The sequence below is a fragment of the Lentzea sp. NBRC 102530 genome, assembly GCF_030269365.1.
Classification (GTDB): domain Bacteria; phylum Actinomycetota; class Actinomycetes; order Mycobacteriales; family Pseudonocardiaceae; genus Lentzea.
In genome coordinates this window covers 1-55,819 of the sequence record NZ_BSTF01000032.1, presented here as the reverse complement: position 1 = coordinate 55,819, position 55,819 = coordinate 1, and the positions used below count along the sequence as shown (strand labels likewise).

The window sequence follows — 55,819 nt, the reverse complement described above, 5'->3', positions numbered from 1 at the left end:
CATCGACTGGTACAACACCACCCGCATCTCCACCACGCTCAAGGGCCTGAGCCCGGTCGAATACCGAGCCCAGGCCCTCACGGCCTAACCTTCAGTTAGCCAGTCCAACTTCCGGGGACCAGTTCAGCGGGCAGCCCCCTTCTCGTTTCAGCGCGGTGCTGCTTCTCGGCTACTTCTCCGAGATCTTCTGCTTGGTCGCCTTGGCGGGAACCGTCCGCGAGGACTTCTCCAGCGAGGTCGCCGCGTCCGAGGACAGGGCGAGGCTCGGCTCCGAGGCGTACGGCGGCGCGTCGGCCAGGATGTGCAGCCCGTTGCCGACGTCGGCGAAGATCCGCTGCTCGGGGCCCGTGCTGGCGGCGAACGACACGTCGAACTGCGACTCCCAGCCGATGTTGGTCCACACCCGCCAGGTGGTGGAGCCCGGTGCGGTCTGGCCACCGCGGTGGATCCAGCCGTTGGTGTCGCGCGCCACCACCTCGACGATGTTGAACTTGTTCAGCAACGCCTCGGGGGTGCCGGTGAACTGCAGGGCACCGCTGATGTTCGTCCAGCCCGCGAAGCCCGACGCGCCTTCCTTCTGCGTGTAGAGCTTGTTGTCCTCGCCGCGGATCACCAGCTGCACCTTGCCGTCGGCGAACACGACCGCGGCGGGGGCGACGACGCTGGCGATGCCGCCTGCCACGCGGTGCTCGCCCATCACACCGTTGACGAACTTCTTGACCGCGATCGCCTTGCTGACGCTGGCGTAGGCGATCTCGAACCCGTCACCGGACGGCACGATCGTCATCTCACCGGTCATGTTGTAGTTCGTGGGGGCGGTGGCCTGACGCCACGGCTTGAACTCGCCGTTGACCCCGAACTGCTCGGAGTACCAGAGCTTGTTGTTGCCGTCGACGGCGAACGCGGTGAGCAGCTTGTTGTTGCCGCGCACCAGGATCGGCGAGGTGTTGAGCGAGCCCTTGACGTCCTTCTCCGTCCAGGTGAACGAGCCGGAGTTGGGCGCCGGTTCGACGAAGGCCCTCGTCTGGGCGTTGGTGCCGCGCGCCATCACGACGATCTTGTTGTCCTCCTGCTGGGCGAGGGTCGCCCGGCCGGTGTGACCGGTGCTGGACAAGGGATCGAACAGGAGGGACTCGCTGTTCGGCACCGACTGGTAGGCGCGCTTCACCGAGCCGTTCTCGTCCGCGTAGGCGATCTCGAACCGCGACTTCTGCGTGTTGTAGATCATCTCGGCCTTGTCGAACGCCGGGGCGGGCGTCTGCGGCGGCGTGATCTTGACGGGGTTCGTCAGCTTGCACGAGTCCACGTCGATCATCAGCTGCTGGAGGCCTTCCCACCAGATGATGTGTTCCTTCCAGATGCCGTCCGCGCTGTTCGTCCAGGTCTTCGTGGCGTTGTCGTAGCGGTACCAGAAGACGTCGGGGCCGCTGCGCCCGATGACGACGTCGCCACCGGCGGAGAGGATCTGCTGGAAGCCGTTCCAGCCCGTGCCCAGGTTGCGGCCGTACTCGATCCACCGCTTGGACTTGTAGTCGTAGTGGAAGCGGAACAGCGTGCCGTCGCCGATGTTCGGGTCACGGGCGTAGAGCACGCCGTCGCCACCGGCGAAGACCTGGTCGTACTTGCCCCAGCCGTCGTCGATGATCTCCTGGGTCCAGGTCACCGCCCCGGTCCCCGGCGCCTCGGTGTAGGTGCTGTGCTGGAGTTGGCCGTTGGCGAGCGCGCCGTAGAAGTGGTTGTTGGTGTCGACCGTGATCCGGTTGACGTACCGGGGGTCGGTCCAGCCGGTCCACCCGGTGGCGATCTGCTTGCTGATGCCGTTGCCGCCCCAGCCGACACCCTCGACCCACTGGTGCCGGTGGACGTTGCCGTCCGGGAAGATCATGTACTTGTAGCCGTTGGGGCCGGCGATGAACCGCATGTTGGCCCAGCCGTTGCCGATCCGGCCCGCGGAGTGGTCCCAGGCGGTGATGCCGCTCTCGGGCTCCAGGTACCTGCGCAGGTACAGGCCGGCGTCGGGACTCGAGCCCCACATCTGGGCGCTCGGCTTGCACTCCACGTCGGTCGCGATGGGCTTGACGCTGCACGTGTCGACCGCGGGTGCGATCTCGTCGACGTCGTTCCAGGTGCTGATCTGCTGCTTCCAGCTGCCGGCGCCGCCGTTCTCGAGAGAGCCGTTGCCCTCGTTCTTCCAGCGGTACCAGAAGGTCGCGCCGCCGGGGGCGGTGCCGTAGATGATGTCGCCACCGGGAGAGGTGATCTGCTTGAAGCCGTTCCAGCCGCCGCCGACGACCTTCTCCCGCTGGGTGAAGGTGTTCGTGGCGTCGTCGTACTGGAAGCGGTAGAGCTGACCGTCGTTGACGTTGCGGTCACGGGTGTAGAGCACGCCGGGACCCGCGGCGAAGACCTGGTCGTACTTGCCCCAGCCGGCCTCGATGACCTTGGTGGACATCTGGCCGGAGGTCTCGTTGTACTTGTGCTGCTTGAGACTTCCGCTGTCGTCCACTGTGTACAGGGTGTTCGTGGGGTCCACGGTGAACCGGTTGCGGAAGGCGGGGAGGTTCCACCCGTTCCAGCCGGTCGCGATCAGCTTGCTGATGCCGTTGTCCGCCCAGCCGACGCCGTCGATCCACTGGTGGCGGCGGAGTTCGCCGTTGTCCAAAGTGAACCAGATGTAGCCGTTGGGGCCCGCGACGAAGTGGTGGTCCCAGCCGTTGCCGACGTGCTGACTGTCCCACTGGTTGTAGCCGGCGGAAGGCTCGTTCGTCGTGCGCAGGTGGAACGCCGGGCTGTTCGCGATGCTCACGAACACGTTGCCCTTGGGCTTGCAGTGGATCGTGTCGACGGCGTTGGCGACGTTGGCCGCGCTCATGAGGACCGGCAGACCGGCGATCCCCACGGCGGCGGCGACTGCCACCCGCATCCAGCGTCTCCACGACCCGCGCTCGGGTCTGGTCATGACTTTGGTCCCCCAATTCCGGACATGCCAAAGCACGCGCTCGTCGCGCGGCGGGTAAACGGACATCCCCCAGAGGATGCTGACGGAACGCTTTGTAGCAGACGAAATCCCCTGATGGGAATCCTGCGGACGAACCTCTCATCGGACGTTCTTCGTTACACAAGGTGACCAGACGCACATCCCTTGTAAAGACGGTGTTTAGCCGCTTATGCTCCGGACCGCCTGCATCTGGGGGCCTCACTTCCTGGGGGAAGATCACTATGACCGGCCGGAGAGCCGGGCGCTTCCGCGCGCCCAAATACCTGGTTCCTGTCCTTGGTTTGTTGCTCACCGTGACACTCGTCATCGGTGTCGGCGGGCCTGGCATCACGTCGCTGCTGCCGTGGTTCACCGACGCTGGGCGTGAGCTGGCCGAGCAGTTGAACAGGGCCCGTGACCTGGCCGCCAAACAGGACAGCGGCTCCGCGGACGGTCTTCCGTCCGAGAGCGACAGTCGTGAGGGCAACCTCGGGATGCCGGTCTCGGAGATGGCCCAGTACCCGCGGCCCAAGTTCGGCACGCCTGGTCAGGGCGTCCGCAACGCCGCGAAGGTGGTGCAGGGCCCGAGCAACGTGACCGGCTTCGACTCGAAGACGAGTCGCCCGGACTCGCGGTCGCGCAACGAGACGACGTACCGCAACACGGACGGCACGCGGACCACGGAGTTCAGCGACACGCCGCTGAACTACCGCAAGGCGGACGGTTCGTGGGCGCCGATCGATGCGTCTCTGGTGGCGGAGAACGGGTCGTGGCGCAACAAGGCCGACGGCGTCTCGGTGCAGCTCGCGGGCAAGGCGGACGCCTCGGCGCTCGTCACGATCAAGCTCGATGACGCGCACGAGTTCGCCTACGGCTTCGCGGGCGCCCGTGGCAGCGCGGGTGTCCAATCGGGCACGACGGTCACCTATCCGGGCGTGGCCGACCACGCCGATCTGCGGGTGGAGTCGGTTCCGGGTGGCGCCAAGGAGATCCTGGTCCTGAAGGACCGGGCTGCGGCGCGGTCGTGGGACTTCCCGTTGCGGCTCAAGGGTTTGACGGCGAAGGTCGTGGACGGTTCGGTCGTGCTGTCGGACGGGTCGGGCCGCGAACGCCTGACCATTCCGCCGGGCTTCATGACCGATTCCGCACCGCGCACCGAGGACGTCGTTCCGGCGCAGTCGTTCGGGGTGAAGTACGAGGTCACCGACGGTGGCCGGAACCTGCGGGTGTCGCTGGACTCGGCGTGGCTGGACGACCCGGCCCGCGTGTTCCCGGTGCTGGTGGACCCGACGGTGTTCGAGGGGACGTCTGAAGCCCGGCAGCTGACCGTGGGCGGATCACCGGTGGTGAACCCGTCCGAGCTGACCATCGGTACCAACAAGACGGCGTTGCTGCGCTTTGGCGCGGTGAGCACGGCGTTGCGCAATCACAAGATCTTCGGCGCGCAGTTGCAGCTGGTGAACTTCGACTCCGCCACCTGTCGTCCGCAGCCGATGGTGGTGCGAAGCGTTGCCGGTGAGTTCACCACCGGGGGCAACGGCCCGGCGCTGGGCGGGGTGATCGGCGGGGGTTCGTTCTCGCACGGCTTCATGTCGGTGGGCCAGACCCGGTCGGCGTGCCCGGCCGCGCCCGAGCTGATCGACCTCGGTGTCGGTGGCGAGCAGCTGGTGCAGGGCTGGGCCAATGGTGGTGCGAACAACGGTATCGCGTTGCAGGCGCAGAACCAGGGCGCGGCGGCGCAGTGGAAGAAGATCGTCGGGGCGCGTACGGCGAACCCGCCGAAGCTGTTCGTGACGCACAGCCCGTACAACGCCGAGTACCGGATCGACCAGCCGATCCCGGACCCGCCGTTGACGAGTCAGCAGGGCGGCAAGGTCAAGGTCCGGGTGAAGAACACCGGCGCCAACGCCTGGGACGCCACCAACTACGACCTGGCGTACAAGGTCTTCAACGCCGACACCAACGCTCTTGTCGCGGTGAAGCACGCGGCCGGTCTGCCGGGCACCGTGAACCGCGGTGACGAGGTCACGCTCGAGGCCACGATCGAGAAGCTGCCGTACGGCAGGTACATCTTCGATTTCACGATGCGGCACGGGAACACGACGTTCACCGACGAGCAGGTGGCGCCGGGCCGGATCACGCTGGAGGTGTTCAACCTTCCTCCGGTGGTGACGGAGCAGTACCCGCCGTCGGGGTGGAGCGTGGAGACGTTGCGCCCGCAGTTGTGGGCGAAGGCGCAGGACCACGAGAACGACGGCATCAGCTACAAGTTCCAGGTCTGTGAACAGGACCAGGCCGGCAACCCGGTGGGTTGCTTCGACTCCGGTTTCATCGAGCCGGCGTACTGGACGGTGCCGGAAGGCAAGCTGCGCTGGGACCGGGTCTACTACTGGCACGTCGCGGCGAAGGACAGCACCAGCGAGAGCCCGTACACGGACTGGTCGCGGTTGTTCGCGTCGGTGCCGCAGCCCGAGGTCACCTCGCGCATGGGCAACGCGCCCTACACCGGCAACGGCCTCGGGTTCGACCCGATGGTCGGCAACTACACGACCGCGGCGATCGACGCGGCCGCGGCGACGGCCGGCCCTGAGCTCAACGTGGCCCGCACCTACAACAGCTTGGACCCGCGGGCGAAGCTGACGTTCGGCAGTGGCTGGTCGACCCGGTACGACATGCGGATCGTCGAGGACGGTGACGGCAGCGGCAACGTCGTGGTCACCTACCCGGACGGTCAGCAGGTGCGGTTCGGCAAGAACCCGGACGGCTCCTTCACCCCGCCGCCCGGTCGTGCCGCCACGCTCGTCAAGTCCACTTCGGACTGGAAGCTGGTCGACAAGGACCGCACCGTCTACGGCTTCACCGCTTCCGGCCTGCTGGCGTCCATCAAGGACAGCGCTGACCGGCTGGTCGAGCTGGAGTACAAGACCGACAACGGCAAGCAGCTGCTGGACAAGGTCGTCAGCAAGACCAGCAACCGCTCCCTGTCCTTCGCCTGGAACGCGGACAAGACCCACGTCGAGTACGTGCGCACCGAGCAGGTGGACGGTGCGGCGCTGGAGTGGAAGTACGTCTACGACGCCGACCAGCTGCGTGAGGTGTGCGACCCCACCGGCAAGTGCACCCGGTACAACTACGAGAAGGGGTCGCACTACCGCAGCACGGTGCTGGACTCCCGCCCCGACTCCTACTGGCGGCTGGGTGAGGCCGGCGGTGACGACGCGAACAGCCAGATCAGCATCAAGCTGAACAAGGACCTGGGCAAGTTCGTCGGTGTCGGCCAGCCGAACCAGAACCAGACCGGTGCTCTCGGTGGCAGCGACGACCGCGCCGTTCGCCTCGGCGGCGGCAGCCATGTCGCGTTGCCGGAGAAGCAGGTCAACAAGCACCGCGATCTCGCGATCGAGCTGTGGTTCAAGACGACCTCGGCCGGTCCGCTGGTCGGCTACCAGGACAAGGCGATCGGCGAGACGCCCGGCCGCGGTGTCCCGTTGCTCTACGTCGGTTCCGACGGCAAGCTGCGCGGCCAGTTCTGGCAGGGCGGGATCAACCCGATCACGTCGACCGGCACGGTGAACGACGACAAGTGGCACCACGTGGTGCTCTCGGGTTCCGTCGCGAGCCAGACGTTGTTCCTGGACGGCAAGGTCGTCAACACGACGCCGCTGGCGGGGCCGATCGACCACGCGCTGCTGCAGTTCGCGCAGGTCGGCGCGGCGAACTCGACGGGTTCGTGGCCGTCGATCGCCTCCGGTCGCACGTCCTTCGCGGGTCTCGTGGACGAGGTCGCGTTCTACGCGCGCCCGCTCGGCCTCAGCCAGGTCGCGGCCCACTACGCCGCGCAGGCCGCCGGTGACCAGATCACCGAGGTCACCATGCCGAGCAGCACGGCCAGGGTCGCCGCGAAGATCAGCTACGACCACGTGCACGACCGCATGCGGGAGTACGTGGACAGCGACGGCGGTCGTTGGCAGCTCGGTGTGCCGACCGTCGGCGGCAACGAGGAGAACATCATCCGCTCGGTGCGGGTGGTGGATCCGGGCAACCGCCCGCAGTACTACGACTTCGACGGTCTCAAGGGCCGGATCCTGCGCCAGGTGACGCCGATCGGCGCCGCCGTCCGGCCGGAGGACATGGTCGGTCGCGACTGCAAGACCAACGGCGACGGCATCACCTCGTGCGACGGTCTCGTCGTCGCACTGGGCGTCCGGTTGTTCGAGTACGACAAGTCGGGTTTCCAGCAGAAGATCCGCGACGAGCTCGGCAACGAGGCTCAGCTGATCCACGACGAGCGCGGCAACCTGACCCAGAAGGTCAGCTGCCGGGAGAAGCGCGCGGACGACACCTGGGACTGCCAGACCACGCACTACAAGTACCAGCCGCCCTCAGCCGACCCGACCGACCCGCGGGCGGACAAGCTGATCGAGAGCCGTGACGCCAGGTCGTCCGGACCGACGGACAACACGTACCTGACGACGTCGGCGTACACCGATTTCGGTGACCTGGAACGGGAGACGAACCCGGACGGCGGGTCGACGCTGCACCGCTACACCGACGGCTCGACGCCCGCCTTCGACTCCCCGGCGGACAACTCCGTCAAGGAGCCGGTGCGGCTGCTGAAGTCCACCACCGACCCGCGTGGCGCGACGACGGTCAACCGGTACTACCGCAACGGTGACCTGGCGGAGACGAAGTCGCCGGCGGGTCTGCGGACCGTCTTCACCTACGACGTGCTGGGCCGCAAGAAGACCGCGACGGAGTACTCCGACGCGATCCCGGGCGGCGCGGTGACGTCCTACAAGTACGACAAGCTGGGCCGCGTCACCGAGGTGACCTACCCGGCGACGAAGAACGCCGTCACGGGCGTGACGCACACGGAGACGGCGAAGACCGAGTACGACGCGGACGGCAACACGACCGCGGCGGAGCTGGTGGATTCGCAGGATCCGGGTAATCCGCGCCGGTCGACGTTCGAGTTCGACGACTTCGGCCGCATGATCAAGACGATCGGCCCGGAGGGCAACGAAGCCTCCTTCGGTTACGACGTGTTCGGCAACCGCACGTGGGCGATCGACGCCAACGGCGTGAAGACGGTCTACACCTACACGGCCCGCAACAAGGTCGCGCAGGTGCGCCTGGTGGGCTATCACGGCAAGGCGATCACGCCCGGTGCCACCGGCTTCGAGCCGCTGGATCCGGAGAAGCCGTTGCCGGACCTGGTGCTGGAGTCGAACCAGTACGACCACAGCGGCAAGTTGATCGTGCAGACCGACGCGATGGGTCGCCGCACCGAGACGTCCTACTACGCCGACGGCCTGGTCAAGGAGATCAAGGCCAAGGCGGACAACAAGGTCGGCACGCCGGCGATCACGATCCAGCAGAACTCCTACGACGCGGCGGGCAACCTGACCCGTCAGGTCGGCATGGGCGGCAAGGTCGTCGTCCACGAGGTCGACGCCACCGGCCGTCTGAAGTCCTCCACGCAGGAACCGGACTCGCTGCGGCGCCGCACCGACTACGTCTACGACACCAGCGGCAACATCACCAAGGTCACCCGCTCGGGCGCGCACTCGAACACCGGTGCGTTCACGGCGGCGTTCGCCGAGGTGGTGGACTTCGAGTACGACGCTTTCGGCCGTCAGGTCAAGGAGTCGACGCGCGGGTCGGCGGGGCTCGCGGTCACGCGCAAGAAGTACGACCAGCGCGACCTGGTGACCTCGGTCATCGCTCCGCTGGGCAACGTCAGCGGTGCCGTCGAGGCCAGCCACACCACCGAGTACACCTACGACGAGCGTGGTCGTTCGGTCTCGATGGTCTCGCCGCCGGTGACGACCGAGCAGTTCGGTCAGTCGCCGTCGGTGAACCGGCCGACCTCGACCACGGGCTACAACGCGTTCGGTGACGTCACGCAGATCCGCAACCCCGCGGGCGGCGTGATGAGCATGGCCTACGACAAGGCCGGTCGCGCGGTTCGCACGACCTCGCCGTCGTACCAGGCTCCGGGGTCGTCCACGCCGATCACGGGTGTGGCGTCGGTCGAGTACGACCCGATGGGTCGTGCGGTGAAGACGACCGACCCGTCCGGCGCGTCGATCTGGATGTACTACGACCAGCGCGGCCGCCTGGTGGAGAAGCGCGACCCGAACCCGGACGAGCGCACGACGCCGGGTGGTTCGTGGCGTTACTCCTACACCGACAACGGCGACCTGCTGTCCACTCAGGACCCGACGGGCGGCACGACGCAGCGCACCTACGACCAGTTCAGCCGCGCCGTCACCCAGACCGTCCTCGAGACCAAGCCGCAGCCGGCGGCGTTCGAGACGAAGTTCGGCTACGACGCCAAGGGCAACCTGGAGACGGTGACCTCGCCTCGCAACGAGGTGACCCGCTTCGGTTACGACGCGCTGGGCCAGAAGACCAGCGTGACCGATGCCGCCGGTGTCGTGACGCAGCTGGGTTACGACTCGTTCGGCAACCAGGTCTACACCCGTGACGCCCAGGGCCGTGCCGCCTACCAGCGGCTGGACCAGGCGGGCAACAAGGTCATGGACCTGAGCCTCGCCCCCAACGGCCAGGTGCTGCGGCAGGGCAGGTACACCCACGACGTCGCGGGCAACGTGCTGACCGCGACCGACCCGCTCGGCAAGGTCACCAAGAACACCTACGACGCTCTGGGCCAGCTCACCTCGCTGGAAGAGCCGGTGTCGGCCACCGAGTCCATCACCACGTCCTACGGCTACGACACCTCGGGCCGCCGGACTCGCGTGACGGACGGCCGCACCAACTCGACGTTCTACACCTACAACGCCTTGGGCAAGCCGGAATCGGTCATCGAACCGTCCACCCCGGCCCACCCCAACCTGGCTGACCGCACGTGGACCACCGCGTACGACAGTTCGGGCAGGCCGACCACGCTCACCGCGCCCGGCAACGTGACGCGGACGCGCGAGTACGACGGCCTGGGCCGCATGCGCAAGGAAACCGGCGCGGGCACCTCGGTGTCCACTCCGGACCGTCTCGTGAACTACGACCTCATCGGCCGTCCGACCTCCGTGTCGGCGCCCGGCGGTTCGAACACGTATGAGTACAACAACCGGGGTTTGCTGATCTCGGCCACGGGTCCGTCCGGTGACGCGACCTTCGGCTACGACGAGGTGGGTCGTCTTTCGACCCGCACCGACGCCTCGGGCACGTCGTCGTTCAACTACGTCAACGGCCGCCTGAACTCCGCCCAGGACGGCGTCTCCGGCGCCCTGGTGGCGTTCGGCTACAACCCGGCCGGCCTGGTCGAGTCGATGAACTACGGCGCGGGCCGAGTCCGCACCTTCGGCTACGACGACCTGGGCCGCGAGACTTCGGATGTCACGAAGAACGCGACCGGTGGCGTCCTGGCCTCGGTGGGCTACGAGTACGACCTGGCCGACCGTCTCAAGAAGAAGACCACCGCCGGCACCGCAGGTGGTGGTGAACAGACCTACGGCTACGACGACCTGGGCCGCATGACGTCCTGGACCTCGGGCGGGGCCACCACGGCCTACGCCTGGGACAAGTCGGGCAACCGGATCCAGAACGGCGCCAAGACCTCGACCTTCGACGCACGCAACCGCGTGCTGTCCGACGGCGACTACACCTACAAGTACACGCCGCGCGGCACCCGCGAGTCCCGCACCTCGTCGGGCTTCGAGGAGAAGTTCGAGTTCGACGCCTTCGACCGCCTCACGAAGGTCGGTTCGGCCACCTACACCTACGACGGCCTGGACCGCCCGGTCACCCGAGGCTCCAAGCAGTTCAAGTACTCGGGCCCGTCGATCGACCCGGTCTCCGACTCGGACTCGATCTTCGGCCGAGGAGCCGGCGGCGAACTGCTGTCGCTCTCCTCGGGTGCGGACAAGCGCTTGTTGTTGTCCGACAAGCACGGTGACGTCGTCGGCGGCCTGGACTCCTCCACGGCCGAGCTGAAGGACTCGACCGCGTACGACCCGTGGGGCAAGGTCACCGCCTCCACCGGCACCAAGCGCGCGGTGGGCTTCCAGGGCGACTGGACGGACCCGGACAGCGGCCAGGTCAACATGGGCGCCCGCTGGTACGACCCGTCCACCGGCAGCTTCTCCTCCCGCGACTCCGTCGACCAGGGCGGCCCGGGCTCAGCGGGCTTCAACCGCTACGCCTACGGCGTCGGCTCCCCGGTCAACGGCTTCGACCCCAACGGCCACAACTGGTTCAGCGACGCCGTGTCCTGGGTGGGCGACAACATCTCCACCGTCGGCCACACCGCACTCGACGTAGCCGGCCTCGTGCCGGGCCTGGGCGAGATCGCCGACGGCATCAACGCCGTCTGGTACCTCGCCGAGGGCAACTACACCGACGCCGCACTCTCCGCAGCGGGCATGATCCCGTTCGGCGGCTGGGGAGCCACCGCGGCCAAGTGGGGCAACCGCGGCTACGACGCCCTGCGCGGAGCCGACAACGTGCCGACCCCGCGCACCCCGGACGCCCCGCACCCGAGGCGCCCCGACGGCCCCAACGCCGGCAAGGGCCCGGACGGCATGCCGTTGAAGAAGACGGACGTCCCGAACGCCTCCAAGTCGTTGCCTGATCCACGCAAACTGGCAGCAGAAGCAGCGGCACGAAGAGCAGCCGCCGCAGCAGCGGCCTACCAGGCAGCGGTCCGACGCACCGCAGCGGCCAAGGCCGCCGTCGCCAAGGCCGTGAAGAACAACCCGATCCCGACGCTGAAGGCTGCTCTCAAGCCGCGCATCGCCAACGCCAAGAACATCATCTCGGCGATGCCGAACGCTCCGGCCCGCATCGTCCAGACCGCGGTCACGAACGTGCAGGACCTCAACAAGGTCTACGACACGATCAAGACGGCGATCCTGGGCGTCGGCAAGGAAGTCATCCAGGAAGCGGCACAGACCCAGGTCGCCGAAACCCTCGCCACGCTCGGAGTTCCGTACGCCGAGGACATCCTCGACATCGCGGGCGGCGGCAAGAAGAAGAAGCGCACCGGCGACAAGGGCAAGGACGCGAAGAGGGACGTCCGCAACAACACGGTGTCGTGTGATCGCAACAGCTTCACACCCGACACACCTGTGCTGCTGGCCGACGGCAGCCACAAGCCCATCGCTTCGATCGAGGTCGGCGACTCGGTGGTCGCCACCGACCCGACCACTGGGCAGACGGGTGTCAAGCGTGTCACCGATGTCCGGTCGCACAACGCGGACGGCAAGCTGTACGAGGTCTCGGTGTTGACCGAGTCCGGTCCGGGCTCGGTGGTCGCGACCGACGAGCACCCGTTCTGGGTGGAAAGCCTGAAGAAGTGGGTGCACGCCGAGGACCTCAAGCCGGGCTATCAGTTCCTCACGGCGGACAACCGATCCGCGACGGTCACTGGAACACGGTCTTTCACCGAGAACCGGAAGGTCTACAACCTGACGGTGGACGGGCTGCACACCTTCTACGTGGGTGCGGGTCAAGCCGATGTGCTCGTCCACAACTGCGAACAGGTCATGATCGACACTGGCGCGGCGAGGGCGTTGACCTCTGACAACCCCGAAGTGACCGGGCGCATCAAGAGCACCATCGGCAACCGCCAGATGGTGATGTCCGAGGTCGCTATGGGCGAGTTCATGAATCAGCTGTGGAACAACAAGGAAGCCATCGGCCGTAAAGAAGGTCAGCTGGTCGCAGACTTCCTCAGCAATGTCACGATCGTTCCCAACGACCCCAGTGCGCAGCTCTCGAGCCTCAAGCCGTCAAAGAAGATCGGCGCGAACGATCTGAGCATCTTCGGCACAGCGGACAAGATGGGCATACAAACCATCACCAACGACGGAACGTTCGTGAACAGGTTGTTCAACCGCACGGGATACGCGGTTGATGCCGTCATCCACCCGTCGGTCACCTGGAAGAACAGGTAGCGTGCCACCCGTGCTCGCTCCGTACCTGGAAGAGGCTGTCCGCCAGCTGCGGGCAGCCTTCCCCAAGGGTGTCCGCGTAGGTGATGACGACTTCGATCCGCTGATGGTGGTTCTCTGGGATCAGCTGGCCGAGGAGAACTTCGGCTTGGTTGTGGAGGAGTTCACGGGCGTGAACCGCCATGTGGCGGCCGCGCGCTACTCCGAGGAAGCAGAGCAGAACCGCCGGCGTCTCGAAGGCCGTGCAATGGAGATCAAGGCACTGCTCATCGAACACGGCTGGGATCCGGAAGAGGACTGAGGTCAGGCCTTGCCGTCCTGAATGACCATGTGAGGAAGCCCTTCTGGTCAGATCTCATCTGGCCAGAAGGGCTTTCCGCTATCCCGGTGCACCTGGACCAGGTTTCGTTCGGCCTCGCGAACGCCCCAAGTCACTCATCGATCGTCGGTGCGGCTCACCTGCGCAGTCGAAGTGCCGACACCAGGAAGAACACGCCACCGATCGCCGCGTACCCGGCGAGGTTGCTCAACGTCGCCCCCTCAGCCCCGGCCTGCAACACGAACGACGTGCCGGCGAGCGTCGAAATGCCGCCGCTGAGGATCATCGGCCACTGCCCGCCCATGCCCCGCCGCACCAACGCGACCGCGAGCTGCGCCACCCCGGACACCACGGCCCACGCACCCCATACCCGCAGCACCGCCGGAATCCCGGACGAAACCGCGAACGCAAGCCCGGCCGCGGCCGCCAAGCTGACCGCGATGTTCGCGTAGAGCGCGAGCGACGCCTTGCCGCGTGAAGTCCGGCTGTCGATCACGATGGCCGCCACGTCGAACAGCGGGTAGAGCACCAGCAACGTGCCGCTGACCAGGCCGATCTCGCTGCCCGTGACGAACAGCAGCGTCGCCCACACGATCGCGAAGCCGAAGCGGACGAAGTACAGCGTGCGGAGGGCGGGAGCGAGGCTGGGTGACTCGGTAACGGTGCTCACGGCGTCAGTCCTTGCGGTAGGGAGAACGTTCTTTCTGCTTATGACCTGAGCCTGGCACCAATCCGCCGACGCTGTCAAGACCGAACGTTCTCTCTGCTACCTTGGAGGGCGTGACCAGCACCATCTCCGAGGCCCGCACCCGCCTGCTGGAAACGGCCAGCCGCCTCTTCTACTCCGAGGGCTTGCACTCCGTCGGCGTCGACCGCATCCTCGCCGAGGCCAAGGTGACCAGGGCGACCATGTACCGGCACTTCGCCGGCAAGGAGGAGCTGGTCCTCGCCTACCTCGCGGAGGCCGACCGGGCCACCCGGCAGAACGTCGAGGCGGGCGTCAAGGCGGCGACCACCGACGCCGACGCCGTGCGCAACGTCGCGAAGGGGATCGCCGGGCACATCCAGAGCGGGGGCTTCCGCGGCTGCGCGTTCCTCAACGCCGTGGCGGAGTACGCCGACCCCGCCCACCCCGTGCACCAGGCCGTGCTGGCACACCGCCAATGGTTCCTCGACACCGTGACGAACCTGCTCGCGCGCGTCGGCGACCGCCCGGCCGAACTCGACGGACGGCACTTCGTGATGCTGCGCGACGGTGCGATGGCCGCCGGCTGCCTGACCGACCCGGGCCCGATCGGCGACACCCTGTGCGAGGCCGTCGAGGGAATCCTGCGGTCCCGCACGTCCTGACGTCAGTCCGTCAGTGCCGCGACGATCTGCCGCGTGGTCTGCGCGGCAACGCGCGAATCGGTTGCGGCGTAACAGGTGTACGCGTTCAGCCCGGTGGCGAGAGCCCAGCCGCGACCACGGGTCCAGGTCGCGTCGTCCACACCGAGCGCGTCGCGGAACGTGCCGCGCGTCTCGGCCGACATGAGCGTGAACGCGATGATCAGGTCGCGCGCGGGGTCGCCCACCCCGAGCTCGCCGAAGTCGATGACCGCGCTGACCCGGTCGTCGAACGTGAGCAGGTTGCCGGTGTGGAAGTCGCCGTGGAACCACACAGGCGGACCGTCCCACCCGACGGCGAGAGCCTCGTCCCACAACTCCGTCATGGCTGCGGCGCCGAACACGTCACCGACCTTCGAGATGGCAGCCCGCGTAGCCGCATCGCGATGCGCCAGCGGCTCACCGGCCAGGTCGTCGGTCGGTACGCCGTCGAACCGGTGCAGTGCGGCCAGGAACTCGGCCAGCACAACCGCTGCCTCGTGCGAGCCGCCCAGCGACTCTGCCGTCGCCACCTCGCCGTCGAGCCAGCGCGACACCGCCCACGGCCACGGGTAGCCGAACGCCGGTTCGCCCACCTCCAGCAGCACTGGCACGGCGAGCGGGAGGTGCGGGGCGAGGCGGGCCAGCCACTCGGACTCCTTGCGCGCCTGGCTGATCGCGCCGGCGTGGCGGGGGAGGCGGACGGACAGGTCCTCGCCCAGCCGGTAGATCACGTGGTCGGAGCCTGCCGGGGTGAAGGGGCGCAGCGGCAGGCCGGCCCACCGCGGGAACTGCGCGTCGACCAGCCGCCTCGCCAGAGCGGCGTCGATGGCAGGGCTTGTCACGTGCGGCTCCCGCGGGTCGTGGTGATCTCCGCGGAGCGTGGCACGGGCACTTCTGACCGCTCAAACGATTAATGCGCGTGGACGCCGAGCGGGACGACGAGGTCTTCCTCGGCCGTCAGCACCTCGCCGGTGAACGTGCGGCGCGCCGCGGACACGGCGGCCTCCCGGTCGTTGCCGGGCCAGAAGTGGCTGAGCATCAACCTGCGGGCGCCTGCCCGCGCCGCCCAGTACCCGGCTTCCTCGGACGTGAGCAGGTTCCGCTGCGGCCGCCGCGACTCGCCGTCGCGGTCGGTGGCGTCCACGACGTACAGGTCGGCGTCCCGGCCGAGGCCGGCCAGCGCCGCGTCCGGGCCGGTGTCGCCCGTGTAGGCGAGGACCGTCTGGCCGGCCTGCAGCCGGACGCCCGCGTTGGGGACGTAGTGCGGCAGCAGGACACCGGTCAGTTCGAACGGGCCCACCTGGTGGGTGCCCGGCAGTTCGTGGACGTCGAAGACGGCGCGCAGGTCGACCTCCGGTTCCAGGCCGCCGAGCCGGGTCAGCACACCCGGCGTGCAGTACAGCGGCAGCCTGCGTCCGGTCCCGCCGTAGAGCAGCATCCGGAACAGCCCGTGCACGTCGACGCAGTGGTCGGGGTGTTCGTGGGTGATGACCACGGCGTCCACGTCGGCGTCCGGGCAGTGGGTCAGCAGCCGGGGGAGGGTGGCGTAGCCGAGGTCGAGCACGAGTCGGAAGCCGTCCCACTCCACCAGGAAACCGCTGCACGCCCGGCCCGGTTCCGGGTACGCGCCACAGCCGCCGAGCACCGTCATCTGCCGCATCGGCCCAGCTTGCCGCACGACGTGAGGCAAGAGTTCTGCACATGAGAAAACCCCCACGTGGCTGATGTCTCCATCAACCCCGTGGGGGTTCATCTCGTGTCCGAGGGGGGACTTGAACCCCCACGCCCTTACGGGCACTAGCACCTCAAGCTAGCGCGTCTGCCATTCCGCCACCCAGACTTGCGTGAACAGAATACAGGGTCCCCGGAGGGGTCTGAACGCGGGGTTACGATCGGCCCGTGAAGGTGATCGTCGAGGCCGATGGCGGGTCGCGTGGCAACCCCGGGCCTGCCGGGTACGGCGCGGTGGTGCGGGACGAGCTCAGCGGTGAGACGCTGGCCGAGCGCAAGGGGTTCATCGGGGTCGCGACCAACAACGTGGCCGAGTACCAAGGGCTGATCGCTGGGCTGCGGGCCGCGGTGGAGCTGGGTGCGGAGAGCGTCGACGTGCGGATGGACTCCAAGCTCGTGGTCGAGCAGATGTCCGGGCGGTGGAAGGTCAAGCACCCCTCGATGCAGCCGCTCAACCGCGAGGCCCAAGAGGTGGCCGGCGCGCTGGCGCGGGTCAGCTACCAGTGGATTCCGCGCGAACGGAACAAGCAGGCCGACCGGCTCGCCAACGAGGCCATGGACGGCGAGACGAAACCCGAGACCAAGCCCGAGACGAAGTCCGAGGGTGCCAAGCAGCCGCACTGGAGCGGGGCGGTGGGGGAGCCCACGCGGATCATCCTGCTGCGGCACGGGCAGACGAGGTTGTCCGTCGACCGGCGGTACTCCGGGCGGGGCGACCACCCGCTGACCGAGATCGGGCTGGAGCAGGCGGAGAAGGCCGCGCAGAGGCTGTCCACCGTGGACGGGATCGCCGGGATCATCTCGTCGCCGTTGCAACGGGCCGCGCAGACGGCCCAGAAGCTCGCGGACAAGATCGGGCTCGACGTCGTCACGCACCAGGGGCTCATCGAGACGGACTTCGGCGACTGGGAGGGCCTCACGTTCGCCGAAGCCGCCGCCAAGGATCCCGAGGTGCACCGCAGGTGGCTGGGGGACACGGCGCAGAAGCCGCCGAACGGGGAGAGCTTCGACGAGGTGCACGCGCGGGTCCGCAAGGCTCGGGCCGACATCATCTCGAAGTACGGCGGGAAGACGTTGGTGCTGGTCAGCCACGTCACGCCGATCAAGACGATGCTCCGGCAGGCGCTGGACGTCGGGCCTCAGTTCCTCTTCCGGATGCACCTCGACCTGACGGGCGTGTCGATCGCCGAGTTCTACCCGGACGGGCACGCGTCGGTGAAGCTGGTGAACGACACCTCGCACCTGGGCTGACCCCGCAGACGCGGACGGAACTCCCTCAGCTGACCTTGCGCAGGCGCGGGGTCAGCTGAGCGCAGAACCGGTCGGCCGCCGCGTCCAGCGCGGCGGCCGAGTCCGCGGAGCCGACGTTCTGGTCCAGCACGAACTCGCCCCGCACCACCTGGTCCGCGCCCTTGGCCGCGAGCAACGGGTGCAGCGCGTAGTCCATCGCCACCAGGAAGCCCTGGCTGCCGCCCGTCGCCAGGGGCAGTACGGCACGGCCGCGCAGGGCCTTCTTCGGCAGCAGGTCGAGCAGGGCCTTGACCAGCCCGCTGTAGGCGGCGCGGTAGACGGGCGAAGCGACCACCACGCCGTCCGCCGACAGCACGCTGCTCACCGCCTGCGCGATCTCCGGGTCCCGCAGGTCCTCGGTGAGCAGCGACAACGTGGGCAGGGACCGGACGTCGAGCAACGAGACGCGGTGCCCGGCCGCCCGCAGCACCTCGGCCACGTGCTCCACGACGACACCGGTCGGCGCGGCGTGGGACGGCGCGGCCGAGATGATCAGCACATCGGACATGACGGAACTCCCTGAGGTCGTCGTGGGGTACGAGCAACTCAGCGGAGGCAACACAGGCTTGCTGCCACGCGGCCGTAGTCGACGTGGCGACGTCGTGTCATGCCGTGAGTCAACCAACGTCCGCACCGGTGGACAACCGGTTCCAGACGCTGGGATATCCTCGGTCCGCGGATGAGTCGGCAGGGCGGCCGCGGCACGCGAGTGTCGAGGAAAGTCCGGACTCCACAGGGCAGGGTGGTTGTTAACGGCAACCAGGGGTGACCCTCGGGACAGTGCCACAGAAAACAGACCGCCACGGCACAAGCCGCGGTAAGGGTGAAACGGTGGTGTAAGAGACCACCAGCGCCCCAGGTGACTGGGGCGGCTAGGTAAACCCCACCCGGAGCAAGGCCAAGAGGGCACCCGAACGCAAGGGAAGGTGCCTGCGCGAGCGTTCGAGGGCTGCCCGCCCGATGCTCGCGGGTAGGCCGCTAGAGCCTGTCGGCAACGGCAGGCCCAGATGGATGGCCGCCGACTGGGACCTCGGTCCCACGAACAGGATCCGGCTTACATGCCGGCTCATCCGCCTGTATGCATGGGGACATGCTCTCCCATCTGGAATGCGCCCGTTGCGGCCGCGAACACGACGCCAACGCCGTCCAGAACCTCTGTCACGAGTGCGCGTCGCCGCTGCTCGCCCGCTACGACCTCACCCGCGTGGGTCGCCCCACGGACGAGAACTCGCTGTGGCGCTACCGGGACGTGCTGCCCGTCCGGAACCCCGACCCGGCGTTCAGCCTTGGCGAGGGCATGACCCCGCTCGTCGGGCTGCCGGCGATCAGCAGGCACCTCGACGCGACCGTGCTCATGAAGGACGAATCGCTCATCCCGACCGGCTCGTTCAAGGCCCGCGGCGCCGCCGTCGGGGTCGCGCGCGCCAAGGAACTCGGCATCGAGGGCATCAAGATGCCGACCAACGGCAACGCGGGCGCCGCCTGGGCCCTGTACGCCGCGCGGGCGGGCCTGCGCAGCGTCATCGCGATGCCCGAGGACGCCCCGCTGATCACCCGCGAGGAGGTCGAGGCGAGCGGCGCGGAGCTCAGGATCGTGCCGGGCACCATCGCCGACGCCGGCAAGGCCGTCGCGGACGTCGACCTCTTCGACGCCTCGACCCTCAGGGAGCCCTACCGCATCGAGGGCAAGAAGACGATGGGCTACGAGATCGTCGAGCAACTCGGCTGGCGAGTCCCCGACGTGATCATCTATCCGACCGGTGGTGGTGTCGGTCTGATCGGGATCCACAAGGCGCTCAACGAGATGCTGGAACTCGGGTGGATCACCGGGAAGCTGCCGCGGCTCGTCGCCGTGCAGTCCACCGGGTGCGCGCCGATCGTGAAGGCGTTCGACGAGGGCAGGGCGGAGTCGGTCTTCTGGGACGCCGCGTACACCGACGCGTTCGGGATCAACGTGCCGAAACCGTTGGGGGACTTCATCATCCTGCAGGCCATCAGGGAAACCAATGGCACCGCGATCGCGGTCACGGACGAGCAGATCGCTCACGACCGCGCCGAGACCGCACGGCTCGAAGGCGTGTTCCTGTGCCCCGAAGGCGCCGCGACGATCAGCGCCGTACGGGCGTTGCGCGCTAACGGATGGCTAAATGCACAAGACGAAGTGGTCGTGCTGAACACCGGCGCGGGCATCAAGTACCCAGCTGTCCGCCTCTAGATTCGCCGCTGCCCCAAGGGTGTTACAGAATTTCGGCCGTTCGAGTGGTGCGACCCTCGCAACTGGCCACTCTGGGTATCACCGCGAAATCGGCCACATCCTCCTCACAGACGGCCGGCCCCTGCAGCCGGCCGTCTCCAAGGGAGGGAAGAGACATGCAACGCAAGCTGACGGTGGTGCTGGCCCTGTCCGGCCTCGTCACCGCGGGAGCGGCCGGGGTCGCGACCGCCGACGCCACGGAGCTGCCCGTCTACGGGGTGACCAGTTCGGGTCTCGACCAGGAGCAGGCGCAGAAGCTGCAGAGAGCTTTCGGGCTCAAGGACGTCCAGAGATCGGAGGCCGGTGCGGTCTCCTTCGCGGACGAGCAGCGCTACCAGTACCTGCCGACCGTCGACAAAGGACAGGGCAGGCCGGACGAGGACGGCAACGCCACCACCCAGACCGCCCTCGACACGGAGGCGATCAAGCGCATCAGGACGATCTCGACCGAAGAGGCCGCCAAGCGTGCACAGGAAGGCCTGAGGGCGGCGGGAGTCCTGCCCGCCAACGCCACGCCGACCGCGCAGCACACGACGTTCGAACTCGCGGACCCCAACGGCCGCAACGCACTCACGGCCAACCTCGACACGAGCGTCTCCTACACGTTCCAGCTCGGCGGCATCCCGCTGGAGGGTGAGGGCGCGAACATCCGCGTCTCGTTCGACGCGCAGGGCGTCACGGCGGTCAGCCACGCCGCCCGCAGCTACGAGAAGGCCGGCTCGGTCAAGGTCAACGACCTCACCTACGGCGCGAAGCTGTGCCAGAAGTACCTGGGCGGCGAGGTCAAGGCCGACGTCGGCTACGTCTACGTGGCCGCGCCGCTGGAGGAGAAGGCGGACAAGGTCGAGCCGTCGTTCCGCTGTTCCGGCCGCAACGCCGACGGCGGCGCCCCGCAGGCCATCACCCTGCCCGCCGCGGTCGGCGCCGAACTGCCGCAGCCGGGCCCGGTCCAGGACCCGCGCCCCGAGGCCGAGCCCCAGTTCAAGATCCAGGCCGCCGGCACCCAGGTCGGCAGCGAGGGCACCGGCAACTGCTCCGGCCTGCCCAACACCGTCGCCAACATCGGCACCTTCAACACCGAGGCGAGCAACCACGGCATCTCGCGCTCGTTCAGCTGGACCGACGGCAACGCCTGGGAGAGCGACTTCAAGGACCCGGCGTCCGCGGGCGGCCAGGACACCACCTGGACCGACAACGTCGACCTCACCTACTGGCAGGGCCACGGCAGCGGCACCGGCTTCTACTTCACCGGCTGCTCGAACCACAACGACACCAAGCTCGCCAACACCGAGGCGCGCTGGGGCAACAACGACGTCGAGTGGATGAGCCTCTTCACCTGCCTGATCCTCGAGGACACCACCGGCGGCCAGGGCTGGGCGCAGCGCTGGGGCCAGGCGTTCCGCGGCCTGCACCAGATCAACAGCTTCACGACCGTCAGCTACAACTCCGCGAACCACGGCGGCAAGTTCGGCCACTACATGTGGCGCTCGCCGTTCCTGTGGTGGAACAACCCGATGAAGGTCCGCGACGCGTGGGCGCAGGCCAGCATCGACACCCAGCCGGCGTCGGTCCGGTGGGCCACCATGGGCGTCTACCTGCCCGCCAGCGGTGGGCTGGGCAACTTCGACGACTACTTCTGGGGCAAGGGCTCGGTCGGGCCCGACTACGCCTCGACCGGGTGGTTCTGGAGGATCTCCGGGGCCAGCTAGGACCCGCGTCCGAACACGCGCCGAAGCCCGGTGGCCGAGAGGTCGCCGGGCTTCACCGGTTCGCGGGACGCCCGGACGGCATGCGCAGCACGGGCCGGAACGGCTCCCCGGCGTTGTAGAGCTCCTCCAACTCCGTCACGTACGCCAGCACGGCCGGGTTCACGATGTCCGCGAGCGACCGAACCCCCGCCTGGGGCTCGTAGGAAGAGAGGTAGGTGGCCGCCGCCCGAGCCCGTTCCAGCACCTCGCGGTCGAAGTTGATCGTCCGCTGGACCCGGCGCCGGGATTGCGTGCCTTGCCCGGTAGGCTCCTCCACGCCTGGAGCACTAGGGGAGGCTGTGATTCCGTCCACACTTCCATCCGGCACGAGGTCAGGTTCGAGCATGAACGGATCTCCTCGCAGTCGTGGCTCCGGCGCACGCCCGAACAGGGGTCGCGAACCGGCCGATCAGGGCGTTCACATGGGTGTACACGTGCGCGTGTTTGAGACCCACGCACTGTGGGTGACCAGGGCGTTCGCAGTCGGGTGAACCTTGCCAGCGACGGAGAGAATCTTCATCCGGGTGTTCCCCACTGACCTCTCCTCAGTGATGATGTGTCGGCCAGATTAGACGTAATTCCTCCCAGGGGGAACGGCCAGATGATCTACACCCCGCAGCAACAGCCCCACACGACGTGACGAACTCGTGTTCTACTCGTAGCGCAAGCCCCAGCGCACTCTGGAGTAAGAAATGACCGCCATGGACCTGGTGACACTCGCTCAGCAGCAGCCGCAGGTGCCGGGCACAGGCAACGTCCGGACCTGGATCCTGGACAACATCGTCCCGCTGCTCCTGCTCACGGTCGCGCTGCTGCTCCTCTGGCTGGGCGGTGGCAAGGGCGACAACGCGGGCGTCATGCGCCGCCTCGGTGGCGTGATCGTCGCACTGGCCATCATCGGCCTGGCCGTCACGACCGACGCCGGCGCGAACATCGGTCAGTGGCTCGCCGGTTTGTTCGTCGGAGGCTGACACGTGCGGGTTCGCACCGACGACGAGGTCTACCGGGTCGACGCCGTCTGGCTCGGTCCGCCCAAAGCGACATTTCCCTGGCGCGCGCGATACGTCGCGTGGGGCGTCGGGATCGTCGTTTTCCTCGTCGTACTCACGATCGAACGGCAGATGGGCGTCGGGTTCGGGTTCTTCTCGACCGCGTGGGCCCTCGTCGCGACGATCATCCTCACCAGGTTCATCACCCAGCGGATCAGTCATGAACGGCCCCTCACGGCCGTCATGTCGATGTGGGTCCGCGAGCTCACCGCACCTCGAGAGCGCACGGCCAGTACCGGCGGAGCGGCCAGTGCCGCCCGGATCCGGGTCACTCCGCAGCGGCCTCGTCCCAAGTTGAGCAAGAAACAACGGGCGAGACAGCAGGCCCAGCCCCGCCGGACGCCAGACAGCCGTAAGAAGGAGGTTCGCGGTGTTCGGACGCCGGCGAGACCGTGACCGTCGCTCCGCCCAGCACATCGCCCAGCACGCCGCGGCCGACCCCCGTGAGCGTGACCGAGCCGCATATTCCAAGCGTGGCCGCCGCCTGCCCGGCGAGCAGGCCGTGCCGAGCTACACGCCGTCGATCAGCGCCCGCAGCATCGACGGTCACCTGCTGCGCACCGGCCAGGAGGTCTACGCCTGGTACCGGCTCGCGCCGCAGCGCTGGTCGTTCCGCAGCGACTCGCAGCGCCAGGACCTGATCGCCGCCATCGCGGGCCAGTACGCCGAGCTGCAGGGCCGCTGGATGCACCTGCGCGTCACCACGCGGCCGTACCCGATCCGCATGTGGGCCGAAGCGCACGTGCACAACGCCGTCAAGCGCCTGCCGGACACCCCCGGCACGCTTTCGTTCGACGACTACATGGTCGGCGAGCAGCAGCAGCTGATGGGCCGCTCGATGGCGGAGAAAGAGGTCTACCTGGGCGTCCAGGTGCAGACCCGCAACATGATGGACCGCGCCGTCGAACGCGCCGCCCCCGTGCTGCGCAAGGTCTTCCCGGACGCCGTGGACGCCGAACTCGTGGCGCTGGACTCCGAGGTCGAGCACCTCGACCAGGTCATCGGGTCCGCCGGGCTCGAAGGCCGTCCCGCGACGGCCGAGGAGATGTCCTGGCTGATGCACCGGTCGTGCTCGCTGGGCCTGCCCGCGCCGCGCAACATGCCCGCCGTGCCGGGGGCCGCGTGGGAACCGGAGGACCTGGCGTCGTTCACCGACGCCGCGGACTTCCACCAGGAGCCCTACTCGCCGACCGTCACGGTCCGCGGCCGCACCGGCTCGAACGCGGGCATCAAGCGGCACGTCGCCGTGCTCACCGTCGGGCTCATGCACGGCCTGCAGATCCCCGAGGTCGACGACCCGTGGGTGCAGCGCGCCGACCGCCTCCCGGCGAGCGTCGAGTGGTCCGCCCGCATCTACGTGCGCAAGCCCGAAGAGGTGTCGGGTGAGCTGTCGCGGCAGATGAGCAAGGTCCGCTCGCAGGTCCGCCACTACACCGACGAGCACGAGCTCGAACCGCCGCAGTCGCTCGCCCGCCAGGCCGGGCGTGTGCTGGAGATCGACGACGAGATGACGTCGGGCTTCACCGCGCTGGGCACCCGGGTGCGCAGCTGGTGGCGGCTCGCGGTCTCCGGCCCGACCGAGCGCGAGGCCCTGCGGCTCGCCCAGTCGTTGCTGGAGCTGTACAAGCCGAAGGTCGCCATCGAGCACCCCGAGGCCCAGTACGCGATCGCCCGCGAGTTCATCCCCGGCGAACCGCTGTCCAACGGCGCCTACCTGCGCCGCGGCAGCGTGCTGTGGGCCGCGTCCGCCGTCCCGACGGCGACGGCCGAGGTCGGTGACCGCCGCGGCATCCTGCTCGGCGAGACCGTCACGGCCACCCGTCGCCCGGTCGCGTGGGACCCGTGGATGGCGCAGGAGCTCCGTGACGCCTCGGGCCTCACGGCCATGGTCGCGGGCCTCGGTGCCGGTAAGTCGTTCCTCGGCGGCGGCATGGTCTACAAGACCCTGCGCGCGGGCGCCCACTGGACGTTGCTCGACCCGTCCGGCCCGCTCTCGGCGCTGTGCGAACTCCCCGAACTGCGCCCGTACGCCCGGCCGATCAACCTGCTCAACGCCCAGCCCGGCATCCTCAACCCGTACCGGGTGGTCGCCGAGCCGATGATCGAGCACTTCCTCGACGAGGACGACCCCGAACGGGCCTGGCGCCGGGAGAAGGCCCTCGCGGCCGCCACCCGCCGCCGTCTCGTGCTGGACGTGCTCACCGGCCTGCTGCCGTTCGAGGTCGCGCGGCTCCCGCAGACGCGCATCGTGCTGCTGCGCGCGGTCCGCACGGTCGGTGGCCGCTTCGACGCCCACCCCGGTCTCGTCTTCGAGGCGCTGCGCCGGGACGCGTCCGAGCACCACGAGCACGCCGTCGTCGTCGCGGACTTCCTCGACGAGATGCGCGAGCGCATGTCGTTGCTCATCCCCGAGGAGAACCACGACCCGTACAACGAGGTGCGCGACGACCGCCTCACCGTCCTGACGATGGCGGGCCTGAACCTGCCGAAGGACGGCGTCGGCCGCGAGCACTGGACGGACGCGGAGTCGCTCGGCGTCGAGATGCTGAACCTCGCCGCCTGGCTCACCCAGCGCTCCATCTACGAGAAGCCGAAGGACCAGCGCAAGGGCGTCTGGATCGACGAGGCGTTCTTCCTCTCCGAAGTCCCGACCGGTCGCGTGCTGATGAACCGCTTCGCGCGTGACTCGCGCAAGTGGAACGTCCGCGTGCTGCTCTCCTCGCAGATCCCGGCCGACTTCCTCAAGATCCAGGGCTTCGTCGCCCTGCTCGACTCGGTCTTCGTCGGCAGGCTCGACGACGACCAGGCCCAGGCCGACGCGTTGCGACTGCTCAAGGTGCCGGTCGGCGCCGGGTACGAGCAGGTCATCGCCTCGCTGGGCCGCCGCCCCGGTGGCGAGCGCACCGCGACCGAACGCGACCGCGCGCCCCGTCAGTTCATCTTCGGCGACGGCGCCGGTGGCGTGGAGCGGATCCGCATCGACTTCAGCGGACCGCACCTCGAGCACCTGCGCAACGCCCTCGACACGACGCCGGACGCCAAGCGCGACTCCGGTGCCGAACTCGTGCCGGCGGACGACAACGCGGCTCCCCAGCCGCCCGCCTACGTGCCCGACGAGATCGACGACGAACTGGCGGCGGACATGGAACTCGGACTGACGGAGGAAGAGGCCCATCTCGTGGGCCACGGTGACGGGTCCAGCCGCCGCCGGGACGGCGGCGCATGACCGCGCTGACGATCGTGCTCGCGATCGCCGCCTTGCTCTGGGCAAGGCGGCGCTTCGCGCTGCGCGCGTCAGCACGAGCCAAGTCGCTCACCCTCGTCTCGGCGATCCTGGCCCTTCAGGTGGTGCTGGGTGCCCCGATGGCGCACGCCCAAACCTGTGGCGAGGCACCGAACCCGGAACGTCCCGGCGCGGGCATGGTCGGCGCGCTCGACCCGCCCGTCGGCAACGGCCTCCCCGGCTCGCCGTACCTCGAGTACGGCTACGCGGGCATGGTGTGGCACAACTACAACGCCAAGTGCAACGTGCTGCCCGACGCCAACGCCACGCTCGACACGTGGGCCGGCAACGAGCTCTTCAGCATCGGCAAGAACATCGTCGGTGCCACGAACGCGTTGCACTACACCGTGATGGGCCGCGGTCTGCTGGTTCCGCTGGACGACGCCGTGAAGAACGGCGTGCAGAAGGTCTACGACAACGTCTACCTGCGCTGGTTCGGCCTGGTGGCGTTGATCCTCGCGATCCTGATGTTCCGGCAGATCTGGACCGGCGACTTCGCCACGATCTCCAAACGCGGGCTCTGGGCGTTGGCGGCCATGTGGCTGGCAACGTCCACATTGGCCCTGCCCCAGTTCTACAACCTCCTCGACAACACACTGGTCTCCAAGACGTCGGAGATCCAAGCCGGGTTCATCGAGGCGCCCGAAGAACAAGGCACACTCCACGTACTGCCGACGAAACTGCACGACGCCGTCGTCTACCAGAGTTGGCTGCGCGGTGCGTTCGGCACGCCCGAGGCACCGCAGGCCGCCGAGTACGGCCCGCGCATCCTCAAGACCCAGGCGTGGACCACGGCCGAGATCGCCGAGGGCAAGGACGGCGACCAGGCCGCGCTCGACGCCAAGAAGTCCGAGTGGAAGGCGCTCGAAGCCCAGCTCGGCACGGCCAAGGGCTACTTCGACGGCACCGACGGCAGCCGCACCGGCGCGGGCTTCCTCGCGTTGTTGCAGTCGATCGCGTTCTCGTTGTTCCAGCTGTTCGCGAAGGCCGCGGTGCTGCTGGCCCAGTTGCTGCTGCGCATCCTGACGCTCGCCGGACCGCTCATCGGCCTGGTGGCGTTGCTGCACCACGACCTGCTGCGCAAGGTCGCGCGCGCGGCCGCCGTGACGGTGTTCAACGTGCTGGTGCTCGCGGTCCTCGCGGGTGTCCACGCGTTGCTGCTGCAGGCGATCTTCAACGCGACCGGGCTCTCGTTGCTCACCAGGACGTTGCTCGGCCTGATGCTCACGCTCGTGTGCTTCGTGATCGGCAAACCGTTGCGGCGCATGTGGCAGATGGTCGAGATGTCCGTCGGCTCGGCGGGCAACGTCCTGCCGATGAGCGGCGGCGTCTGGTCGAAGATGATGGGCCGCAAGAAGCAGCAGGGCCCGACGCCCCAGGACGAGTTCTGGGAGTCCGTGCGGGACAACGACGCCGACGGCGAAGAGGTGCCGCAGCGCGGCCGCGGCCGGGTGCGCCCGGAGGCGTCCAGCCCGGTCATGGCGACGGCGCAGCGGCTCGACCGCGACTCCCAGCCCGGCCAGATCATCAGCGGTCCGGACGGGTCCGGCGTGCGCGCCGGCGCGTTGCCCGCGGGGTCCGGTCCGGCCGCGCTGCCCGCCGCACGCTCGCGCGTGGTGGACAGCCCGACGGTCACCGACCGCCAGTGGGACCGGGTCGACGACGCGGTGCTCGTGCCGTCGCGCTCGAGCGCCTACTCCGCTCCGGTGCAGGAACCTCGCAGGGCAGAAACAGAAGTGGTGGCAGGGCGTCCGGTGCACGTGATCTACCGACCGTCGCGCGGTTTCGAAGTCAGGGACAACTGAAGGGAGGCGTAGGTGCCGATCCGTACCAACCGCGGCCGTGCCGCGGTCTACCGCAGGCTGTGGGGATGGCCGCTGCGTTCCCCGCGGCACCTGGCCGCCTCGATCATCATCTTCGTGGTGGTGATCGTCGCGCTCGGCGTGATCGTCCCGAAGGTCCTCGACCGCAAGCCCGCCGACCCGAACAACGCGGCGGGCCAGAACTCGACGTCGTCGCAGGGCACGCAGGTCGGCCAGCTGCCGGGCAGCAGCGGTGCCTCGCTGCCGACCAAGCAGCCACCGCCGTCGATCTCCGCGTCGGCCGCGCCACCGCAGGCCGACGCGCAGCTGATCGCCGAGCTGTGGGCGGAGAACTGGATCAAGCCGCCGCCGGACGACGACGTGAACAAGTGGCTGGCGCAACTCCGTCCGTACACGACGGAGGAGTTCCTCGCGCAGATGGCCACGATCGACCCGAAGAACGTGCCCACCAAGATCACGCAGAAGGTCACGGCGAAGAAGTCCTTCACGTCGTCGGCCGACTTCGAGGTGGGCACCGACTCGGGCAAGGTCGTGATCACGCTGGTCAAGACGCCGTCCAAGGAATGGCGCGTGAACAGCTACACGAAGGCGGACTGAGCCATGCGCCTCATGCTGCTGGTAGGAGCCATCGGCGCGATCATCGTGGTCGTCGTCGCGACGTCGGGCGTCACGCAGGTCGTGAGCAACTCCACGAACCCCGCGGTGGGCGCGAACTTCCAGCGGATGAGCTGCAACGCCGCCATCGGCCCGTGGGACGCGGGCGGCGGCGACAAGGGCCGCCACGACGCGTCGCGCCTCAACGACGAACAGCGCAACATCGTCGCGCGCATCATCTCCATCGGCCAGGAGCGCAAGCTGCCGCCGCTCGCGTGGCAGATCGCGATCCAGGCGGGCATGACCGAGTCGGGCCTGCGCCCGTTGAACTACGGCGACCGCGACTCGCTCGGCATCTTCCAGATGCGCCCGTCGATGGGCTGGGGCACGCCAGCCGAGGTGATCGACCCGACGTACGCGATCAACAAGTTCTACGACGTGCTGCTGAAGGTGCCGGACTGGGAGAACAAGCGTCCCGGTGACTCGGCCCAGGCCGTCGAGCGTTCGGCGTTCCCGGACCGCTACCACAACTGGGAGGCGATGGCCGCCTTCCTGCTGAGCGAACTCGGCGAGATCTCCGACCCCGCCGGCTGCGGCGCGGGCGCGGGGGAGTTCCTGCTGGCCTCGAACGCGGCGGGCATCGCCATCGAGTTCACCAAGCAACAGCTGGGCGAGCCGTACCTGTGGGGCGGCAACGGCCCGGACGCGTGGGACTGCTCCGGCATCCTCGTGAAGGCGTTCGGCGCGGCGGGCGTGCAGATCCCGCGCGTGGCGAACGACCAGTACGAGAAGGGCGGGGCCCACCTGCCGGTGCGCGAGGCCCAGGCAGGTGACCTGATCTTCTGGGCGACCGACACGTCGAACCCGCGCACGGTGCACCACGTGGCCATGTACCTCGGCGGAGACGAGTACATCCACGCACCTCAAACGGGTGATGTCGTGAAGATCAGCAAGCTCAACTGGGACTATTACGAGTTGATGCCGCTGGCCGTCCGGCCGGGCGTGTAGATCGCGGGGAGGCGCTGCATGTTCAACCACGACCCCATCCCGAGGCCTTCCGGACCACCCGCGTCGAGCACACCGGTGCGTGACTACACGGCGGCCGGAGCACCGGGTGTCTCGTCCGACTACGTGGTGATCCCACGAGCACTGGCCGAGGCCATGCCGTTGCCGTGGCAGCAGCACCTCGTGCACCTGCTCGCGGACTTCCACCGCACCTACGGCCACCTCAAGTGGCCGGTCTACCGCGTGGTGCCGTCCCGCTACGAGAAGCTGGCCGACCTCGACGAGGAACAGCTCGCCGAAGTGGGCGCCATCATGGAGATCGACTCCGACGGTTCCCTCGTCTACCGTGACCGCTCCGGCCGCAAGATCGAGAACGCCGAGGACCGCACGGTGCTGGTCTCGTGTTTGGATCCGATTCCGTCGGAGTACGCCAACGCCAACCAGTCGACGCCGCCGCGGGGATTCCCGGCGCCTTTGGGAGGCGAACGCGTATGAGTGACAGCGAGAGCGACACGAGCGGGTGGTACTTCTGCCTGACCCACCAGACGGTGGAGCACGGCAAGGGGTGCAAGGGCGGGGACCGGATGGGCCCCTACCCGGACGAGGCCACGGCGGCCAGGGCCCTGGAGATCGCCAGGGAGAAGACCCGCAAGGCCGACGAGTCCGACAAGAAGTGGCGCGGCGACGACGAGGACTAGTGGCGCGTCTCGGAGCGTTGGCGAGGTGATCCACGCCCAGCAGGGCGCCTCCCGGCACCGCCCCCACGCCCCCGTACCACCAGTACGAGGACGTGGGGGCGGCACCACGATGCACCCGTCTGAACGCGAATTCCCCCGGCCCGAGCCACACCACTAGCTCCTCGGCCCGGCCTCGCCTGGCGCGGCGGTGACGAGGATCAGATCTCGCCTCCTACTCTGTGCGGGTGGCTACCCAGGTGATCCGCACAGGCCGTGCCGAGGTGTCCTTCGACGACCTGCGCACCGAGTTCAGCCTGCCGTCCGCCTTCCCGGCGGACGTCCTGGCCGAAGCGGAGGAAGCGGTCTCCCGTCCACCGGGAGACCGCGAGGACCTCACGTCGATCCCCCTCGTGACGATCGACCCACCCGGCGCCAAGGACCTCGACCAGGCCCTCTGCGTGACCCGCGAGGGCGACGGCTTCACGGTCCACTACGCCATCGCCGACCTGGGTCTCTTCGTCAGCCCGGGCGGAGCGTTGGACACCGAGGTCCGCCGCCGCGGCCAGACCCTCTACCTCCCGGACGGCAACGTCCCGCTGCACCCGACGGTCCTCTCCGAAGGCGCGGCCTCGCTCCTCCCGGACGTGACCCGCCCGGCGGTCCTCTGGACCTTCACCTGCGACGCCCAGGGCCTCCCGGTCGACGTCCAGGTCCGCAGGGCCCTGGTCCGCTCCCGGGCCCAGTTCGACTACGCCTCGGTCCAGGCCTCGTTCGACGCGGGCACCCCACACCCGTCCGTGGCGGCCCTGGCAGCTTTCGGCCCCCTGCGCCGCGCCTACGCCGTGGCGAGGGGCGCCATCGAACTCCAGCTCCCCGAACAGGAGATCGAGCACGACGGTTCGGGCTGGAAGCTGGTGGCCCGCCCCCGAGCCGACGTCGACTCCTGGAACGCCGAGATCTCCCTGATGACCGGCATGGCGGCAGCCGAGATCATGCTGTCCGCCGAGGTGGGCGTCCTGCGCACCCTCCCGAACCCGGACGCCGAGGCCGTGCAGGCCCTCCGCAGGTCCGCCGCCGCCCTCCACGTGAAGTGGCCGGCGGACCAGTCCCCGGGCGCCTTCCTGGCGGGCCTCGACCCCGCCACCCCCGAGGCCCTGGCCCTGTTCACCGACGCCACCCGCCTGCTCCGAGGCGCGGGCTACGCGACCTTCAACGGCGAGATCCCCGACCTGACCACCCACGCGGGTCTAGCGGCCCCGTACACCCACGTCACGGCCCCGCTCCGCCGCCTGGTCGACCGCTTCGCCACCGAGGTCTGCCTGGCCGTGACCGCGGGCGAGCCCCTGCCGACCTGGCTGTCCGAAGCCCTCCCTGAACTCCCGTCGCTGATGGGCTCGTCCGACTCCCTCGCCTCGAAGGTGGACCGAGCCGCCACCGACCAGGTGGAGGCCTGGGTGCTGGCGGACAAGGTGGGGCAGGAGTTCGACGCGGCCGTCCTGCGGTCCGGCGACAACGAGGCCGAGGTCTTCGTGACCGAGCCTCCGGTGCTGGCCAAGTGCACGGGCAAGCACCTCCCGGAAGGCGAACGCATCACGGTCCGCCTGGCGGAGGCGGATCCGGCCAACCGCAGGGTGCGCTTCGAACGGGCCTGACCAGACCGCGGAGCGCGGGCATCGCGGTGCCCGCCGAGCCCCTTCGCCGGGCCGACGGCTCGTCCTGATCTCCGGCGCCACCGCGACCAGCCACCGCGAGGTGACCACCCCGTCCAACCCGAGGTCACAACCCCACGCCTCACCCGACGTGTGAAGATGCAGGGGTGACAGACATCAAGGACCTCACCGTCGGCGTCCTCGGCGGCACCGGCGCCCAGGGCAAGGGCCTGGCCATCCGCTGGGCCAAGGCGGGCCTCAAGGTGATCATCGGCTCCCGCAGCGCCGACCGCGCCGAACTCGCTGCCAAGGAGATCGTCGAGGCGGCCGGCGGTGACGTCCGGGGCGCCGACAACTCCAACTGCGCCGCAGACTCCGACATCGTCCTGATCGCGGTCCCCTGGGACGGCCACGGCGACCTGCTCACCAGCCTGCGCGACCAGCTGGCCGGCAAGATCGTCATCGACTGCGTCAACCCCCTCGGCTTCGACAAGCAGGGCCCGTTCGCCCTGCCGGTCGCCGAGGGCAGTGCCGCCCAGCAGGCCGAACTCCTCCTGCCCGAGTCCAGGGTCACGGCCGCGTTCCACCACGTGTCCGCCGTGCTGCTCGCCGACCTCTCGGTGTCCGAAGTGGACATGGACGTCCTGGTGCTGGGCGACGACCGCGAGGCCACCGACACGGTGCGCGCGCTGGCCGAGCTGGTGCCCGGCTTCCGCGGCGTTTACGGCGGCCGGCTGCGCAACGCGCACCAGGTCGAGGCGTTCACCGCGAACCTCATCGCGGTCAACCGCCGGTACAAGACGCACGCCGGCCTGAAGATCACGGGAGTCTGATGCTCCCCGCCGACGACCTCGGTGAGCCGGTCCCGCTGGACCAGCCACGCACAGTGGTCAGCCTGGTCCCCTCGATCACCGAGGCCGTCGCGCGCACGGTCCCCGCGGCGCTCGTCGGCGCCACGGACTACTGCACCCACCCGGAGAACCTGGACGTCCGGAGAGTCGGCGGCTCGAAGTACCCCGACGTGGACAAGGTGATCGACCTCCAGCCGGACCTGGTCATCGCGAACTCCGAGGAGAACCGCCCGGAGGACGTGGAACGGTTGCGCGCCAACGGCATCAACGTCTGGGTGACCGAAGCCCCGAAGACGGTCCCGATGGCCCTGGACTCCCTGAAACGTCTGTTCGCCCTCGCCTGGGACATCACGCCGGACTGGCTCACCGAAGCCGAAACCCTCTGGCGGGACACGAAACCGCGCAAGCTCACCGCGCTGATCCCCGTCTGGCGACGGCCGTGGGTGGTCGTCGGCAGGGACACGTTCGCCACCGACGTGCTGCGCCGGCTGGGCATCGAGAACGTCTACGCCACGCACGAAGAGCGCTACCCGCGCCCCACTCTCGAACAACTCAACGACAAGAGACCAGACCTGGTCGTCCTCCCCGACGAGCCGTACGTGTTCACCCACGAAGACGGCCCGGAGAGCTTCCCGGGCCTGCCGTACGCGCTCGTCAACGGCAGGCACCTCACCTGGTACGGGCCTTCACTCGTGGAGGCGAGAGCGAGCCTGGAAAAGGCGCTCGACTACGGCCAGGGTTGACAACCGCAGGGGGATTCGCCGGACCCGGACCGCTGCCAGGATTCGGCCCCATGGGGAAACCAGCCGCGATCATCGCGACAGCCGCCGCCACGATCATCACCCTCACCGCCGTCCCGGCCGGCGCCGAGCCGGTCGTCGTCTACCAGCTGGCGGGCACCGACCGGTGCCTCGCCGACACCGGCGGCGACGTGGTCCTCAGGCTCTGCAACGAGATCTCGAACGAGCAGCGCTGGATCGTCCCGATCAGCGGCGGCGTCGACTGGCCGCACAACACGGCCACCGACAAGTGCCTCACCGCCACCACCGCGGGTGACGTCCGGGGCCAAGCCTGCACGGCGAGCGGGAACCAGCGCTGGCGCCGCGTCACCACCGGCGCGAGCTTCCAGCTCCGCAACGTCGGTACCGGCAAGTGCCTCACCGCCCAGGTCGCGGTGGCGGCCTGCACGACCGCCACCGCCAGGTGGAACGGACTGCGCTAGGGGCGGAACCGGTCCGTCGCCTCCAGCAACGCCGCCAGGATGCCGGGCTCGTCGTAGGCGTGCCCGGCGTCGGGCACCAGCACCAGCGACGACTCCGGCCACGCCCGGTGCAGGTCCCAGGCCGACACCGCGGGCGTGGCCATGTCGTAGCGGCCCTGCACGATCACGCCGGGGATGTCCTTCAACCGCCCGGCGTCCCTGATCAACTGCCCCTCCTCGAGCCACCCGCCGTGCACGAAGTAGTGGTTCTCGATCCGCGCGAACGCCAGCGCGTAAGAAGGTTCCGCGAACGCGGCCACCAGCGCAGGCCGCGGCAGCAAGGTCACCGTCGCGCCTTCCCAGGTGCTCCAGGCGACCGCAGCCGGACCGTGCACGTCGGGATCGGGATCGGCGAGCAGCTGCGCGTACAGCGCGACGGGATCCCCGGACAACCCGGCCAGCGGCGCCATGAACCGCTCCCACAGGTCGGGGAAGAGCTGGGCCGCCCCGCCGCGGTAGTACCAGTCCACTTCGGACGAACGCAGCGTGAAGATCCCGCGCAGCACCAACTCCGACACCCGCGAGGGATGCGTCTCGGCGTAGGCCAGCGCCAGGGTGGAACCCCAGGAACCGCCGAACACCTGCCACCGCTCGACACCCAGCGACGAGCGCAGCAGTTCCATGTCGGCAACGAGGTGCCAGGTCGTGTTCAGCGAAAGATCGCCCGTCACGGACGCGTGCGGCAACGAACGCCCGCACCCGCGCTGGTCGAACAGGATGATCCGGTAGGCGGACGGGTCGAACAGCCGTCGATGGGACGGCGAGCAACCACCACCGGGCCCGCCGTGCAGGAAGACCACGGGCTTGCCGTCCGGGTTGCCGCACTCCTCCCAGTACACGAGGTTGCCGTCGCCGGTGTCGAGGTGGCCTGACGCGTGAGGCTCGATCTCCGGGTACATGGGCCTATGGTCGACCACATGGCGCAGTTCTCGCAGGAGACCTCCACCACGGGGGCGTTCGTCCGGCAACCCAACCGCTTCACCGCGCGCCCGGAGCCGGAACCGGGCCGTTACCGGCTGGTCGTCAGCCTCGCCTGCCCGTGGGCGCACCGCGCGGTCATCGTCCGCAAGCTGCTGAACCTCGAAGACGACATCTCACTGGCGGTCGTCGACCCGATCCGCGACGAGAAGGGCTGGCGGTTCGCGGAAACCGACCCGGTCCTGCACATCGACTACCTCAAGCAGGCCTACGACAACGCCGACCCGGACTACCAGGGCCGCGTCACCGTCCCCGCGCTGGTCGACACGACCACGAAGAAGGTCGTCACCAACGACTACCCGCAGCTCACCCTGGACTTCAGCCTCAGGTGGCGCCCGGAGAGCACCCTCTACCCGGAACACCTGCGCGAAGAGATCGACGGCTGGATCGAGCCGATCTTCCACAACGTCAACAACGGCGTCTACAAGGCGGGTTTCGCCACGTCGCAGGAGGCCTACGAGGAGGCGTACGCGAGCCTCTTCCAGGAGCTGGACCGCATCGAAGCCCACCTCGCGACCCGGACCCACCTGGTGAACGACCAGCTCACCGAGGCGGACATCCGCCTGTGGACCACGCTGGTCAGGTTCGACGCGGTCTACCACGGCCACTTCAAGACCAACCGCAACAAGCTCACCGAGATGCCGAACCTGTGGCGGTACGCGAAACGCCTCTACGCGCAGTTCGGTGACACGGTGAACTGGGACCACATCAAGCGCCACTACTACGTGACGCACCACGAGATCAATCCGACGGGCATCGTGCCCGCGGGCCCAGACCCGGAGGTCTGGACCCGCTAGCCGGCCGAACGAACGATCAGTGGAAGGTGTGCTCGGGGCCGGGGAACTGCTGCCCGCGCACCTCGTTCGCGAACTCGGAAGCCGCTTGCAGCATGGTGTTGCCGATGTCCGCGTAGCGCTTCACGAACCGGGGCGCCTTGCCGCGGTTGAGGCCCATCATGTCCTGCCACACCAGCACCTGGGCGTCGGTGTCCGGACCGGCGCCGATGCCCACGGTCGGGATGACGAGGTCGTGCGTGATCTGCTTCGCGACCTCGGCGGTCACCATCTCCAGCACGACCGCGAACGCCCCGGCCTCCTGGACGGCGATCGCGTCCTGCACCACGACGTCGTGGTTGTCGTGCCGGCCCTGCACGCGGTAGCCGCCGAGCTGGTGCTCCGACTGCGGGGTGAAGCCGATGTGCGCCATGACCGGGATGCCCGCGGCCGTGATCGCGCGGATGTGCGGCGCGAAGTAGGCGCCACCCTCCAGCTTGACCGCGTGCGCCTGGCCTTCCTTCATGAACCGGACCGCCGTCGCGACGGCCTGCTCGACCGACACCTGGTAGGAGCCGAACGGCAGGTCAGCGACCACGAGAGAACGCTTCACCGAACGCGTCACGGCCCGTACGAGCGGGATGAGCTCGTCCACCGTCACGGGCAGGGAGGTGTCGTTGCCGAACACGGTGTTCGAGGCGGAGTCACCGACCAGCAGGACGGGGATGCCGGCCTCGTCGAAGATCGAGGCGCTGAAGGTGTCGTACGAGGTGAGCATGGGCCACGCCTCGCCGCGTTCCTTCATCTCCCGCAGGTGGTGGACGCGAACGCGCTTGGCCGGGGGCTTCTGGCCCGCTCCGGACCCGTACGGCGCGGAAACTTCGGCAGTGGTCATCGTCGACCGTTCCTTTCCTCGAGGCCCGCACCAGCGGGTCCCCGGGCGCTTTGGTGCACGGTTGCCGAACACCAGAGTGGCACCGTTGGCCAGAAACGGAACAGGGATGCGGCTACCGTCACACGCGTGGCAGCGCGAATCACTGAACTGGTGCTCGACTGCACCGATCCCGAACGCCTGGCGGGGTTCTGGGCCGAGGTGCTGGGCTACGAGGTGCTCGACCGCGACGACGTGTCGGTCGAGATCGGACAGCTCGACGGCCGCACGACCCTGCTCTTCCTGCGCAACCCCGACCGCAAGCTGCAGAAGCTCCGCCTGCACATCGACGTCAAGGCCACCGACCGCACCCAGGACGAGGAACTCGAACGACTCCTCGCGCTCGGCGCCACCAGGGTCGACATCGGCCAGGGCGAGCAGGTGAGCTGGTACACGCTCGCCGACCCGGAGGGCAACGAGTTCTGCCTGCTCAGCGGTCGGGCAGACCCCTGAGCACCTCCCGGACGGCCATGACCACGGCGTCCGGCCGGTCCATCTGGATCATGTGACGGCTGCCGGGCACCGGCACGTTGCGTCCCCACGGCACGAGGGCCGCCAACGACCGGTGTTCCGGCCACACCTTGCGTCCGGCCGTGAGCACCAACCACGGCACACGGGGCAACGGCCGCCGCGCGCGCAACCGTTCGAGCGTCGCCACCTGGCCGGGGTACGACGCCAGCTCCCACAGCGCCGCCCGCCCGACGCCAGGCCGCCGGTAGACGAGTTCGACCAGGTCAGCGGGCGCGGGATCGGTCATCCCGAGCGTCGAGACCGCCGTCAGCCAGTTGCGGAACGAGTGCCCGTACCGCTGGGTGACCCGCGCGCCGAGCCAGCGGCTGCCGAGCGCCCGCACGCCCTGCGCGACCACCGCCGACACGTCGAACGGGGCTCCCGCGCCCGGCGTCTCCGCGTCCGGGTCGAGCAGGACCACCCCGTCGACCCGGTGCGGCCGCAGCCGGGCGTAGGCCTCGACGTGCATCGACGCCATCGAGTGTCCGACCAGGACCGCGCGCGGCACCCCGCGCAGCACGGCGTCGAGCACCGCCACCTCGCGCGCCAGCGACGGCCCGCGCCGCGCAGGACCGCTCAGGCCGAGTCCCGGCCGGTCGAACACGATCACCCGAGCGTGTGGCGCGAGCAGCCGCACCGTCCGGTCCCAGTCGAACCACGCCCCGCCCAGACCCGAGCTGAGCACCACGACCGGACCGTCGACACGCCCGGAGGTCGCGACATGCACCCGCCCGGCAGAAGACGGAATCATGGCGGTCATCGGCAGACCTCGGGAGTTGAAGTGGCACCGGCGTGGAAGTGGAAGACCGCGGGAGCGATCGCGACGATCGTGCAGCTGGCCGGGGTGTTGTCGCTGCTCAGAGTGTTCCTGCCGGAGGACAGCTGGTTCACCGACGTCGCGGACGGCATCGGGTACTTCTTCGGGCTGCCGATCGACGGCAACCTGTTCATCGCGATGGTGTTCTTCGTGCTGGGCGCCGCCCTGCGCAGGCACAAGCGAGCGGCGCTGTGGACGCTGCTGCTGTTCCAGGTCATGGGCCTGGTGCTGGTCGGCTTCATCATGGTCATCTTGGCCCTGGCACCTGAAGAAGTCCTGGACGAGGGCGAGAAGCCGCACTGGGTGTTTCTCGGCATCGGGGTCGGGACCTCGCTCGTGATGGTGACGCTGCTGTTCGTCGTGCGCGAGGCGTTCCCCGCCAGGCTGGCCCGCGGTGCGTGGCGGCAAGCGCTTGCGTCGTTCGTGCTGGGCATGATCGCGCTGGTCCTGCTCGGCTGGGGCCTCACCGAGGTCTTCCCCGGCAAGCTGGTCGCGCAGACCGACAAGCTCGCGTGGGCGGCGAACCAGGCCACGGGTGAGGTCGTCCGGCTGGGACGGCTGGACATCCCCGAGGGCCCGCAGTGGCTGAGCGTCGTGCTGGGCCTGCTCGGCGCGCTCGTCGCGATCCGCGCGATGTACCTGTTCTTCCGGGGCGTCCGCAGCCAGAGCATGATCACCGGCGACCAGGAGCTCGACGTGCGCCGCCTGCTCGCGGCCGACGGCGAGCCCGACTCGCTCGGCTACTTCGCGACCCGGCGCGACAAGAGCGTGGTGTTCGCGGCTTCCGGGCGGGCCGCGCTGACGTACCGGGTGATCGGCGGTGTCACGCTGGCCTCGGCCGACCCGATCGGCGACGAGGAGCACTGGCCCGAGGCCGTGCTGGCGTGGCTCGCCGAGGCCCGCACCTACGGCTGGATGCCGGGTGTGCTCGGCGCGTCCGAACGTGGTGCGCAGGTCTACTCCGACGCCGGGCTCAAGGCGTTGGAGATCGGGGACGAGGCGATCCTGGACGTCCGCCGGTTCGTGCTGGCCGGTCCGGAACGCAAGGGGCTGCGCCAGGCGGTGTCGCGCGTCGAACGGGCCGGGTACACCACGCGCGTCCGCCGCCACAGCGAGATCGCGCCGGACGAGATGGCGTCCATCCTGGACCTGGCGGAGGCCTGGCGCGGTGCGGAGACCGAGCGCGGGTTCTCGATGGCGCTGGGACGCCTGGGAGATCCGAGCGACGGCCGTTGCGTGATGGTCGAGGCCTATGACGCGTCCGGTGCGCTGCGCGGGCTCCTGTCGTTCGTGCCGTGGGGCCGTCGTGGCGTGTCGCTGGACCTGATGCGCCGGGACCGCGCCGCGGAGAACGGCCTCAACGAGTACATGGTCGCCCAGCTCGCCGCAGCCGCCGGACACCTTGGCGTGCAAAGGATCTCGTTGAACTTCGCGATGTTCCGCGCGGTGTTCGAGGAGGGCGAGAAGATCGGCGCCGGGCCGGTGCTGCGGGCGTGGCGGCGGGTGTTGTCGCTGGCGTCGCGGTTCTTCCAGCTGGAGTCGCTCTACCGGTCGAACGCCAAGTACCTGCCGGAGTGGGAGCCGAGGTTCCTCTGCTACCAGCGTTCGCGGTCGTTGCCGCGGGTCAGCATCGCGGCCGGCGTGGCCGAGGGGTTCGTGCCGTCGCTGCGGTCGCTGCGCAAGCGGGCGTTGCAGAAGACGGACGTGAGCGACGAGTTCGCGGCGCGCGTGGCCGAGATCGACGCGCTGCGCGTCGAACCGAAGGCGGTGCGGCGGCCGGAGCAGGTGCGGGTGCGGATCGCGAAGGTCGAACGGCTGGTCGCGGCCGGCGTCGACCCGTACCCGGTGGGCTTCGAGCGCTCGGACCTCCTCGCGGGAGCGCGGGAACGGTTCGGCGAGCAGGTCTCGGTCACCGGGCGCGTGGTGGCGTTGCGGGAGATGGGCAAGCTCTGCTTCGCGCGGGTGCGGGACTTCAGCGGTGAGATCCAGCTGATGCTGTCGGTGGACTCGTTGGGTGATGGGCTGGCGTCTTGGAAGTCGGACGTCGACCTCGGCGACCACGTGGGCGTGACGGGCACTGTGATCAAGTCCGACCACGGCGAGATCTCCGTGCGGGTGGAGTCGTGGTCGATGACCGCGAAGTGCCTGCACCCGTTGCCGGACAAGCGCAAGGGCTTCACCGACCCGGAGGCCCGCGTCCGCCAGCGCTACCTCGACCTGGTGGTGAACGCCGACTCCGCGCACCTGCTGAAGCTGCGCAGCGACGTCATCCGCAGCGTGCGCGAGTTCCTGCACTCGCAGGAGTACCTCGAAGTCGAGACGCCGATGCTGCAGGCCGTGCACGGTGGCGCGAACGCACGGCCGTTCGTCACCCACATCAACGCCTACGACATGCGGATGTACCTGCGGATCGCGCCGGAGCTGTACCTGAAACGGCTGTGCGTCGCGGGCGTGGACCGGGTGTTCGAGCTGAACCGCAACTTCCGCAACGAAGGTGCGGACGCCACGCACAACCCCGAGTTCACGATGCTGGAGGCCTACCAGTCCTATGCGGACTACCGGGTCATGCTCGACCTGGTGCGCACGTTGATCCAGCACGCCGCGCGGGAGGCGTTCGGCGAGGAGGTCGCACACCGGCCCGAGGGCACGTTCGACATCTCGGGGGAGTGGCCGGTGATCCCCGTCTACACGGCGGTCTCCTCGGCCTTGGAGACCGAGGTGACTCCGGACACCTCGGTGCCGGAGCTGCGTGCGTTGCTTTCGGCGCGGGGTGTGGAGATCAACGAGGACTGGGACCACGGGCAGCTCGTGCAGGAGGCCTACGACTCGTTCGTCGAGGCGTCCACCGTCGGGCCGACGTTCTACATCGACTTCCCGACGTCGGTGTCACCGCTGACCCGGCAGCACCGGGTCGACGCCAGGCTCGCCGAACGCTGGGACCTGGTGGCGTTCGGCGCGGAGATCGGCACCGCCTACTCGGAGCTGACCGACCCGCTGGAGCAGCGGCGACGGCTGGAGGCGCAGTCGCTCAAGGCCGCGTCCGGCGACGTCGAGGCGATGGAACTGGACGAGGACTTCCTGCGCGCGCTGGAGCACGGCATGCCGCCGACGGGCGGGCTCGGCATGGGCGTCGACCGGTTGCTGATGATGCTGACCGGCACGTCGATCCGGCAGACCGTGCTCTTCCCCTTCGTCCGTCCTCAGTGATCAGTGCTGGAGGTACGCGAGGACGGCCTGGACCCTGCGGTCGCCCGAGCCGTCCTCGGTGTTGAGGCCGAGCTTCAGGAACACGTTGCCGATGTGCTTGTGCACGGCTCCGGCGCTGAGGACGAGCTGCTCGCCGATGGCGGCGTTCGACAGTCCCTGCGCCATCAGTCCGAGGACCTCGCGTTCGCGCGGAGACAACACACTCAGCGCGTCGTCCGCCTTTCGCCGCACCAGCAGCTGCGACACGACCTCGGGGTCGAGCGCCGTGCCGCCGTTCGCGACGCGGTGGAGTGAGTCGAGGAAGTCGGCGACCTTGCCGACCCGTTCCTTGAGCAGGTACCCGACCCCACCGCTCGTGCCGGCCAGCAGTTCGTGCGCGTAGCTCTGCTCGACCCAGGCACTCAGCACGAGCACGGCCAGCTTCGGGTGCCTGCGCCGTGCCTCGACTGCGGCTTTCAGGCCTTCGTCGGTGAACGTCGGCGGCATCCGCACGTCGACCACGGCGATGTCCGGCTCGTGCTCGGCGACTGCCTTCAGCAGGTCGTCCGGGTTGTCGGTGGCCGCCACCACGTCCAGACCTTCGTTGCGCAACAACAACGTCAGCCCCTCGCGAAGCAGCGCGTCGTCTTCGGCGATCACGATCCGCATCGCCTTACCTCCCCACCGGCAGCACGACGGTGAGCACCGTGGGCCCACCTTCAGGACTGGTGAGCTCCGCGTTGCCGTCCAACGCCGCCACCCTGCCGCGAATGCCGTCCAACCCCGTCCCCTGCTTCTCGTCCGCGCCACCCTTGCCGTCGTCGTGGACGATGACGGTGAGCTGCTCGTTGATGATGTTGAGGCTGACCCACGCCCGCTGCGCACCGCTGTGCTTGGCCACGTTGGTGAGGGCCTCCGCCACCGCGAAGTACGCCGCGGCCTCCACCGCCGCGGGCAACCGCCCCAGCGGCTCGGCCGTCAGCACGCACGGCACCGGGCACCGCGCCGCCAGCGCCTGGATCGCCCCGTCCAGACCCAGATCATCCAACACCGGCGGGTGAATGCTGCGCACGACGTTCCTGAGTTCCTCGAGTGCGTCGCCTGCCGCGTCCTGTGCTCGGAGGAGGGCCTGCGCGGCGTTGTCGGGGTTCTGCTTGAGGGTGCGTTCGGCGATGCCGAGCATCATGACCACGCCGACCAGCTTGTTCTGCGTGCCGTCGTGCAGGTTCCGCTCGATCCTGCGCAGTTCCGCGCCATGTGCTTGCAGCGCGGCCGCCCTGGTGGCGACCACCTCGGCGAGGCGCTTCTCCAGCGACGCCTTCGGGGCCGCCAGCACCTTGGCCGCGAGTCTCGCGTCGAAGTGCGCCAGCCGGGGGAGTTGCATGGTGATCAACACCAGCACGATCGCGATCGGCACGCTCAGGAACGCCATCGCCCAGGAGTCGACGCGCACGCCGAACGAGTTCTCGACGCCGCCCGGGACCGTCCACCACGTGAGCGCCACGACCGGCTGCTGGATCAGTGCGCCCGGGATGCCGATCGCGATCGAGCCGAGGAGCGTTCCGACGACGGCGTGCGTGATCAGCCAGAGTCCGTCTCGCCTGCTGTGCGGATCGGCGAGCACGCCCTGGGCGCGGTGCAGCCACGGTCCGTCGAGCGGAGGCGGCGACTGCACCTCAACGCCCGCGAACCGCGCGAGCCGTCGGCGGTCGAAGTCCACGATTCGACGGATGTACGGCGCGGTGATGGGCAGCAACGGCAGGACTACGACGGAGAGCAGCAGCACGCCGATGGCGAGCCACGACGCTATGGCCGTCAGCAGACCCGTCGCGAGGTAGACAAGTGCCGCCCAGATCCGTTTCATGTGGAGAAACGTATCCGGCCCTGCCCGGAGCGCGCGGTAGAGCAGACTCCACTCCTGTGTCCCTCAGCTTCGTGGCCCGGTACTTCGTGACCACGCACGGCCACCGCCTCGACGTTGCGCCGTTCGACCGGGAGCGGTGGCGGGCGGCGAACGTGAGCGAGTCCGTGATCGACCGGGCGGCGGAGCACCACGGACGGTGGGGCGGTCTGGTCCTGCCGCCCTCCCTCGCCTACGACGGCGGACCGCGGTGCTTCGCCGCGGATCTGCCGACCGGCGCGGACGGTGCCGACAGGTTCGACGCGGGTCACTCGCGCAGCGCCCTGCCCTACACCTTCGACATCGGACCGGACGGCGAGTTCGGCCTCGGCTGCGGCAGGTTCGTCGCGCTGCACGAGTCGGTGGAGGGCTGGATCGAGTCCCTCGCCTTCGCCCACTACGCCGCCATCGAGGCCCAGAAGATCACCAAGGTGCGCGAGGTGGACCTGGACGGCTTCGAGCCCGTCGAGGAGGTGCGCGGTGTCGCCGACACCTGGTGGCGCGCCGGTACGACGTTCGTCTCGATCCACGGCGGGCTGGCCGAGTACTACGACCAGCCCGAGGGGCGGTACGCCCGCGTTCACGAGGGCGTCGGCGGGCTGCTCAGCCCTCGCGCCAGCCGTTCGTGATCGGCAGGCGGCGGTCGCGGCCGAACGCCTTGTTCGAGATCTTCGTGCCCGGCGGGTACTGGCGGCGCTTGTACTCGGCCTTGTCGACCATCCGCAGGACCCGGTCGACGAGTTCGGGGGCGTGGCCCGCCTCGATCAGCGCGTCGTAGCCCTTGTCGTCGTGGACGTAGTCGTCCAGCAACGCGTCGAGCACCTCGTAGTCCGGCAGCGAGTCGGTGTCGACCTGGCCGGGGCGCAGTTCGGCCGACGGCGGCTTGGAGATCGAGTTCTCCGGGATGGGCGGGGTCTCGCCGCGCTTCTCCGCCTCGGCGTTGCGCCAGCGGGCGAGGTCCCAGACCAGGGTCTTCAGCACGTCCTTGATCGGGGCGTAGCCGCCGACCGCGTCGCCGTAGATGGTCGAGTAGCCGACAGCCAGCTCGGACTTGTTGCCCGTCGCCAGCACCAGGTGGCCGTCCTGGTTCGACAACGCCATCAGCAGCATGCCCCGGCAGCGGGCCTGGATGTTCTCCTCGGCCAGGCCGGACAGCTTCAGCTGCGAGACGTAGACGGAGACCATCTCGCCGATCGGCTCGGTGGTGAAGTGCAGGCCGGTGCGCGCGGCCATGTCGGAGGCGTCCGAGCGGGAGTGCTCCGACGAGTAGGAGGACGGCATCGAGACGCCATAGACCGCGTCGGCGCCGAGGGCGTCCACGGCCAGAGAGGCGACCACGGCCGAGTCGATGCCACCGGACAGGCCGAGCACCACGGAGCGGAAGCCGTTCTTGTGCACGTAGTCGCGCAGGCCCGTCACGAGGGCGTGCCACACCTCCGCCTCGTCGGACAGCGGTTCGAAGACGCGCGGCGCGGGCAAGGGCTCGTAAGGGGCGGCGGCGTCGGACAGGAACACGCGGCGCACGTAGAAGTCGCCGATCTGGCCCTGCTCGTAGTCGCGGTCACCGGGGACGTCGAAGTCGGCGAACATCAGGTGCTCGACGAACTGCGGCGCGCGGCCGACCAGGCGGCCCTCGGCCGAGACGACGAGGGAGTCGCCGTCGAAGACGAGCTCGTCCTGGCCGCCGACCAGGTTGCAGTAGGCGAGGGGCGCGTGGGCCTCGGCGGCGCGGCGGGCGACCAGCGGCAGGCGCAGGTCGTCCTTGTTGCGCTCGTACGGGGAGGCGTTCGGGGACACGACGACGTCGACGCCGGCGTCACCGAGCGCGGTGATCGGGCCGCCGTCCTGCCACAGGTCCTCGCAGATCACCATGCCGACCTCGACGCCGTTGACGCGCACCACGTCGAGCGACGAGCCGGGCTTGAAGTAGCGCCGCTCGTCGAACACGCCGTAGTTCGGCAGGTGGTGCTTGCACTGCCGGGCGACGACGCGCCCGCCGTGCAGCACGGCGGCGGCGTTGCGCGGGCCCACCGAGTCGTGTTCGAGGTAGCCGACGACCGCCGCCACGGAACCCAGGCCCGCGTCGTCCAGCGTGCGCGCCAGCTCCTCGAGCTTCTCGGCGGACGCGCGCGCGAACGACGTGCGGATCGCGAGGTCCTCGACCGGGTAGCCGGTCAGCACCATCTCGGGGAACACGACGAGGTGCGCGCCGCCCTCACGGGCCTTGCGCGTCCAGTCCACGACCAGCGAAGCGTTGCCCCGGAGATCGCCGACAGTGGCGTTGACCTGGGCGAGCGCGATCCGAAGCTGCGGCATGCCCTCATCATCTCCCATACCATCGGGCTGTGGTCCGTCTCTTGAGCGTGTTGCTCGTCATTCCGCTGCTCGCGTCCTGCACGACGATCATCGAAGGGACGTCCAAGCCCGGCGTGAGCTTCGAGAAGTCAGGCCCGGCCGGCGTCGTTCCCGCCGGCCTGGAGGAGTTCTACGGCCAGAAGCTGGGCTGGGAGAACTGCGCGCCTTACGCCACGACCGGCTCCACCAGGGACGCGTACGGCAGCAAGCGCGACGTCGAGTGCACACGCCTGAGGGTTCCCCTCGACTACAGCAAGCCAACCGGCGACACGATCACGATCGGCGTCCTCCGGTACAAGGCCACCGGGCAGAAGATCGGCTCGCTGCTCACCAACCCCGGCGGCCCCGGGGCGTCCGGCATGGCGTCGGCCGCGGGCATGATCAGCGAGTACCGCAAGACCGAGCTCGCGGAGAAGTTCGACCTCATCGGGTTCGACCCGAGGGGCATCGGCGCGAGCGAACCGGCGGTCCAGTGCCTCACCGGACCGGAGCGCGACGCGGAGCGTTTGGACCTCGACACGGACACGAGTCCGGCCGGAATCGCCCAAACGGAGCAAGAGAACAAGGCATATGCCGAGAAGTGTGCCGCCGGTACAAAATTCGGGGCATCAATGCTCGCCAACTTGGGCACGCGGGACGTAGTTAAGGACATGGATGTCCTCCGCTCTGCGCTCGGCGACGCGAAGCTGAGCTACGTCGGGTACTCGTACGGCACCCGCATAGGCACCGAATACGCCGAGACCTTCCCCCAGAACGTGCGCGCGCTCGTCCTCGACGGAGCCGTGGACCCGACCCAGGACCAGCTCGCGTCGCTGGTCGCCCAGGCAGCAGGCTTCCAGAAGGCCTTCGACGAGTTCGTCAAATGGTGCCGGGAGAAGAACGACTGCCCCCTCGGTGACGACGCGAACGCGAGCTTCCGGCAGCTCACCACCCCGTTGATCCAGAAGCCCGTGAACGTCGGCGACCGCAAGCTGTCGTACAACGACGCCATCACCGCCGCGATCCAGGCGATGTACTCCGAGCAGCTCTGGCCGATCCTGCTCAGCGGCCTGGTCGAACTCAAGAACGGCAAGGGCACGACGTTGCTGCGCCTCGCCGACGCGTACTTCGACCGCGACGACCAGGGCCAGTACTCGACCATCACCGACGCGTTCAACGCCGTGCACTGCGTCGACGACCCACGGCTGACGGACAAGAACGCGCTGTTGGAGACGCAGAAGAAGTACAAGGAGGCGGCGCCGTTCCTCGACGACGGCAACCCCGCCGGTGCCGCGCTCGACTCGTGCGCGTTCTGGCCCGCCCCGGTGACCGCGCGCACCGGCCCGCCCAAGGCCGACGGCATCCCGCCGCTGCTGATCATCTCCACCACGGGCGACCCGGCGACGCCGTACGAGGCCGGCGTGAACCTGGCCAAAGCGCTCAACTCGCGGCTGCTCACGTTCGAGGGCGTGCAGCACACGGTCTTCCTGCAGGGTGACCGGTGCGTGGACACCGCGGGCGTGAAGTACCTGATCGACCAGACGTTGCCCGCCGACGGAACCCGGTGCGCCTAATGACGAAGAGGCGATCCCGAGTCACCGCGGCCTTGTTCGCCTTGATCGTCGTGCTCACCACGTCCACGTCCTACGCCCACATCGACGGCACCCCCGTCGCCGGGCGCAAGGGCATCGAGCGCTTCTACGCGCAGGTGTTGTCGTGGGGTGCGTGCCAGCCCTACGCGACCGATGCGAAGAGCAAGGGCCTGTACGAGCGCGAGGGCATCCAATGCTCGCGGTTGCAGGTCCCGCTCGACTACGAGAAGCCGGACGCGGGCACGATCACGGTCGGACTGCTGCGCCGCCCCGCCACCGAGAAGGACCGGCGCGTCGGTTCTCTCGTGCTCAACCCCGGCGGTCCTGGCGGTTCCGGCATGGCGCACGTCGCGAACATGCAGCCGAACAACCCGGTCGGCAAGCGGTTCGACGTCGTGGGCTTCGACCCGCGCGGCGTGGGGGCGAGCCAGCCCCGCGTCCAGTGCCTGACCGACGCCGAACGGGACGCGCAACGGTTGCGGCCCAAGGGCGAGAGCGCGAACCAGACCGAACAGGAGAACAAGTTCTTCGTCGACCGCTGCGCCGAACGCAGTGGCATCGACCTGCTGCGCAACGTCGGCACGCGCGATGTCGTGCGTGACGTGGACGTGCTGCGCGCGGCGTTGGGGGAGAAGAAGCTGAGCTACCTCGGCTACTCCTACGGCACGCGCATCGGCACGTTGTACGCCGAGATGTTCCCCCGCAACGTGCGCGCGATGGTGCTCGACGGCGCGGTGGAGGCCAACGCCGACAAGGTGGCCGCGTCCGCCCGTCAGGCGCAGGGCTTCGAGGAGTCGTTCCAGCGCTTCGCGGGCTGGTGCGCCCAGCGCGACTGTCCCATCGGGAGGGACACGAGCACGGCGGAGTCCAAGTTCCGCCAGCTGATCGAGCCGCTCAAGAAGACCCCGATGCAGGTCGGCGACCGCAAGCTGTCCCACTCGGACGCGAACACCGCCATCATCCAGGCGATGTACACGGACCGGCTGTGGGAGACGGCGTACAAGGGCCTGCAGGAGCTGAAGCAGAACAAGGGCACCACCCTGCTCCAGCTCGCGGACCAGTACCTCGGCCGCGCCCAGGACGGCAGCTACAGCCGCATCCAGGACGCGTTCGTGGCCATCCGCTGCGTCGACGAACCGCCGATCAAGGACCGCGCCACCCTGGAGTCCAACCGTCGGAGGCTGCTGGAACTCCTCGGCAACGACACGGTCCCCACCGACGAGACGGCACTCGGCCCGTGCGCGTTCTGGCCCGCCCCGCACACGTCCGAACCGCACCCGCCGAACGTGCAGGGCCTGCCCCAGGTGCTGGTCGTCTCGACGACCGGTGACCCGGCGACGCCCTACCAGTCCGGCGTGGACCTCTCGCGGGCGCTGGGCGCGCGACTGCTGACGTACAACGGGAACCAGCACACGGCGTTCCTCGCGGGCATCAACTGCGTGGACACCGTGGGCACGAACTACCTGGCGGACCTGAGGCTGCCGGAAACGGACGCCGTCTGCTGACGCTTCCCGGGCAGGAGGACCGAACCCAGCGCTCCGACCGCGCAAATCACCGCCGTGATCAGGAAGATCTCGTGGTACTCGGTGAGCAGCGCGTCGGTGAGCCCGCGCTGGTACTCGGCCATCTGCCGTTCGAACTCGGCCTTCTCCACGCCGAACGGCAGCGGTGTGTTCAGGTCTGCCGTGAGCTCGCGGAAGCGGTGCAGTCCCCACGCGGACAAGGCCGCCACACCGACGAGCATGCCCGTCATGCGCGCGACGACGACGAACGCCGACGCCACGCCGTGACGCACTGACGGGACGACACGCAGCACAGCACCGCTCAACGGCGCGATGACCAGGCCCAGCCCGAAACCGGCGATGGCCAGGTCACGCGTGAGAACGAGCCCACTGACGTCAGCGGGCCACTGCGCGATGAACACGTACGACACCGACGCCATCGCCAGGCCGCCGAACGACACCCAGCGGTCACCCACCCGGGACGCGAGGAACCCGCCGAGCACGGCACCGATCGGCAACGCGATCAGGAACCGCGTCAGCAGCGTCGCCGACGAGGCCGAATCACGCCGCAACACCGTCTGCGCGAACAACTCGACGTCGACCAGCGTCACCATCAACGCCGCACCGGCCGCGAGCGACACCCCGAGCACGGCCCAGAACGGCCTCCACTGCACGCCTTCGGGATCGATGAGCCGCACGGACGCACGGCGTTCCCACAAGAAGAAGGCACCCAGCACGACGAACGCCGCCACCAGCGTCGGCCAGCCCCACGACGGCAGCACGGACTCGGCGGGCGTCGGGTTGTAGAGCGCTACGACCAGCAACGACAACGCGGCGGCCAGCAACACACCGCCGACGACGTCGATGCGCACTTCGCGCCGTGTGTTCGGCACGGTCCGTTGCACGATCACCATCGCGATGACCGCCAACGGGATGTTGATCCAGAAGATCCACCGCCAGCTCTGCGGCTCCCAGCCCTCGAACAACGGCATGGCGTTGAACAGCGACGCCACCCCGATGCCGTAGAGCGTGCCGAGCACCGACCCGAGTTCCTGAGCAGCACCGACGGTCCCCAGCGCGGACGAGCGCCGGTGCTCCTCCCACAGGTCCGCGACCAACGCCATCGTCACGGGCAGAAGCGCGCCACCGGCCAAGCCCTGCACCACGCGCCCGAGAACGAGCAACGGCACGTCAGCAGCCAACGCCGTGATGACCGAGCCCACCAGGAACCCGAGCAACGACACCTGGAGCACGAACCGCCGCCCCAGCCGGTCCGACAGCTGCCCGAGCAACGGCATGCCCGCCACGTAGCCGAGCAGGTAGCCGGTGACGATCGGCGTCGCCTGCTCCAGCTGGTTCACCGCGATGCCCAGGTCACGCACCATGTCCGTGAGGACCCCGACGACGACGTACGCGTCGAGGGCCCCCAGCAGCACAGCCGCGCCGGACGCGGCGAGAGCGACTCGTCTCATCTACGCAGGCGCCGTCACCGTGACGGGCTTGTCGAAGTCGGTGAGGCCGATGTCGACCTTCTGACCACCGGGGAGCTCGAACAACGCGCTCTTGAGCTTGTTGTCCTTGTCGATCGAGAACGTCGACTTCACGTCCGCGGAGATGCCCGGCACCAACCCGGCCGCCACGTCCTTCGGCACCGTCGCCTCGACCACCGACACGTCACCGGACGACTTGGTCTTGGCGTCCTTCGCCGACGACAGGACCTTCGCGACGCCCTTCTCGGGGTTCAGGATCGCCGACGGGTCGTACACCTGGCCGGCGAACGCCGCCGGCAGCTTCGTGAACCCGCCCGTCGGGCCCTTGAAGTGCAGGTTTCCGCCGGTCAGCACGTACTCGACGGACAGCAGGCTGCCCCCGAAGGTGACCTTGGCGGTGCCCTTGGAGTCACCGGCCGACGTGAGATCGCCGTCCGCCTCCTTCACCGGCACGTCCGGCAGCTCGCCGTCGACCTTGATCGTGAAGTGGACGCTCTTCACCGAGCTCATGGACTCGGCCGACTTGGAGAGCAAGGTCGCACCATCGGGGAGATCTCCCCCAGACGTGCAGCTCGTGAGCAGGGCGAGTGCGCAAACCAACAACCAACGGGCGGACATGCGTTGATCGTAGAGACTCAGTAGCCCTTAAGCTGCCGCATATGGACCGCCAGCAGGAGTTCGTGCTCCGCACGCTCGAGGAACGCGACATCCGGTTCGTCCGGCTCTGGTTCACGGACGTCCTGGGCTTCTTGAAGTCCGTGGCGGTCGCGCCGGCCGAGCTCGAGGGTGCCTTCAGCGAGGGCATCGGGTTCGACGGCTCCGCGATCGAGGGCTTCGCCCGCGTCTACGAGTCGGACATGGTCGCGAAGCCGGACCCCGGCACGTTCCAGGTGCTGCCGTGGCAGACGCCGGAGGGCACGAACTACTCCGCGCGCATGTTCTGCGACATCACCATGCCGGACGGCTCCCCGTCGTGGGCCGACCCGCGGCACGTGCTGCGCCGCACGCTGTCGAGGGCCAGCGAGGCGGGCTTCACCTGCTACGTCCACCCCGAGATCGAGTTCTTCCTGCTCAAGGGCCTGCCGGGCGACGGCAGCGAGCCCGAGCCGGCGGACAACGGCGGGTTCTTCGACCAGACCTCGCACGAGACGGCCACGCACTTCCGCCGCCACGCCATCGAGGCGCTGGAGGCCATGGGCATCTCCGTCGAGTTCAGCCACCACGAGGGCGCGCCCGGCCAGCAGGAGATCGACCTGCGTTACGCCGACGCGCTGACCATGGCGGACAACGTGATGACGTTCCGCTACCTGGTGAAGGAGGTCGCGATCACGCAGGGCGTGCGCGCCTCGTTCATGCCCAAGCCGTTCTCCGACCAGCCGGGCTCGGGGATGCACACGCACTTCTCGTTGTTCGAAGGCGACCGCAACGCCTTCTACGACGAAGAGGACCCGTACCAGCTCTCCGACGTCGGCAAGCAGTTCGTCGCGGGCATCCTCAAGCACGCGCGCGAGATCTCCGGCGTCACGAACCAGTGGGTCAACTCGTACAAGAGGCTCATCGTCGGCGGTGAAGCACCCACGGCCGTGTGCTGGGGTCACGCGAACCGTTCCGCATTGGTCCGTGTGCCGATGTACTCGCCGGGGAAGTCGTCGTCCCGCCGCGTCGAGGTGCGTTCGCTCGACTCCGCGTGCAACCCGTACCTCGCCTACTCGGTGATCCTGGCCGCCGGCCTGCGCGGCATCGAGAAGGGCTACGAGCTGCCGCCGCCCGCCGAGGACGACGTGTGGTCGCTGACGGACCGGGAACGCCGTGCCGCCGGGTACGCGAACCTGCCGCAGAACCTCGGAGAAGCGCTCACCGAGATGGAGAACTCGGAGCTGCTCCCCGAGGCGCTCGGCGAGCACGTCTACGACTTCTTCCTGCGCAACAAGAGGACGGAGTGGGACGCGTACCGTCGAAGCGTCACCCCGTACGAATTGCGCACACTTCTTCCCATGCTGTGAGGCAGCTACGTGCTCTCCGTGACTGAGGTTCCCGACTTCCAGCCGACGATCTGCGCGTGCACCGTCGCGACGGCGGCGGAACTGCCGGCGGTCAAGGTCCTGTCCAGCTCGTTCCTCGCGGAGCACCCCGAGGGCCGGTTCGTCGCGCTGGTCGTCGACGCGCAGCCGGAGCACTCGGGGCCGGGCCTGATGACGCCGCTCGACATCGGTGTCGACGAGCTCGAACTGCACGTGCTGGCGACGTCGCTCGACGCCGCCGGGCTGAAGGCCGCCTTGATGCCGCGGCTGCTCGAGGCGTTGCTGTCGCAGGGCATGCCCGTCCTGTACCTCGACCCGTGGGTGCAGGTGTTCGGGTCGCTGACGAAGCTCGTGGTGGAGGCGTTGCGCACCGCACCGGTCGTGCTGCTGCCGCGCACCTTGCGGCCGTTGGCGTCCGACGGGTTGCAGCCCGGTCCCGCCGAACTGCACGAACTCGGGGCGTTCGACCCCGGTTTCATCGCGGTCGGTCAGGGCGCCGAGCCCTACCTGACCTCTTTGGACATGCCCGCGATCGTGCCTCATCACGTCGTGCGGGACGCACGGGTCGGTTTGTCCGTGTGGAACGTCGCCGACCGGCCGTTGCACCGCACCGAGTCCGGCGCGCTGGCCGTCGTGGGCCAGGACCTGCTGACCGTGCACTTCCGCGGGTTCGACCCGCAACGGCCGTGGCTGCTGTCCGCCGACTTCGCGGAACGGCCGCGGGTGCTGCTGTCGGAACACCCCGAGGTCGCCGAGCTCTGCCAGGCCTACCGGGCCGAACTCGTGCGCAGCGGCTGGACCGTCGCGCCCGTGCCGTACCGGTTCGACGCGCTGATCGACGGGACGCAGATCCCGTCCGAGCTGCGCGCCGACTACCGGGCCTCCGCCGCACCGCCGCCGCCCGCGTTCGGCGAGGACGGTGGTGGTGGGTTCCTCATCTGGGCGTGCGAGCCGACCGAGACCGGTGGCACGCGGTGGGCCGACGCCGTGTGGCGTGCCGACGCCGCGTTGCAGCAGCAGTTCCCGGCGCCTTACGGGGCGGACGCGGACGCCTGGCGGGAGTGGTGCACGACCGTGGGCGTCGGGTCCGGCCGTCTGCCGGCGCCCGCCGTGCCGCAGCCGCGGTCGGAAGGCCCCGCGCTGCTCGACCAGCTCGGTGTGTCCGTCGTGGGGTCCGGGCCGCTGGCCGGGTTGATGCTCGCCGCCGCGCGTGCGTCCGGACTGCCCGTGTCGACCGAGGCCGGTTATCCCGTTGTGGTGCGGGCATCTACTTCTGACGAAGTGCCTTCCGGCCGTTTCGTCGTGGACGTCGCACTGGACGCCACGGCTGCGGACGACCGCACGGGCGTGAACGAACTTTGGCTCTCGTCAGACGTGTCGCGTGCCGCCGCCGAACGCATCGGCGGGCCCATCGTGCGTGTGGTGCCTGTACCCGTGCACGACCTTGGTGCGCGTGAGCACTCCGCTGGTGAGGTGGTGGTGTTCGCGGCGATAGCGGACCACTCTCTCGACCGGCCCGGCAACGTGCTGGGGGCCGTGTCGGCGTTCTTGACCGCGTTCCCCGATCGCACCGACGTCGAGCTGCGGATCGCCGTGTCGGGGGCGTTCGAGCACCCGGAGGCGGCCGAGCGACTACGTCTCGCCACTGCGTCTGACCAGCGGATCTCGTTGGTCGAGGACCTCGACGTGGCCGAGGTCGCCGACGCCGTCGTGTCGTTGCACCGCGGTGGGGCCGACGACCGGATCGCCTTGCGTCTGGCCGAACTGGCCGTGCGTGGCGTACCGGTGGTGGCGTCCGGTCATGGCGCCGTAGCCGAGCTGTTCGGCAAGACGGCTGTCCTCGTGCCGTGTCACCAGGGCGCCGAGCCGGACGTTCAGGCTGCCGCGAAGTTGTTGCGTTCGTTGGCAGATGACCTGCCCACGGCCGTTGCGCTGGGTGCGGCCGCACGGGAACACGTGCTGTCCGTGCGTTCCGTTGCGCGCGTTGCCGAGGTTCTTCGCGAACGCGTCGAGCACTCGTACCGCGGCTGGCGCGCGCGTCGGCCGAAGCCCAAGGCCGAGGTCGACCCGATGCTCGCGTTGCAGTCGGCCAAGCACGCGTTACTCCGGCAGCCGACCGTGGACGGTCCCAGCCGGACGCCGATGGCACCCGCGCTGCGCAAGGTCGTGCTGCGTGCGCTGGACCACTACGACAACCACATGCGCCAAGTGCTGCACACCCTGATCGACGGGGTCGAGCGCACGGTGGCCGAGCTGGTCAACCGGCAGGAAGCGCTGAAGGCCGGCGTCGGCGCCGGTGAACTGGAACTGCTGCGCGCCGAGGTCGAGCAGGTCGCGGAACGCCAGGCGCACTTCGGTGACCAGCTGGTCGGCATCGACGACGGGGTCGTGCGCGTGCGCGCGGACATGGCCGGTCAGGGCCGTCGCCAGCGGGACCTGGAGGACGCGGTCGTCGCCGAGGCGGCCAAGCGCGCGAAGTCGGACGAGGTCCTGGCCGAGCGGATCGACAAGCTGACCGTGGCGCTGGACCGGACACTGGACCGCATCGACGGGCTGGAGTCCAAGGTCGTCGAGGTGTTCCGCGAGCGCGACACCCGGCTCGACGCCGCTCTGCGCACCGCTCACCAGGCACAACAGACCGCGGACGCGTTGCGGCGCGTGGTGGTTCGTCAGCACGAGGCCGCCGGGGACGCGCCTGAGGTGCGTTCGTCGTTGGTGTTGTGCGACGCGGGCATGATGCGACTGCCCTCCGACGACGCGTTCATGCTCCCGCTGTTGTCGTCCAACGGCGTGTGGGAGCCGGACCTGGCCGAACTGCTCGACTCCGTGCTGGAGCCGGACGGGATCTTCCTCGACGTCGGTGCGTACGTCGGCTACCACTCGATTCGCGTGTTGTCGCGGCTCGGGCTGATGGGTGCCGTTGTCGCTGTGGAACCGGACGCGTCCGCGGCCGCGCTTTTGAAGCACAACGTCTCCGCGAACCTCCCTGCTGCTGTGGCCTCTCGTCTCACCGTGGTCGAGGGCGCGGCGTGGGAGAGCGCGGGCGAGCTCGCGGTCTCACCGACGTTGACCGGTGGTGTGTCCGTGTCGCCGTTGCCGGCCGACGCGGGCGATGACGTCGCACGCGTGAAGTCGCTGCGCCTGGACAAGACGCTCGAAGAAATCGCACTTGTGCAGGGCATGAAGCTTTCCGTCGTGCGGGTCGACACGCCTGGACGTGGGCATCGCGCGCTCGCGGGACTCGTCCGGTTGTTGCGTCGCGACAGGCCGCACGTGTTCCTCGAGTTCTCCGCGACCGCGACGGCGGATCTCGGTGACGATCCGGTGACGGTGCTCAAGGAGTTCGGCGTCTGGGGCTACGACCTGGTGCCGGTGGCCACCCGTCAGCCGGCTCCGCCGGACCAGATCGTGCGCGCGATGGAGGGACTTCGTTCCATCACGTTGTGGCTCCGTCCGCGTCCGGTCGGCGCCAAGCCGGCTGCTCCGACGCCCTCCGTGCCGATCAAGCAGCCCGCTGACCAGGCGATTTGACTTTGATCCACGCCGTGAGTAACTTTCTCCAAGTCGCAAGCGAGACCCCGGAACGAGCGGTTGACACCGCGGATCGGGCCGGGTAAAGTCTCACGGCGTCAAACCCCCAGAAGTAAATAAGCGGCCTAACGTGCTGTCCGGGATCTGAAAATGACCCCGATTTGACACCGGGAAAGCCACTCAGATAACTTCTGAACCAAGCAAAAAACTGAATGCGAAGCGAGTTTGCGCCGCACCGAAGAAGCCGAAACGGCCGATTTGACAAAGCGAAAACGAACTGGCTAAGCTTCAAACACAAGCCCCGAGAGAAAGCCTCCGGAAACGGAGACTGGAACCGGTGAGCGCGTGTTCTTTGAGAACTCAACAGCGTGCCGAAACACAGCCAGTAATATGAATACCCCTCGTCGGGGTATTCCTTTGAGAGTAATACCAGATTGCCAGACATATTCCGTCTGGAGCGA

General features: G+C 68.8%; 41 protein-coding genes, 1 tRNA gene and 1 other RNA gene. 28 read left to right on the top strand and 15 right to left on the bottom strand.

Features of this window, described 5'->3' with window-relative positions:
* The first annotated feature begins 1 nt into the window (after position 1).
* Complete coding sequence (locus QSK25_RS43985) at positions 2-88, top strand: IS3 family transposase (protein WP_502881823.1); 87 nt, start codon at positions 2-4, stop codon at positions 86-88.
* Between the two features lie 81 nt (positions 89-169).
* Here the strand turns inward: QSK25_RS43985 and QSK25_RS43980 are convergent, their stop codons facing one another.
* Positions 170-2,923, bottom strand: coding sequence for a tachylectin-related carbohydrate-binding protein (locus QSK25_RS43980; protein WP_285647531.1), 2,754 nt, complete (start codon positions 2,921-2,923; stop codon positions 170-172).
* Positions 2,924-3,291: 368 nt separating this feature from the next.
* On the opposite strand from QSK25_RS43980, the gene QSK25_RS43975 reads away from it, so the two are divergent.
* Entirely contained in the window at positions 3,292-12,894 is a 9,603-nt protein-coding gene (locus QSK25_RS43975; RefSeq protein WP_285647530.1) for a polymorphic toxin-type HINT domain-containing protein, read from the top strand.
* 10 nt (positions 12,895-12,904) lie between these two features.
* The gene (locus tag QSK25_RS43970) at positions 12,905-13,192 is read left to right on the top strand and encodes a hypothetical protein (protein ID WP_285647529.1); all 288 of its coding nucleotides are present in this window, start codon (positions 12,905-12,907) and stop codon (positions 13,190-13,192) included.
* Positions 13,193-13,346: 154 nt separating this feature from the next.
* Here the strand turns inward: QSK25_RS43970 and QSK25_RS43965 are convergent, their stop codons facing one another.
* Positions 13,347-13,880, bottom strand: a complete 534-nt coding sequence (locus QSK25_RS43965) for a hypothetical protein (RefSeq protein ID WP_285647528.1) — start codon at positions 13,878-13,880, stop codon at positions 13,347-13,349.
* Positions 13,881-14,002: 122 nt separating this feature from the next.
* On the opposite strand from QSK25_RS43965, the gene QSK25_RS43960 reads away from it, so the two are divergent.
* Entirely contained in the window at positions 14,003-14,560 is a 558-nt protein-coding gene (locus QSK25_RS43960; protein ID WP_285647534.1) for a TetR/AcrR family transcriptional regulator, read from the top strand.
* 2 nt (positions 14,561-14,562) lie between these two features.
* On the opposite strand, the gene QSK25_RS43955 is transcribed toward QSK25_RS43960, so the two are convergent.
* The 3 genes from QSK25_RS43955 to QSK25_RS43945 form a co-directional block, all read right to left on the bottom strand.
* Positions 14,563-15,420 (bottom strand): aminoglycoside phosphotransferase family protein, encoded by an 858-nt coding sequence (locus QSK25_RS43955; RefSeq protein WP_285647527.1) that lies wholly within the window; start codon positions 15,418-15,420, stop codon positions 14,563-14,565.
* A gap of 68 nt (positions 15,421-15,488) precedes the next feature.
* Entirely contained in the window at positions 15,489-16,238 is a 750-nt protein-coding gene (locus QSK25_RS43950; RefSeq protein ID WP_285647526.1) for an MBL fold metallo-hydrolase, read from the bottom strand.
* A 97-nt stretch (positions 16,239-16,335) separates the two neighbouring features.
* Positions 16,336-16,418: transfer RNA gene (locus QSK25_RS43945), tRNA-Leu, on the bottom strand.
* A gap of 65 nt (positions 16,419-16,483) precedes the next feature.
* On the opposite strand from QSK25_RS43945, the gene QSK25_RS43940 reads away from it, so the two are divergent.
* On the top strand, positions 16,484-17,560 hold the full coding sequence (locus QSK25_RS43940) for a bifunctional RNase H/acid phosphatase (protein WP_285647533.1): 1,077 nt from the start codon (positions 16,484-16,486) through the stop codon (positions 17,558-17,560).
* Between the two features lie 25 nt (positions 17,561-17,585).
* On the opposite strand, the gene QSK25_RS43935 is transcribed toward QSK25_RS43940, so the two are convergent.
* Positions 17,586-18,107: an NAD(P)H-dependent oxidoreductase gene (locus QSK25_RS43935; RefSeq protein WP_285647525.1), complete on the bottom strand. Its 522-nt coding sequence runs from the start codon at positions 18,105-18,107 to the stop codon at positions 17,586-17,588.
* A 172-nt stretch (positions 18,108-18,279) separates the two neighbouring features.
* Between QSK25_RS43935 and rnpB the strand changes: the two genes are divergently transcribed.
* The 3 genes from rnpB to QSK25_RS43920 all read left to right on the top strand — a co-directional run bounded on the left by rnpB (position 18,280) and on the right by QSK25_RS43920 (position 21,562).
* Positions 18,280-18,672: RNase P RNA component class A (gene rnpB / locus QSK25_RS43930), an RNA gene on the top strand.
* Positions 18,673-18,689: 17 nt separating this feature from the next.
* Positions 18,690-19,814, top strand: coding sequence for a threonine synthase (locus tag QSK25_RS43925; protein WP_285647524.1), 1,125 nt, complete (start codon positions 18,690-18,692; stop codon positions 19,812-19,814).
* Positions 19,815-19,969: 155 nt separating this feature from the next.
* Positions 19,970-21,562 (top strand): DUF6345 domain-containing protein, encoded by a 1,593-nt coding sequence (locus QSK25_RS43920; protein ID WP_285647523.1) that lies wholly within the window; start codon positions 19,970-19,972, stop codon positions 21,560-21,562.
* 52 nt (positions 21,563-21,614) lie between these two features.
* Here the strand turns inward: QSK25_RS43920 and QSK25_RS43915 are convergent, their stop codons facing one another.
* Positions 21,615-21,878: a ParB family protein gene (locus QSK25_RS43915; protein WP_285647522.1), complete on the bottom strand. Its 264-nt coding sequence runs from the start codon at positions 21,876-21,878 to the stop codon at positions 21,615-21,617.
* Positions 21,879-22,293: 415 nt separating this feature from the next.
* On the opposite strand from QSK25_RS43915, the gene QSK25_RS43910 reads away from it, so the two are divergent.
* The 12 genes from QSK25_RS43910 (at position 22,294) to QSK25_RS43855 (ending at position 33,754) form a co-directional block, all read left to right on the top strand.
* Positions 22,294-22,572, top strand: a complete 279-nt coding sequence (locus QSK25_RS43910; RefSeq protein ID WP_285647521.1) for a hypothetical protein — start codon at positions 22,294-22,296, stop codon at positions 22,570-22,572.
* Positions 22,573-22,575: 3 nt separating this feature from the next.
* Complete coding sequence (locus QSK25_RS43905) at positions 22,576-23,046, top strand: hypothetical protein (protein WP_285647519.1); 471 nt, start codon at positions 22,576-22,578, stop codon at positions 23,044-23,046.
* Complete coding sequence (locus QSK25_RS43900) at positions 23,021-25,876, top strand: ATP-binding protein (RefSeq protein ID WP_502881958.1); 2,856 nt, start codon at positions 23,021-23,023, stop codon at positions 25,874-25,876. Before QSK25_RS43905 ends, QSK25_RS43900 begins: the two co-directional genes overlap by 26 nt.
* The gene (locus tag QSK25_RS43895; RefSeq protein ID WP_285647518.1) at positions 25,873-27,738 is read left to right on the top strand and encodes a hypothetical protein; all 1,866 of its coding nucleotides are present in this window, start codon (positions 25,873-25,875) and stop codon (positions 27,736-27,738) included. The genes QSK25_RS43900 and QSK25_RS43895 overlap by 4 nt, the downstream gene beginning before the upstream one ends.
* A 12-nt stretch (positions 27,739-27,750) precedes the next feature.
* Positions 27,751-28,353: a hypothetical protein gene (locus QSK25_RS43890; RefSeq protein ID WP_285647516.1), complete on the top strand. Its 603-nt coding sequence runs from the start codon at positions 27,751-27,753 to the stop codon at positions 28,351-28,353.
* Positions 28,354-28,356: 3 nt separating this feature from the next.
* Positions 28,357-29,358, top strand: a complete 1,002-nt coding sequence (locus QSK25_RS43885) for a C40 family peptidase (RefSeq protein WP_285647515.1) — start codon at positions 28,357-28,359, stop codon at positions 29,356-29,358.
* A gap of 18 nt (positions 29,359-29,376) precedes the next feature.
* The gene (locus QSK25_RS43880) at positions 29,377-29,850 is read left to right on the top strand and encodes a hypothetical protein (protein WP_285647514.1); all 474 of its coding nucleotides are present in this window, start codon (positions 29,377-29,379) and stop codon (positions 29,848-29,850) included.
* Positions 29,847-30,053 carry a hypothetical protein gene (locus QSK25_RS43875; RefSeq protein WP_285647513.1) on the top strand — a complete coding sequence of 69 codons (207 nt, stop codon included), beginning with the start codon at positions 29,847-29,849 and terminating at the stop codon, positions 30,051-30,053. Before QSK25_RS43880 ends, QSK25_RS43875 begins: the two co-directional genes overlap by 4 nt.
* 236 nt (positions 30,054-30,289) lie before the next feature.
* Entirely contained in the window at positions 30,290-31,684 is a 1,395-nt protein-coding gene (locus tag QSK25_RS43870) for an RNB domain-containing ribonuclease (protein WP_502881959.1), read from the top strand.
* A 164-nt stretch (positions 31,685-31,848) separates the two neighbouring features.
* Complete coding sequence (gene npdG, locus QSK25_RS43865) at positions 31,849-32,514, top strand: NADPH-dependent F420 reductase (RefSeq protein WP_285647510.1); 666 nt, start codon at positions 31,849-31,851, stop codon at positions 32,512-32,514.
* The gene (locus QSK25_RS43860) at positions 32,514-33,275 is read left to right on the top strand and encodes a helical backbone metal receptor (RefSeq protein WP_285647508.1); all 762 of its coding nucleotides are present in this window, start codon (positions 32,514-32,516) and stop codon (positions 33,273-33,275) included. Before npdG ends, QSK25_RS43860 begins: the two co-directional genes overlap by 1 nt.
* 50 nt (positions 33,276-33,325) lie before the next feature.
* The gene (locus QSK25_RS43855) at positions 33,326-33,754 is read left to right on the top strand and encodes an RICIN domain-containing protein (RefSeq protein ID WP_285647506.1); all 429 of its coding nucleotides are present in this window, start codon (positions 33,326-33,328) and stop codon (positions 33,752-33,754) included.
* Here the strand turns inward: QSK25_RS43855 and pip are convergent.
* Complete coding sequence (pip, locus tag QSK25_RS43850) at positions 33,751-34,692, bottom strand: prolyl aminopeptidase (protein ID WP_285647504.1); 942 nt, start codon at positions 34,690-34,692, stop codon at positions 33,751-33,753. The genes QSK25_RS43855 and pip overlap by 4 nt on opposite strands.
* Positions 34,693-34,710: 18 nt before the next feature.
* On the opposite strand from pip, the gene QSK25_RS43845 reads away from it, so the two are divergent.
* The gene (locus QSK25_RS43845) at positions 34,711-35,568 is read left to right on the top strand and encodes a glutathione S-transferase family protein (protein ID WP_285647503.1); all 858 of its coding nucleotides are present in this window, start codon (positions 34,711-34,713) and stop codon (positions 35,566-35,568) included.
* A gap of 16 nt (positions 35,569-35,584) precedes the next feature.
* On the opposite strand, the gene panB is transcribed toward QSK25_RS43845, so the two are convergent.
* A complete protein-coding gene (gene panB / locus QSK25_RS43840) occupies positions 35,585-36,439 on the bottom strand; it encodes a 3-methyl-2-oxobutanoate hydroxymethyltransferase (RefSeq protein ID WP_285647501.1) in 855 nt (284 codons plus the stop codon).
* Positions 36,440-36,565: 126 nt separating this feature from the next.
* Between panB and QSK25_RS43835 the strand changes: the two genes are divergently transcribed.
* A complete protein-coding gene (locus QSK25_RS43835; protein ID WP_285647499.1) occupies positions 36,566-36,928 on the top strand; it encodes a VOC family protein in 363 nt (120 codons plus the stop codon).
* On the opposite strand, the gene QSK25_RS43830 is transcribed toward QSK25_RS43835, so the two are convergent.
* Positions 36,906-37,745 (bottom strand): alpha/beta fold hydrolase, encoded by an 840-nt coding sequence (locus tag QSK25_RS43830; RefSeq protein WP_285647498.1) that lies wholly within the window; start codon positions 37,743-37,745, stop codon positions 36,906-36,908. The two genes, QSK25_RS43835 and QSK25_RS43830, sit on opposite strands and share 23 nt — an antisense overlap.
* Between QSK25_RS43830 and lysX the strand changes: the two genes are divergently transcribed.
* Positions 37,707-41,009 carry a bifunctional lysylphosphatidylglycerol synthetase/lysine--tRNA ligase LysX gene (gene lysX / locus QSK25_RS43825; protein WP_285647496.1) on the top strand — a complete coding sequence of 1,101 codons (3,303 nt, stop codon included), beginning with the start codon at positions 37,707-37,709 and terminating at the stop codon, positions 41,007-41,009. The two genes, QSK25_RS43830 and lysX, sit on opposite strands and share 39 nt — an antisense overlap.
* Here lysX and QSK25_RS43820 read toward each other — a convergent pair whose 3' ends face one another.
* Together QSK25_RS43820 and QSK25_RS43815 are read right to left on the bottom strand one after the other, a co-directional pair.
* Positions 41,010-41,657, bottom strand: coding sequence for a response regulator (locus tag QSK25_RS43820; RefSeq protein ID WP_285647494.1), 648 nt, complete (start codon positions 41,655-41,657; stop codon positions 41,010-41,012).
* A gap of 4 nt (positions 41,658-41,661) precedes the next feature.
* Positions 41,662-42,852 (bottom strand): sensor histidine kinase, encoded by a 1,191-nt coding sequence (locus QSK25_RS43815; RefSeq protein ID WP_285647492.1) that lies wholly within the window; start codon positions 42,850-42,852, stop codon positions 41,662-41,664.
* A gap of 56 nt (positions 42,853-42,908) precedes the next feature.
* Here QSK25_RS43815 and QSK25_RS43810 point away from each other — a divergent pair, with 56 nt between their 5' ends.
* The gene (locus QSK25_RS43810; protein ID WP_285647490.1) at positions 42,909-43,517 is read left to right on the top strand and encodes a hypothetical protein; all 609 of its coding nucleotides are present in this window, start codon (positions 42,909-42,911) and stop codon (positions 43,515-43,517) included.
* Here QSK25_RS43810 and QSK25_RS43805 read toward each other — a convergent pair.
* The gene (locus QSK25_RS43805) at positions 43,492-45,204 is read right to left on the bottom strand and encodes an NAD+ synthase (RefSeq protein WP_285647488.1); all 1,713 of its coding nucleotides are present in this window, start codon (positions 45,202-45,204) and stop codon (positions 43,492-43,494) included. The genes QSK25_RS43810 and QSK25_RS43805 overlap by 26 nt on opposite strands.
* 29 nt (positions 45,205-45,233) lie before the next feature.
* On the opposite strand from QSK25_RS43805, the gene QSK25_RS43800 reads away from it, so the two are divergent.
* Positions 45,234-46,796, top strand: a complete 1,563-nt coding sequence (locus tag QSK25_RS43800; RefSeq protein WP_285647487.1) for an alpha/beta hydrolase — start codon at positions 45,234-45,236, stop codon at positions 46,794-46,796.
* Positions 46,796-48,319 carry an alpha/beta hydrolase gene (locus QSK25_RS43795; RefSeq protein ID WP_285647485.1) on the top strand — a complete coding sequence of 508 codons (1,524 nt, stop codon included), beginning with the start codon at positions 46,796-46,798 and terminating at the stop codon, positions 48,317-48,319. Before QSK25_RS43800 ends, QSK25_RS43795 begins: the two co-directional genes overlap by 1 nt.
* Here QSK25_RS43795 and QSK25_RS43790 read toward each other — a convergent pair.
* Positions 48,274-49,788 carry an MFS transporter gene (locus QSK25_RS43790; protein ID WP_285647483.1) on the bottom strand — a complete coding sequence of 505 codons (1,515 nt, stop codon included), beginning with the start codon at positions 49,786-49,788 and terminating at the stop codon, positions 48,274-48,276. The genes QSK25_RS43795 and QSK25_RS43790 overlap by 46 nt on opposite strands.
* A complete protein-coding gene (locus QSK25_RS43785) occupies positions 49,789-50,340 on the bottom strand; it encodes an LppX_LprAFG lipoprotein (protein WP_285647482.1) in 552 nt (183 codons plus the stop codon).
* Positions 50,341-50,465: 125 nt separating this feature from the next.
* Between QSK25_RS43785 and glnA the strand changes: the two genes are divergently transcribed.
* Together glnA and QSK25_RS43775 are read left to right on the top strand one after the other, a co-directional pair.
* A complete protein-coding gene (glnA, locus tag QSK25_RS43780; RefSeq protein ID WP_285647480.1) occupies positions 50,466-51,809 on the top strand; it encodes a type I glutamate--ammonia ligase in 1,344 nt (447 codons plus the stop codon).
* 18 nt (positions 51,810-51,827) lie between these two features.
* Positions 51,828-55,358, top strand: coding sequence for an FkbM family methyltransferase (locus tag QSK25_RS43775; protein ID WP_285647479.1), 3,531 nt, complete (start codon positions 51,828-51,830; stop codon positions 55,356-55,358).
* Positions 55,359-55,819: the final 461 nt, after the last annotated feature.

Excerpts from the sequence above, each read along its gene's own strand:
- QSK25_RS43980 (WP_285647531.1), bottom strand. The coding sequence starts at position 2,923 with ATGCGGGTGGCAGTCGCCGCCGCCGTGGGGATCGCCGGTCTGCCGGTC.
- QSK25_RS43950 (WP_285647526.1), bottom strand. The coding sequence starts at position 16,238 with ATGCGGCAGATGACGGTGCTCGGCGGCTGTGGCGCGTACCCGGAACCG.
- QSK25_RS43935 (WP_285647525.1), bottom strand. The coding sequence starts at position 18,107 with ATGTCCGATGTGCTGATCATCTCGGCCGCGCCGTCCCACGCCGCGCCG.
- QSK25_RS43925 (WP_285647524.1), top strand. The coding sequence starts at position 18,690 with ATGCTCTCCCATCTGGAATGCGCCCGTTGCGGCCGCGAACACGACGCC.
- QSK25_RS43920 (WP_285647523.1), top strand. The coding sequence starts at position 19,970 with ATGCAACGCAAGCTGACGGTGGTGCTGGCCCTGTCCGGCCTCGTCACC.
- QSK25_RS43910 (WP_285647521.1), top strand. The coding sequence starts at position 22,294 with ATGACCGCCATGGACCTGGTGACACTCGCTCAGCAGCAGCCGCAGGTG.
- QSK25_RS43895 (WP_285647518.1), top strand. The coding sequence starts at position 25,873 with ATGACCGCGCTGACGATCGTGCTCGCGATCGCCGCCTTGCTCTGGGCA.
- QSK25_RS43885 (WP_285647515.1), top strand. The coding sequence starts at position 28,357 with ATGCGCCTCATGCTGCTGGTAGGAGCCATCGGCGCGATCATCGTGGTC.
- QSK25_RS43880 (WP_285647514.1), top strand. The coding sequence starts at position 29,377 with ATGTTCAACCACGACCCCATCCCGAGGCCTTCCGGACCACCCGCGTCG.
- QSK25_RS43875 (WP_285647513.1), top strand. The coding sequence starts at position 29,847 with ATGAGTGACAGCGAGAGCGACACGAGCGGGTGGTACTTCTGCCTGACC.
- QSK25_RS43860 (WP_285647508.1), top strand. The coding sequence starts at position 32,514 with ATGCTCCCCGCCGACGACCTCGGTGAGCCGGTCCCGCTGGACCAGCCA.
- QSK25_RS43855 (WP_285647506.1), top strand. The coding sequence starts at position 33,326 with ATGGGGAAACCAGCCGCGATCATCGCGACAGCCGCCGCCACGATCATC.
- pip (WP_285647504.1), bottom strand. The coding sequence starts at position 34,692 with ATGTACCCGGAGATCGAGCCTCACGCGTCAGGCCACCTCGACACCGGC.
- QSK25_RS43845 (WP_285647503.1), top strand. The coding sequence starts at position 34,711 with ATGGCGCAGTTCTCGCAGGAGACCTCCACCACGGGGGCGTTCGTCCGG.
- panB (WP_285647501.1), bottom strand. The coding sequence starts at position 36,439 with ATGACCACTGCCGAAGTTTCCGCGCCGTACGGGTCCGGAGCGGGCCAG.
- lysX (WP_285647496.1), top strand. The coding sequence starts at position 37,707 with ATGCACCCGCCCGGCAGAAGACGGAATCATGGCGGTCATCGGCAGACC.
- QSK25_RS43830 (WP_285647498.1), bottom strand. The coding sequence starts at position 37,745 with ATGACCGCCATGATTCCGTCTTCTGCCGGGCGGGTGCATGTCGCGACC.
- QSK25_RS43820 (WP_285647494.1), bottom strand. The coding sequence starts at position 41,657 with ATGCGGATCGTGATCGCCGAAGACGACGCGCTGCTTCGCGAGGGGCTG.
- QSK25_RS43815 (WP_285647492.1), bottom strand. The coding sequence starts at position 42,852 with ATGAAACGGATCTGGGCGGCACTTGTCTACCTCGCGACGGGTCTGCTG.
- QSK25_RS43805 (WP_285647488.1), bottom strand. The coding sequence starts at position 45,204 with ATGCCGCAGCTTCGGATCGCGCTCGCCCAGGTCAACGCCACTGTCGGC.
- QSK25_RS43795 (WP_285647485.1), top strand. The coding sequence starts at position 46,796 with ATGACGAAGAGGCGATCCCGAGTCACCGCGGCCTTGTTCGCCTTGATC.
- QSK25_RS43790 (WP_285647483.1), bottom strand. The coding sequence starts at position 49,788 with ATGAGACGAGTCGCTCTCGCCGCGTCCGGCGCGGCTGTGCTGCTGGGG.
- glnA (WP_285647480.1), top strand. The coding sequence starts at position 50,466 with ATGGACCGCCAGCAGGAGTTCGTGCTCCGCACGCTCGAGGAACGCGAC.